We start from the raw sequence: 57,671 nt of genomic DNA, 5'->3' as shown, positions 1-57,671 counted from the left end.
ACACATAACGCTCTTGCGATTCGTTGCACCAGATTTGCAGCGGGTTGAGGCCGTGTTCTTCCAGCGGCACTTCGCGCAACTTGAATACCGCGCCGCGTCCGGCATCGTTGACGAGTTCGGGGAAGGCGTTGGACAGACCGCCCGCACCGACGTCGTGGATGGAGATAATCGGGTTTTTGTCGCCAAGCTGCCAGCAGCGGTCGATCACTTCTTGCGCACGGCGTTCGATTTCAGGGTTGCCGCGTTGTACGGAGTTGAAGTCCAAAGACGCGTCGTTTGTTCCGGTATTCATCGAAGAAGCCGCGCCGCCGCCCAAGCCGATGAGCATGCCCGGGCCGCCCAGTTGGATCAGCAAGGCGCCTTCGGGGATTTCGTCTTTGTGTGTTTGTTGTGCCTGAATGCTGCCCAAACCGCCGGCAATCATAATCGGTTTGTGATAGCCGCGAACCTGACCGTCAAATTTTTCTTCAAAAGTGCGGAAGTAGCCCAAGAGGTTCGGGCGGCCGAATTCGTTGTTGAACGCTGCGCCACCGATCGGGCCTTCGATCATGATGTCTAAAGGGGAAGCAATATGGCCGGGTTTGCCGTAGGCTTGTTCCCAAGGCTGCTCCAGGCCCGGGATATTCAGGTTGGAGACGGTAAATCCGGTCAAGCCCGCTTTCGGACGCGAACCTTTGCCTGTTGCGCCTTCATCACGGATTTCGCCGCCCGCACCCGTTGCCGCGCCCGCAAACGGAGCGATGGCGGTCGGGTGGTTGTGCGTTTCCACTTTCATGATGATATGGGTATCTTCTTCGTGGAAACGATAGCCTTGATTTTCCGCCGCATTCGGATAGAAACGCTCGATTTTTGCGCCTTCGATCACGGACGAATTGTCTTTATAGGCAACGACTGTGCCTTCGGGATGCGCGTTGTGCGTGTCGCGAATCATGCCGAAAAGGGATTTCGGTTGTTTTTCGCCGTTGAGGATGAAATCGGCGTTGAAGATTTTGTGGCGGCAGTGTTCGCTGTTTGCCTGAGCGAACATCATCAATTCAACATCGGACGGATTGCGGTTTAAAGCCTGATAGTTTTCAACCAGATAATCGATTTCGTCGGCTGAAAGCGCCAAGCCCATTTCGGTATTGGCTTTGACCAAAGCCTCTTTACCGCCGCCCAAAACATCTACGCTGGAGAAGGTTTCCGATTGGATGTGGTGGAACAGTTGCGCCGCTGCATCGATGTCGGTCAACACGCTTTCGGTCATGCGGTCGTGCAACAGGGCTGCCCATTGTTGTTTTTGCCCGTCGGTAAGCGCACCTTCCAACCATACGGCCATGCCGCGTTCAATACGCTCAATGCCTTCCAGACCGCAGTTTTCGGCGATATTGGTTGCTTTGGAAGCCCAAGGCGAAATGGTGCCCAAACGGGGCGTTACCAAAAATAAATGCAAGCCCTCGCGCGCTTTGGGCGTTTGTTCAACGCTTTGCGCCGCCAGTAAGGCTTGCAGTTTTTCGACTGTCGCGGCATCAAGTGCTTTTTCGCTACCGACAAAATACCAAAATTCGCTGCTTAATTTGACTTCGGGCAGGCCGAGTGCGGCTGCTTTTTGAAAGAGTTTTTCAACACGGAAATCGGAAAGGGCGGTTACACCGCGCAAGGGCAGAACAACAGACATGGATTCAGCTCACAAAATGCAGTTGGGGAATCCATTATTATACCTGAAAAATGCAATTTTGCTTGTGAATTTATACTTGAAATGTTGACAATTTTTACTTGTGAACAGAAGACGGAAGAAGCCGTCTTTCCGTCCTTTTGTTTATTTTATATCTGATTATTCAGCTATTTTTATTTATTTTTGAAGGATTGGGCGAAATGGCGTTGGATAGGTGCGACGACGTAAAGTGAGGATTATTGGATGGTTGTTTGTGATTTTTTGCTGACAATAAGGCCGTCTGAAACCTTGTTTTCAGACGGCCTTGCGTTATCCTTTCTTTTTATTCCCCAGCATATCCAGCAAGCCTGCTAAATGACTTTTGCCTTCTTCCTTGCTCACAATCGGATCGCCGCCTTTGCGTCCTAAAATCTTGATGTCTTCCTGCGGCATTTCGTCTATGAAGCGGCTGGGCTCGGGGAATTGCCATGTGCCTTGTTTTTTGCGTTTGAGGCAGTGGGTCAGTGTAAGCTGGCGTTTGGCGCGGGTGATGCCGACGTACATCAGACGACGTTCTTCTTCGACATTGTCTTCTTCGATGCTGTCGTTGTGTGGCAAGATGCCTTCTTCGCAACCGACAAGGAAAACGTAGGGGTATTCCAAACCTTTGGAAGCGTGCAGTGTCGAGAGTTTGACGGCATCGACTTCTTCTTCGCCTTTACCTTCTAAAAGCGTCATTAAGGCGATGGTTTGGGCAAGTTCGATGATGTTTTTGCCGTCCTGCTCGCCTTTGCGTTCCAGCCAGCCGGTCAGGTCGGTAACGTTGCGCCATTTGATTTCGCCTGCTTTGCCTTCTTCACTGGCAAGCAGGTGGTTTTCGTAGTCGATTTCTTTCAGTAGGTTATGAATAAGCTCGCCTGCTTCGCTGGTTTCGGCTTTGGCGCGGTAACTTTCCATCATATCCATGAAGGCTTGCAGGTGTTGGCGGTTGGTGTTGTTCAGCAAAGCAAGGGCTTCTACAGTTTGCGCGGCTTCATACAGGCTGCATTCGTGTTCGTGCGCGTAGGTGTTGAGCTTGCCCAGCGTTACATCGCCGATGCCGCGTTTGGGCGTGGTCACGGCGCGCAAGAAGGCAGGATCGTCGTTGGGGTTGGCAAGCAGGCGCAAATAGGACAAAACGTCTTTGATTTCGGCTTTGTCGAAAAAACTTTGTCCGCCGGAGAGCTGGTAGGGAACGCGTGCGCTGCGCAGGGCTTCTTCAAAAATCCGCGCCTGATGGTTGCCGCGGTATAACACGGCGAAATCGGCGTATTGGGTTTTGTCGCCGCCGACCAGCTTCTGCTTGACGATTTGGCTGACAACCCAGTCGGCTTCGTGCTGCTCACTTTGACAGGCAACGACTTTGACGATTTCGCCTTCGCCGAACTGCGACCAAAGTTTTTTGGTAAAGAGTTTGGGATTGTTTTCAATGACTTTGTTGGCGATTTTGAGAATCCGCGCGGTGGAGCGGTAGTTTTGCTCCAGCTTGATAACCTTCATCTGCGGATAGTCTTCCTGCATTTTACGCAGGTTTTCCATGTTCGCGCCGCGCCAAGCGTAGATGGACTGGTCGTCATCGCCGACGGCAGTAAACATGCCTTCCGCGCCGGTCAAGAGCTTCATCAGGGTGAATTGGCAGGTGTTGGTGTCTTGGCATTCATCAACCAGTAGATACCGCAGCCGTCGCTGCCATTTGTTGCGCACTTCACTGTTTTGCTGCAACAGCACGGCGGGCAGACGGATTAAGTCGTCGAAGTCCACCGCCTGATAGCTTTGCAGGGTTTCCTGATAGCTCGCATACACGCGCGCTGTTTGCTGTTCCCACACATTGGAGGCCGTCTGAAGCAAGTCTTTGGGCGTTTTTAAATCGTTTTTCCACAGGGAAATCTGGTGCTGCGCTTTGAATACAGCTTCTTTGCCCGTGCCGCCTAAAAGTTCGCTGATGATTTTCGCGCTGTCGGTAGAGTCGAGGATGGAGAAGTTTTTTTTGTAACCGATTTGGTTCGCCTCTTCGCGCAGAATCTTCATGCCCAAAGAGTGGAAGGTACAAATTGTCAGCCCGCGCATTTGCGATTTGGGCAGCATTTTGGCAACGCGTTCCTGCATTTCCGTAGCGGCTTTGTTGGTGAAGGTAATCGCGGCGACGGTATGCGGCAGATAGCCGACGTTGACAATCAAATGCTTTATTTTTTGCGTAATCACGCCGGTTTTACCGCTGCCTGCACCGGCAAGGACGAGCAGGGGGCCGCCAAGATATTGGACTGCGGCTTGCTGTTGGGGGTTGAGTTTCATTGAAGGGGGAAGACGGGTAATGTGGGGAACAATTATACAACAAGGCCGTCTGAAATTTTCAGACGGCCTTGGGCGTTTTTTAGCGTAAACCTTATGCTAAATATTTCAATTTGCCTTTGAAGTCTTCCAGTTTTTCGTAGCCTTTTTGCGCCATGATGGCTTTTAATTCAAGGGAAACCCGTTCAAAAATATCTACGCCTTGCTGGTGTAGCGCCGTGCCGATCTGCACCATGCTTGCGCCGCACAAGATGTGTTCAAACGCATCCCGGCCGCTGTAAACGCCGCCTGTTCCAATGACTTGAATAGACGGATCCAGTCTTTGATAGAACGCGTGGACATTGGCAAGCGCAGTCGGTTTGATGTATTGGCCGCCTATGCCGCCGAAGCCGTTTTTCGGGCGGATGACGACGGATTCGTCTTCGATATATATGCCGTTGCCGATGGAGTTGACACAGTTGACGAATTTTAGGGGATGATGGTTGAACACTTCTGCCGCTTGATCGAAATGGACGATATCGAAATATGGTGGTAATTTGATGCCTAAAGGTTTATCGAAGTAGCTGAAGGCTTCGCTCAAAATCTGCTCGGTGGTTTCAAAATCATAGGCGATTTGCGGCTTACCGGGGACGTTTGGGCAGGAAAGATTGAGTTCGGTAATGCCGTTGAATCCACTGTTTTGCACTTTTTTTAACAACATATGCGTTTCATCGGGCGACATACCGACCAGTGAGAGGAAAAATGTCCGTTCTGGCTGAGTCTCTTGGAGTGAAAGCAGGTAATCCAGATAGTAATCAATGCCTTGGTTTGGCAAGCCCATCGAATTGATGCTGCCGAGAGGAACATCGTGATAACGTGGCTCAGGGTTACCTTGACGCGGGGTAAGCGTTGCAGTCTTGGTAACGAAAGTGCCTGCTGAAGACTGTCTGACCGCTTCCAATTCCTCAACAGTCATACATGACACCCCAGCGGCATTCATCAGGCAGTTGTCAAAGGAAAAACCGGCGATTTGGGTTTTCAACGATACCATCTCCTGCTCCTTTTCTCTGTAAAATCAAAATGTTTGACAAGCGTAACATGAAGAGGCGGTACGATTTTTAACAAACATCAAATGACAGGGAATATAGGCGGATGTTGTTTTCAATATTGAAAAAAGGCCGTCTGAAAAACTTAAACGGTCTTTCAGACGGCCTTCACTAAGCTGTCGGCTGATTTAGCTATTGGGCTTTGAAAATCAGGCCAACCATTCGTTCAAAGCCGCTTCAAAACGTTTCAAGCCTTCGGCCATGTCCTCATCGTTCAGCAACAGGCTGGGGGCGAAACGCACCACATTGGCTCCGGCAACCAGTACCATCAGGCCGTGTTTCAAAGCAGCGGCGGTAATTTCCGATGCCTTGCCTGCGTATTCGTCTGCCAACACGCAGCCGAGCAGCAAGCCCATGCCGCGGACTTCTTTAAATACGCCGGTTTTCACGCCTAATTCACGCAAGGCCGTCTGAAGTTTTTGGCCTTGTTGCTCAACGTGTGCCAATGTTTCGGGCGCATTGATGATGTCAAACGCACGGCTGCCGACCGCGCATGCCATCGGATTGCCGCCGAAGGTTGAACCATGTGTTCCGGGGCCGAAGGTTGGGGCGATTTTATCGGTGGTCAGTATCGCGCCAATCGGGAAACCGCAACCCAAGGCTTTGGCGGAGCTGATGATGTCGGGTGTTACGCCGTAATGCTCGTAGGCAAACAGTTTGCCCGTATGACCCATGCCGGTTTGCACTTCGTCCAAAATCAGCAAAGTGCCGTGTTTGTCGCATAAACGGCGTGCGGCTTGCAGATATTCTTGGGTGGCAGGCAGAATGCCGCTTTCGCCTTGAATCGGCTCGATAATTACGGCGCAGGTTTTGTCGCCGACGGCGGCTTCCAATGCGGCAATATCATTAAATGGAACATGGGTAATATCTGACGGCAGCGGCGCGTAGTCTTTGCTGTATTTGGGCTGGCCGCCGACGGATACGGTAAACAGGGTGCGGCCGTGGAAGCTGTTGAGGCAGGAGATGATTTCGGTTTTGTGTTCGCCAAAATGATCGCGGCCGTATTTGCGCGCCAGTTTCAACGCGGCTTCATTGGCTTCTGCGCCGGAATTGCAGAAAAACACTTTGTCGGCAAAGGTGTTTTCGACCAGTTTTTTGGCTAATTCTTGCGCCGGTTGGGTAGTGTAAATATTAGAAATGTGCCAGAGTTTTTGAGACTGCTCGGCCAAGGCTGCGACCAAATCGGGATGGCAATGGCCCAGCGCGTTCACAGCAATACCGCCTGACAGGTCAATGTATTCTCGTCCTTCAGTATCCCAAACCCGGCTGCCGAGTGCGCGTTCCGGAATCATGGGGGCGAATGAGAAATTGGGCGTCAGGTAGTTTTGCATGTTATTTTCCTTTTAATATTGTCAACAATTTCTTCAATTATGCGCCTATTGATTCAGAGATTCAATATGGCAATCAGGCCGTCTGAAAACTGGCTTTCAGACGGCCTGATGCTTATTTATGCTTGATTTCCCAGCATTGATGGATTTTTTTGTTGCGGAAATCGTCGGGAACGGATTGTTTGGAAATGTCTTTGACTGCGTATTGTTCTGCGACCGAATCGTCCAACACAAAGCTGCGCAGGTTGTTGGAGAAATACAGAATGCCGTCTGAAGCGAGCAGGCTCATTGCGCCGTCAATCAGCTTTTTATGGTCGCGCTGGATGTCGAGGATGTCGAGCATCTTTTTGCTGTTGGAAAAGCTGGGCGGGTCCATGACGATCAGGTCGAACTTTTTGCCTTCGTCTGCGGCGTTTTGCAGATATTGGAACACGTCGGCGCGGACGATTTTGTGTTGTTTGGTATCGATGCCGTTGAGTTCGAAATTGCGTTTCGCCCAATCGAGATAAGTGTTGGACAAATCGACGGTTTCGCTGGATGCCGCGCCGCCGGTGGCGGCATAGACGGTGAAGCTGCCGGTGTAGGAAAACAGGTTGAGGAAGCGTTTGCCCGCCGTGGTGTCGCCGACTTTTTTGCGCGTGTTGCGGTGGTCGAGAAAGAGGCCAGTGTCGAGGTATTTGTCGAGGTTGACCCAAAACTTGCAGCCGTTTTCCGTGATGATGAAATCGTCGCCGGTTTTGCCGGTTTTCTCGTATTGTTGCAAACCTTTTTGGCGTTCGCGACGTTTGAGGTGGATTTGTTCGGGCGCAAAACCGGTCACAAAACCGATGGCTTCCAATACATCGGCAAGCCATGCTTCGTATTCTTCAGGCTGCATCAGCCAGCCGGTATCGTATTCCTGAAGGTGGATTTGGTTGCCGTAAACATCGACGGCAAAGGGAAATTGGGGAATATCGCGGTCGTAAATGCGCCAGGCTTCGATATTGTTGCGTTTGGCCCATTTCATAAGATGTTTGATGTTTTTGCCCAAGCGGTTGGCAAAGGGGGTAATGTCGGTCATGGTTTTCAGACGGCCTGAATAAGTATTGGGAAGGGGTTGGATTTTAACGCACTTGATGCCTTTTTGCTTGACTGTTATCCATAAAATCTATATTATCCGCCGTTCGCCTTTTGATACGAAGCCATCGTCATCCAACCTAAACCGCCGTTTCGGGCGCGTTTCTTTTATTGCTTGCTTATTGGCAAAGCCTTTTCTGTGCAGGTTGTCGTCGATGTTAACCACAAGCAAGATGCTTGCGACAACCCTGTAACTTCACATTTCCCGTATCGTTACTTTCCTTTGCTTCAGGTCGTCTGAAATTGTTCAGGCGTGCGCGTTGTTGTCTCTTAGGATAGATATGTCTATTAAATTTGCCGATTTGAACCTTGATAAAAACATTTTGTCCGCCGTGCGCAGCGAGGGTTACGAAAACCCGACGCCGATTCAGGCGCAAGCGATTCCGTTTGCTTTGGACGGCCGCGACATTATGGCTTCGGCACAAACCGGCTCCGGTAAAACCGCAGCCTTCCTGCTGCCGACTTTGCAAAAACTGACCAAGCGCAGCGAAAAACCGGGGAAAGGCCCGCGCGCGTTGGTGTTGACGCCGACCCGTGAATTGGCGGCTCAAGTGGAAAAAAATGCGCTGGTGTATGCTAAAAATATGCGCTGGTTCCGTACTGTCAGCATTGTCGGCGGCGCATCTTTCGGCTACCAAACCCGTGCTCTGAGCAAACCGGTTGACCTGATTGTCGCCACTCCGGGCCGTCTGATGGACTTGATGCAAAGCGGCAAAGTTGATTTCGCCCGTTTGGAAGTGCTGATTTTGGACGAAGCCGACCGTATGCTGGACATGGGCTTTATCGATGACATCGAAACCATCGTCGAAGCCACTCCGACCGACCGTCAGACTTTGTTGTTCTCCGCCACTTGGGACGGCGCAGTGGGCAAACTGGCGCGCAAACTAACCAAAGACCCTGAAATCATCGAAGTCGAGCGCGTGGACGACCAAGGCAAAATCGAAGAGCAGTTGTTGTACTGTGATGATATGCGCCACAAAAACCGCCTGCTCGACCACATCCTGCGCGACGCCAACATCGACCAATGCGTGATTTTCACGTCCACCAAAGCCATGACCGAAGTCATCGCGGATGAATTGTACGAAAAAGGTTTTGCCGCCAATTGCCTGCACGGCGATATGCCGCAAGGCTGGCGTAACCGTACGCTGATGGACTTGCGAAAAGGCCGCTGCAAAATTTTGGTTGCCACCGACGTTGCCGCTCGCGGTATCGACGTGCCAACCATTACCCACGTTATCAACTACGACTTACCAAAACAGGCTGAAGACTACGTTCACCGTATCGGCCGTACCGGTCGCGCTGGCCGTACCGGTATTGCGATTACTTTTGCCGAAGTGAATGAATACGTCAAAGTACACAAAATTGAAAAATACATCGGCCGCAAATTGCCTGAGCTGACCATCGAAGGCATGGAGCCGACACGCAAACGTAAATCTGCCGGCGGCAAACCGAAAGGCAAAGGCGGCTGGGGCGATCGTAAATCCGGCGGCTGGCGTGGCGATAAGAAACCGGGCAAAGAAGGCTTCGGTGGCAAATCACGCAGCGAAGGCCATAAAAAAGACGGTTTCAAAAAAGATGGCTTTAAGAAAGACGGTTTCAAGAAGTCTGACGGTTTCAAAAAAGGCGGCGAAGGCTTTAAAGGCAAACGTAAGTCTAACGACGGCTTTGCCGGTAAACATAAAAAAGGTTGATTGCTTCAATCTTAAGGCCGTCTGAAATAAGACGAAAGGGCGTGTGAAGATACGCCCTTTTTTATGCTTTCGAGTTTTTACATATAAAAAAGCGTGGAATTGGCCCCACGCTTTTTCAGACGGCCTCTTACAAAGCGGCCAATACGGCATCGCCCATTTCGGAGCAGGAAACCAGTTTGGTACCTTCTTCGTAAATGTCGCCGGTACGCAAGCCTTGTTGCAATACTTTTTGTACGGCGTTTTCAACTTGTTGAGCGCGTGCTTCGTCGTTTAGGCTGTAACGCAGCAACATGGCAAGAGACAATACGGTCGCCAGCGGATTGGCTTTGTTTTGACCGGCAATGTCGGGAGCGGAGCCGTGAGACGGTTCGTACAGGCCTTTGCCGTTTTCGTCCAAAGAAGCGGAAGGCAGCATACCGATGGAGCCGGTCAGCATGGAGGCTTCATCAGAGAGAATGTCGCCGAAGATGTTACCGGTGGCAATCACGTCAAACTGTTTGGGCGCGCGTACCAACTGCATGGCGGCATTGTCGACGTACATATGGGAAAGCTCAACATCAGGATATTGTTTGCCGATTTCTTCAAAGATTTCGCGCCACAGTTCGGTGGTTTCCAAAACGTTGGCTTTGCCTACGGAGCAGACTTTTTTGCTGCGTTTTTGGGCGGATTGGAAGGCAACGTGGGCAATACGGCGGATTTCGCTTTCGCTGTATTTCATGGTGTTGTAGCCTTCGCGTTCGCCGTTTTCCAAAACACGGATGCCGCGCGGTTCGCCAAAGTAAATATCGCCGGTCAGTTCGCGTACGATAAGGATGTCAAGGCCGACTACAATTTCCGGTTTCAGAGTGGAAGCATTGGCCAGCTCTTTATACAAAATGGCAGGGCGCAAATTAGCAAACAGATTCAAGTCTTTACGGATGGCCAACAAGCCGCGTTCAGGGCGTAGCGGACGGTCGAGATTGTCGTATTGAGGAGAACCGACGGCACCAAGCAGAACCGCATCGGCTTTACGGCAAAGGTTTTGCGTGAATTCTGGATAAGGATGGCCGTATTCGTCATAGGCTTCGCCGCCCAAAGGCGCATATTCGTAGCTGACATCCAAACCTTGTTCGATAAGTTTGTCGAGTACGCGGACGGTTTCTGCAACGATTTCAGGGCCGATGCCGTCGCCGCGCAAGATAGCGATATGTTTGGTCATTTCGGGTTTCCTTATGGGAAGGTTTTAGGTAAAGGGCAGGCCGTCAGTTTTTCAGACGGCCTTAAATCAATTTGCTCTGAAAACGCTGATTGTACCATTATGGTACTGGTAAAGCTGGGTAGAAATCGCGTAGGCAGAGTCTTCAAATGCCTGCAGGGCAATATTTGCCATCGCCTGCAAAGCTTCTTCATCGGATGGGCTGCAAACGAGCAGGGCGTTGCGTGCGGGGACTGCAAAAACGGGGTTGGCCGGCAGCATAGGATCGTCTTTAAGTACTTCGTCCAAAAGCAAAATCAGGGAAGCATCATAGTCGTTGTCCAAATGAATTTGAGACAATGACCAACCTTCGGCATGATGAATTTGGACACGTCCATTCATCCGTTGGTGCAGATTATCCATGGCGGTACGATACAAGGCGTCCTCATCTTCAATACCGGCCTCTTTCATATGCTCACGATTGAGCGTATGCATGGATTCTTCCGTATCCACCATATAAAGCAACATGATATCGCCGGCAATCGGTTTGTATACCAGGTAATCGGCAGGTTCGGCTTCGTCCGTATTTGTAATCAGTCTGGCGTTTTCCAGATAAATCGTATTTTTAATTGTCGGAAGAATTTGTTGTGCTGAAACACTGGCATCAGTGTCTTGAATCTTATAGATAACCGCTAAATTGGCAGCAACAATCGCCTCCAAGGCCTCGGGATTTTGCAGATAACTTGTGTAATGGTTGCTCAAATATGTGCTGAACGATGCTTCATCATCTTCGGAAAAATGGACAATGATGGGCGAAGAAGCAATAGTTTCGCCCCAGTCGATTTTTGCCTCAAGATGCAATTCTTCTTGAATGCGACGGGCAAAGTATTCGACAAATTCCTGCCAAGTCATTAATTTAGGTTTGGAGCGGAACAACTTGCTGAAAAAAGACATATTGTGTCCTGAATAAGGGGATAAGGCCGTCTGAAATATTATAGACGTTCAGTTTCAACACGGATTTTAAAAACAACTTTGCGTATGTTCGCCCTGTTGCCGACCAATGGGGCATGCGCATCATTCGGGAAAAATAGCGCAAATTCGCCTGGCTCCAAGGTCAGCCAAGTTTCCGGCTCGCAGTCAAAAAACTCGATATCGCGCTTTTCGTTGTAGCCTAAACCGTTTTTCAGACGGCCTCTGTCTATCCAGCCATACGTTTCATTGCCATCAATCGGCGTTTGAATATCAATATGTTTTAAGTGTGCTTCAGGTTGGGCTTCGCCTTTAGTCCTCATCGGCTCACTGCCGATAAAAATACGGATATTGGGATTCTCGCACGCCACTTGGCCGTCCGGCAGCTTGGAAAAATCCAAAGTCTGCAACAGATGGAAGGCTTCGGCAAAGTCGGGATGTAAGGCAGCGTAGCGGGTGGCATTGCTTATGGTGTCGGTAATCATAGTATATTTTTGTAGATTAAAGGCCGTCTGAAACACTTAAATTTTTCAGACGGCCTTTTATATATCAACCGTTAAACAGCCAAGGCTGGCTTTGGCGGCGTTTTTCTTCAAAGACGTGAATTTCGTCAGCGTGTTGCAGGGTCAGGCCGATTTCGTCCAAGCCGTTTAAGAGGCAGTGTTTGCGGTGTTCGGTAATGTCGAATGTGAATGTTTCGCCGCTAGGGGTGGTCAGGGTTTGCTCGGCAAGGTCGATGGAGAGCTGATAGCCTTCGTTGGCTTCAACTTCTTTGAAAAGCTGGTCCACCTGTTCTTCTGTCAAAACGATAGGCAAAAGGCCGTTTTTGTAGCAGTTATTGAAGAAGATGTCGGCAAAGCTGGGGGCAATGACGGCGCGGAAGCCGTAGTCGTCCAATGCCCAAGGGGCGTGTTCGCGTGAAGAGCCGCAACCGAAGTTTTTACGTGTCAACAGGATTTGTGCGCCTTGATAGCGTGGCTGGTTCAGGGAGAAATCCGGATTCAACGGGCGTTTGCTGTTGTCCATGCCCGGTTCGCCGTGGTCGAGGTAGCGCCATTCATCAAAGGCATTGGGGCCGAAGCCGCTGCGTTTGATGGATTTCAGAAATTGTTTGGGGATGATGGCATCGGTATCGACGTTGCTGCGGTCGAGCGGGGCAACGATGGCAGTAATTTTGGTAAAGGCTTTCATGTCAGATTCTTATAGTAATAATGGGAAATTTTATGGCTATTCGGGTTAGCGTGTGCTGTGCAAACCGATTCGGTTGCCTTCTGTGTCTTCGATAAATGCTGCAAAGCCATTGGCAATGCGGAATTTCTCTTGTAACAGTTTGCCGCCTGCTGCAACGGCTTTTTCTGCTGTTTCGGCGCAATCCGGGCAATTAAAGAAAATGGTTGTACCGCCGTGGCCGGGCTGGGCATTGCTGTCGTGCCAAATCATGCCTGCCGTACCGTGTTGCGTGTAATCGGCTGGAAAAATGATGAAACGGAATCCGTTGCCGCCAACGTCTTGTAGGGGCTTGCCGAATACGGATTCGTAAAAGGCTTTGGCGCGATCCAAATCATGAGCGTGAATACCAAACCAGCTTGACGGATTACTCATTGTTTCTTCCTTTGCTTGGAATTGTGAAAATGTCTGAACAAGTAATAAGGTATCAGGCCGTCTGAAACGGAGTCAGGAGCTTCAGACGGCCTGATTTACCGAATTATTCGGTAGCGGCTTCGATTTTTTCTCCAACATGGCTCATGCCGCGGCCTACTGCATTGCCGCCTTTTTTAACGGCTTCACCGGTTTTATCGGCTACGCGCTCAGCAGTCTCTTTGGTTTTGTCCCAATTGCGGTTGGTATCGTCTTTTGCGCCGGACCAAGTGCTGGAACAAGCTGACAGGATAAGGGCTGCGGCAGCCAATGCAAACAGTTTTTTCATACTAGATTCCTTTCAAGTTATCAATGATTAAGAAGGTTTTCGGACGTTTTTCGCAATATAATAAGAAAACTTGCTTGAGCAAGGTATTGTTTCAGACGGCCTGATGAATAAAGGCCGTCTGAAAATACTTTAAGCCATAGTGCGGATGTCGGTAAAGTGGCCGGTAACCGCAGCTGCGGCTGCCATGGCAGGGCTGACGAGGTGGGTGCGTCCGCCGTTGCCTTGACGGCCTTCAAAGTTACGGTTGGAAGTAGAGGCGCAACGTTGTCCTGGGGTTAGGCGGTCGGCATTCATGGCAAGGCACATAGAGCAGCCCGGCTCGCGCCATTCAAAACCGGCTTCTATAAATACTTCGTGCAAGCCTTCTTTTTCTGCTTGCTCTTTAACCAAACCGGAGCCGGGAACGATTAACACGCGTTGTACATTGTCCGCTTTTTTGCGGCCTTTGGCGATAGCGGCGGCTTCACGCAAATCTTCGATACGGCTGTTGGTACAAGAGCCGATAAAGACGATATCGACAGGGATTTCGTTCAATGGCGTACCCGCTTCCAAGCCCATGTATTCGAGGGCGCGTTCCATGCCGCTGCGTTTGACCGGATCGGCTTCTTCGGCAGGATTAGGCACTTTCCCGCTGATGTCCAAAACCATTTCGGGCGATGTGCCCCAGGTTACTTGGGGCTCGATGTCTTCGGCTTTGAAGTGGTATTCCTTATCAAAAACTGCGCCTTCGTCAGACACCAGCGTGCGCCAGTATTCGACGGCTTTGTCCCATGCTTCGCCTTTAGGTGCGAAAGGTTTGCCTTTTACATAGTCGATGGTGGTTTGGTCGACGGCAACCATGCCTGAGCGCGCACCGGCTTCGATCGCCATATTGCACAAGGTCATGCGGCCTTCCATAGAAAGGCTGCGGATGGCTTCGCCGCCAAATTCAATGGCGTAGCCTGTACCGCCGGCCGTACCGATTTGGCCGATGATATAAAGCGCTACGTCTTTTGCGGTAACACCGGGTTTCAGACGACCCTCAACGGAAATCAGCATGGATTTGGATTTTTTCGCGGTAATACACTGGGTTGCCATGGTATGTTCGACTTCGGAAGTACCGATACCGTGCGCCAATGCGCCGAATGCGCCGTGGGTAGAAGTGTGCGAGTCGCCGCAGACAACGGTCATGCCGGGCAGGGTGGCACCTTGTTCCGGGCCCATAACGTGCACGATGCCTTGGCCTTTATCCATAAACGGGAAGTAGGCGAGTGCGCCAAACTCTTTAATGTTTTTGTCCAAAGTATCGACTTGCAGTTTGGAAATCGGGTCTTGGATACCTTTGTCCCAGTCGCCGGTCGGGGTATTGTGGTCGGCGGTGGAGACTACGCTGTCGATACGCCAGAGTTTGCGGCCGGCCATTTTCAAGCCTTCAAATGCCTGCGGGCTGGTAACTTCGTGAACCAAATGACGGTCGATGTAAAGCAGGACAGTGCCGTCTTCTTCTTCGCGGACGACGTGGCTGTTCCAAAGTTTATCGTAAAGGGTTTGTGCGCTCATGATGAGTTTCTTTGCTAATTGGTAAGTATGAATGATGGTTTGTGTTTATGGGCGGATTTTAGGCTTTTTATAGGGGCTGTGCAATAGAAATTTGTCCAATTTTTAAAATTTGTCGTAAAGTTTCAAAAATTCTTATTGAAAATTAGACAAATTGTAGAATTGTTGACAAAAAGATGCATTTTATCTGAAAGAATGCTTGTCGAAATGCACTAAAAAGTTCTATCATTCTCACTCAATATCCACATTTACCAAGAGGTATAGAGAATGAAATTACCGGTTCTGGCTCCTGAGTACCTGACTCAATTTCAGGAATTCGAGAGAAAAATTCTTGCCAATCATGCCAAAATCGAAGCATGGTTTCGTTCGCATTGGAACGAACACCGTCCGCCGTTTTATGGTTCGGTTGACATCCGCAATGCCGGTTACAAAATTTCATCTATCGATATGAATTTGTTTCCGGGCGGCTTCAATAATTTGAATCCAAACTTTATCCCGCTGGCGGCGGTTGCCGTGCAAGATGCGGTACAGCGCGCCTGTGAAACGGCAAAATCCGTATTGATTATTCCTGAAAACCACACACGCAACACATTCTATCTTCAAAACGTTTACGCACTCAGCGAGATTTTGCGTTCGGCAGGGTATGAAGTCCGTTTGGGCAGCCTGAATCCTGAGATAACCGAGCCGACTGAGTTTGAAACTGCCTTGGGCGACAAAATCCTGCTGGAGCCTCTATTGCGTACCCGCGAGCGCGTCCACCTTGCCGACGGTTTTTCGCCTTGCGTTGTTTTGTTGAATAACGACTTGTCCGCCGGCGTTCCCGATATTCTCAAAGGCATCAGCCAAACCGTATTGCCTCCATTGCACGGCGGCTGGACGACTCGCCGTAAAACAGAACATTTCAGTGCATACAACCAAGTTGCCGCCGAATTTGCCAAGCTGATTGACATCGACGAATGGCAAATCAATCCTTATTTTGAAAAAATCAGCGGTTTGGATTTCCAAGAGCGCGAAGGCGAGGACGCGTTGGCAGGCGCGGTAGAGCGCGTATTGGCGAAAATTCAAGCCAAATACGATGAATTGGGCATTACCGACCAGCCTTTCGTTATTGTGAAAGCCGACGCAGGTACTTATGGCATGGGCGTGATGAGCGTTAAATCCGCCGATGAAGTGCGCGGATTGAACCGCAAAAACCGCAATAAAATGGCGAAAGTCAAAGAAGGTTTGGAAGTCAGCGAAGTCATTGTCCAAGAAGGCATTTATACTTATGAAACCATGAACGGCGCCGTGTGCGAACCTGTCGTGTATATGATGGACCGTTTCGTAATCGGTGGCTTCTTCCGTGTTCACGAAGGCCGTGGTGCAGACGAAAATCTCAACGCCGGCGGTATGGTATTTGTGCCACTGTCCAACAGCATTCCCACCGGCAGTGGCGACAATTCCCAAGAAGCGCCCGAAGCCTGCAAGCGCGTATTTGAACAATGGGATTCGCTTGGTATGCCGCGCTCTGAAAAAGACTGCGACGTCGACAATGAACACAACCGCCTCTACGTTTACGGCGTAATGGCGCGCCTGTCCTTGCTTGCTGCCGCATTGGAGCTGGAGAAAACCGCGCCTCAAGCCTAATAAAACGTTGATCGATATTGTCAGGCCGTCTGAAAATTAGTTTTCAGACGGCCTTTTATGTCTGTACAATTCATTCTAACTAAAAAACATGATTTATTTTTATGAGCAAACCAGCCAATCCAGTTGTGACAACCGACAATCTGCAAGACCAAACCATGCAGCGCAGCAATACCGACAATGCGCCGCGTTCTGCCATCCACCAAACCTTATATTCCGCCGATACCTTTGTTCAGCATGATTATCTTGCCGGAAAGGCTTTGCCCGATATTGCACGCCCGCAAGAAGGCCAAATCAACTGGCTGCATTTTGTCGGCATCAACGATGCTACTTTGCTCAAACACGCGCTTGAGCCTTACGGCATCCATGAGCTGGTTATTGAGGATATTCTCAGCCGCAAGCAGCGTCCGAAAATCGAAGACTACGGCAGCTATGTTTTTACTGCTGCACAGGTTTACCACTATACCTCCACGGGTAAGCTCTATTCCGATCAAGTGTATGTGATTATCGGCAAAGATTTTGTGTTGTCTTTCCAACAAAAACCGTTGGGCTTGTTTAGCCATCTTCGCCGGCAGATGCACGAAAACCCGCACAATATTTTGAACAAAAATACGGCGTTTCTTGCTTATTGCCTGCTCGACCGTATTGTGGACGACTATTTCATTGTTTTGGAGTCGTACAACAACCGTGTCGAAACAATAGACAAGTCCCTGTTTAAAAATGAAAACAGCGATATTCTCAGTAAGATTCACCGCCTCAAGCGCGATGCCGTCCGTCTGCGCCGTACACTTTTGCCATTGCGCGATGTGTTCTACCAACTGGCCGTACGCGGCGATTTTGCCATTTTCAAAGGCGAATCGACTGTTTATCTGCGCGATGTGTACGATCACAATATGCAGCTTATCGAATCGCTTGATGCCTCGCGTGATATGGTGTTGAGCATGATGGACATTTATCTTTCCTTCCAATCCAACCGCATGAACCAGCAAATGCGCGTGTTGACGGTTATTACCATCATCTTCATGCCACTGACCGTCATTACCGGCATCTACGGCATGAACTTCGACAATATGCCCGAGCTGCATTGGCATTACGGCTATTTCATGGTTTTGGGTGTGATGCTGTGCATTATTATCGGACTGCTGATTTTCTTTTCGCGTAGAAAATGGCTGTAAACAGGAAGGCAATGGGTTGAAATTCAACGATTAAAAACGGTAGAATGATTTTGCACACGTGCAGTCTGAAGTTTTCAGACAATTTTAAAATAAATATCAAAAGGAGAATAAACGATGAAACCGGAACGCCAACTACCTTCCCATGAACTGATCATGTCCGAGCTGATGATGCCTTATACGGCAAACTTCAGCGGCAATGTTCACGGCGGCGATCTTCTGCGCCTGCTCGACCAAGTGGCATATTCCTGCGCATGCCGTTACAGCGGAACCTATTGCGTTACTCTGTCTGTTGATAAAGTATTGTTTAAAGAGCCTATTCATGTCGGTGAGTTGGTAACCTTTTACGCCAGTATCAACTACACCGGCCGTACTTCTATGGAAGTCGGTATCCGTGTGGAGGCGCAAAACATCCACACAGGCGAAGTGCGTCATACCAACAGCTGCTACTTCACTATGGTTGCCGTTGAAGACGGTAAGCCGGTTCCTGTACCGCCTTTGGAAATCAATACACAGCGCCAACGCTGCCGTTATGAAAGGGCTAAAAAGCGTAAAGAATTGAGTCTGCAGGCTGCGAACGAAGATTCTGGCTGCAACTAAATTAAATTTATTAAATAATGAAGGCCGTCTGAAATCCTGTTTCAGACGGCCTTCACGCAAAAGCCATAAACCGCTTGTTTTGTGGTAGAATCAACAAGATTTTTGCCATACGAAATTACAGATAATCATGACCGACGCAACCATCCGCAACGACCATAAATTTGCACTTGAAACCCTGCCTGTCAGCCTTGAAGACGAAATGCGCAAGAGCTACCTCGATTACGCCATGAGCGTGATTGTGGGTCGAGCCCTGCCGGATGTCCGCGACGGTCTCAAGCCGGTACACCGTCGCGTGTTGTACGCGATGCACGAGTTGAAAAATAACTGGAATTCCGCCTATAAAAAATCGGCGCGTATCGTCGGTGACGTTATCGGTAAATATCACCCCCACGGTGATACAGCCGTTTACGACACCATCGTCCGCATGGCGCAAGACTTCTCTATGCGTTATGTACTGATCGACGGTCAGGGTAACTTTGGTTCCGTTGACGGATTGGCCGCGGCAGCCATGCGTTATACCGAAATCCGCATGGAAAAAATTTCTCATGAAATGTTGGCGGATATTGAAGAAGAAACCGTCAATTTCGGCCCCAACTATGACGGCAGCGAACATGAGCCGCTGGTATTACCGACCCGTTTCCCCGCGCTGCTAGTCAACGGTTCGTCCGGTATTGCCGTCGGTATGGCAACCAATATCCCGCCGCACAATTTGGGCGATACCATCAATGCCTGCCTGCGCTTGTTGGACGAGCCTGAAACAGAAATCGACGAACTGATTAACATCATCCAAGCGCCCGATTTCCCGACCGGTGCGACTATTTACGGCTTGAGTGGCGTGCGCGAAGGCTATAAAACCGGCCGCGGCCGCGTGGTCATGCGCGGTAAAACCCATATCGAGCCTATCGGTAAAAACGGCGAGCGCGAAGCCATTGTAATCGATGAAATCCCATATCAAGTAAACAAAGCCAAGCTGGTTGAGAAAATCGGCGAATTGGTACGCGAAAAAACGCTGGAAGGCGTATCCGACCTGCGCGACGAGTCCGACAAATCCGGTATGCGTGTCGTAATCGAATTGAAACGCAATGAAAATGCCGAAGTCGTTTTGAACCAACTCTACAAACTGACCCAGCTGCAAGACAGCTTCGGTATCAACATGGTGGCCTTGGTTGACGGCCAGCCGCGTTTGCTGAACCTGAAACAAATCCTGTCAGAATTCCTGCGCCACCGTCGCGAAGTCGTTACCCGCCGTACTTTGTTCCGCCTGAAAAAAGCACGTCATGAAGGCCATATTGCCGAAGGTAAAGCGGTGGCCTTGTCCAATATCGACGAAATCATCCGTCTGATCAAAGAATCTGCCAATGCGCCGGAAGCCAAAGAAAAATTGCTGTCCCGCCCATGGCGCAGCAGCTTGGTTGAAGATATGCTCAGCCGTACGGATTTGGACCTGCAAATGATGCGTCCTGAAGGCTTGCCTGAAAATTTGGGTCTGCACAGTCAAGGCTATTACCTGAGCGAATTGCAAGCTGATGCCATCCTGCGCATGAGCTTGCGCAACCTGACTGGTCTCGATCAGGAAGAAATTGTCGGCGAATATAAAAATCTGATGAGCAAAATCATTGATTTCGTGGATATTCTTTCCAAACCAGAGCGCGTTACCCAAATCATCCGCGAAGAATTGGCAGATATTAAAGCCAACTTCGGTGACGAGCGTCGCAGCGAAATCAATCCGTTTGGCGGCGACATTGCCGATGAAGACCTGATTCCGCAACGCGAAATGGTCGTTACCCTGACTCATGGCGGCTACATCAAAACCCAGCCGACAACCGATTATCAGGCGCAGCGTCGCGGCGGCCGCGGTAAGCAGGCAGCGGCCACCAAAGACGAAGACTTTATCGAAACCCTGTTTGTTGCCAATACGCATGATTATTTGATGTGCTTTACCAATCTCGGTAAGTGCCACTGGATTAAGGTTTACAAACTGCCGGAAGGCGGCCGTAACAGTCGCGGCCGTCCGATTAACAACGTTATCCAATTGGAAGAAGGCGAAAAAGTCAGCGCGATTTTGGCTGTCCGCGAGTTCCCGGAAGACCAATACGTCTTCTTCGCCACCGCACAAGGCATGGTGAAAAAAGTCCAGCTGTCTGCGTTTAAAAACGTCCGCAGCCAAGGTATTAAAGCCATCGCACTTAAAGAAGGCGATTACTTGGTCGGCGCAGCGCAAACCGGCGGTGCAGACGATATTATGTTGTTCTCCAACTTGGGCAAAGCCATCCGCTTTAACGAATATTGGGAAAAATCCGGTAACGATGATGCAGAAGATGCCGATATCGAAACCGAAAACGAAGATTCAGATGGCCTGGATGATGAAAATGCCGAAAACGCATTGCCAAGCGGCAAACACGGTGTCCGTCCGTCCGGTCGCGGCAGCGGCGGCCTGCGCGGTATGCGCCTGCCGGCCGATGGCAAGATTGTCAGCCTGATTACCTTCGCCCCCGAAGCCGAGCAAAGTGATTTGCAAGTATTGACCGCTACCGCCAACGGCTATGGCAAACGTACCCCGATTGCCGATTACAGCCGTAAAAACAAAGGCGGCCAAGGCAATATCGCCATCAATACCGGCGAACGCAATGGCGATTTGGTTGCCGCGACTTTGGTCAGCGAAACCGACGACCTGATGCTGATTACCAGCGGTGGCGTCCTGATTCGTACCAAAGTTGAGCAAATCCGCGAGACCGGCCGTGCTGCCGCAGGTGTCCGCCTGATTAATCTGGATGAAGGCGAAACCTTGGTCAGCTTAGAACGCGTGGCCGAAGAGGCTGAAGATGAAGCCACTTTAGAAAGCGATGCAGCCGAAAACCAAGTGGTAGAAACTGAAGATACTCCGTCTCAAGAATCTTAAACATCAATGAAAAAGGCCGTCTGAAACATTTTCAGACGGCCTGCTTATTCCAAAAGAAAATCCCGTGAGCGCAACCGAACCGTTCGATTTACCTCTTTTTCTGAAAAATCTCCCCAATCTGCCGGGCGTGTACCGTTTTTTTGACGAAGACAACAATGTTTTGTATGTCGGCAAAGCGGTCAATCTCAAGCGGCGCGTTTCCAGCTATTTCCAAAAAAACGACCATTCGCCGCGTATCGCATTGATGGTAAAACAGGTTCACCACATCGAAACTACCATCACACGTTCCGAAGCCGAAGCGCTGATTCTCGAAAACAATTTCATCAAAGCCCTGTCGCCGAAATACAATATCCTTTTCCGCGATGACAAAAGCTATCCTTATTTGATGCTCAGCGGCCATCAATATCCGCAAATGGCGTATTACCGCGGCACGCTGAAAAAGCCTAATCAATATTTCGGCCCGTATCCCAACAGCAACGCCGTGCGCGACAGCATTCAAGTGTTGCAAAAAGTTTTTATGTTGCGTACCTGCGAAGACAGCGTATTCGAGCATCGCGACCGTCCTTGTCTGCTGTACCAAATCAAACGCTGCACCGCGCCTTGTGTCGGACATATCAGCGAAGAAGATTATCGTGACAGCGTGCGTGAAGCCGCAACTTTCCTCAATGGCAAAACCGACGAACTGACGCGTACCTTGCAACACAAAATGCAAACCGCCGCCGCCAATCTGCAATTTGAGGAAGCAGCCCGTTACCGCGATCAAATTCAAGCGCTCGGCATCATGCAGAGTAATCAGTTTATCGACAGTAAAAATCCGAACAATCCAAACGATATCGATTTGCTCGCGCTGGCGGTTTCAGACGGCCTGGTTTGCGTACACTGGGTTAGCATCCGCGGCGGACGGCATGTCGGCGATAAAAGCTTTTTCCCTGACACCAAAAACGACCCCGAACCAAACGGGCAAGACTACGCCGAAGCCTTCGTCGCCCAACACTATCTGGGCAAAAGCAAACCCGACATCATCATCAGCAACTTTCCCGTTCCCGATGCGCTGAAAGAGGCTTTGGAAGGCGAACACGGCAAGCAGATGCAATTTGTCACCAAGACCATAGGCGAACGCAAGGTCTGGCTGAAAATGGCGGAACAAAACGCACAAATGGCGATTGCACAACGTCGCCTGCAACAAAGCAGCCAGCAACACCGTATTGACGAACTGGCAAAAATCCTCGGCATGGATTCAGACGGCCTCAACCGCCTTGAATGTTTCGATATCAGCCACACGCAAGGCGAGGCCACTATTGCGTCCTGCGTTGTGTACGATGAGCAAAACATCCAGCCTTCGCAATACCGCCGCTACAACATCACGACCGCCAAGCCCGGCGACGACTATGCCGCCATGCGCGAAGTGTTGACGCGCCGTTACGGCAAAATGCAGGAAGCCGAAGCCAACGGAGAGGCCGTCAAATGGCCGGATGTCGTGTTGATTGACGGCGGCAAAGGGCAAATCGGCGTAGCCGTATCGGTATGGGAAGAACTCGGGCTGCACATACCTTTGGTCGGTATCGCCAAAGGCCCTGAGCGCAAAGCCGGTATGGAAGAACTCATACTGCCTTTTACCGGCGAAGTCTTCCGCCTGCCGCCCAATAGCCCGGCCTTGCATTTATTGCAAACCGTACGCGATGAATCGCACCGCTTTGCGATTACAGGCCACCGCAAAAAACGCGACAAAGCACGCGTTACTTCCTCACTCAGCGAAATCCCCGGTATCGGCAGCAAACGCCGCCAAGCATTGCTTACCCGATTCGGCGGTCTGCGCGGCGTGATTGCGGCCAGCCGCGAGGACTTGGAAAAAGTGGAAGGCATCAGCAAAGCCTTGGCGGAAACCATTTATGAGCATCTGCACTGATTGGCTTGAACAGCAAAAAGGAACAATATGAAACCTGTCATCATCAAAAATATCGAGATCGGCAAAGGTATGCCTAAAATTGCCGTGCCGCTGGTGGCCGCCAATACGCAGGAATTGGAGCAGGCTTTGCGCGTATTGAAAGAGACGGCTTTTGACATTATTGAATTTCGTGCGGATTTTTTTCAAGAAGCGCTTGATGCCGATTTTATTGCCGAACAATTAAGCATCGCTCGACAGACTTTTCCTGACAAGCCCTTGCTATTTACGTTTAGAAGAGCGCAAGAGGGCGGCAATACGCCTTGTTCGGACGACTATTATTTTAAATTATTGGAAAAAATCATCCGTTCCAAACAAGCCGATATTATCGACATCGAGCTTTTTGCCGAGGAAAGCGGCGTAAAACAAACCATTGCTTTGGCACATGAGTATCAAACTGTCGCCTTACTTTGTAATCACGATTTCCAATCCACGCCGTCTTTGGCAGACATTACAGGCCGTCTGAAAACAATGGCCGAGTGGGGCGCGGATATCTGCAAAATTGCCGTTATGCCGCAATCGTCGCAAGATGTATTGACCTTATTACAGGCTACATATGATGTTTCACAAATTATCGACCGCCCGATTATTACTATGTCCATGAATAAAATCGGTGCGATCAGTCGTCTGGCCGGCTCGACTTTTGGCTCGGCCGTTACCTTTGGTGCAGCACAAAAAACGTCGGCCCCCGGCCAAATTGATGCCAACGAATTAAGGAAAATCTTGGCAATTTTGGGATAGTTTAATTATTAATATTCAAGGCCGTTTGAAAAATATTTTTCAGACGGACTGATTTTTTTAAATTTATTTCTTTTAATTTTAAATAAAATAGGTAACAATGGGTTTCCTATTTTAATAACCAGAGGAGAAATAAAATGACTACTACTAAAGAAAACCTAGCGAACCCAGGTCCAGTAGGCCTATCTGGCTTTGCACTGACAACTTGGTTGCTCAGTCTGATTAACGGCGGCTTTTTTACTGCTCAAGAGGGTGTCGGCTTAGTTTTGGGCATGGCTCTCGCCTTTGGTGGTATTGCCCAAGTTATTGCCGGTATGTTTGAGTTCAAGAAAGGCAATACGTTTGGCTTTACCGCTTTTATCAGCTATGGCGCATTCTGGTGGACATGGGCTTTGTTTACCATCTTTTTCAAAGGTGAAACAGCTCCGGCATTTATCGGCTGGTATCTTTGCGCATGGGGTATGTTTTCGCTGATGATGTTTGTGGCCACCTTGACCAAACCTAAAGTATTGAGCGGTATTTTCTTTTGCTTGACACTGACTTTCTTTGCACTGGGTATTGGTGATGGTATGGAAAATCATAGCATCGTCCATATCGGCGGTTGCTTAGGCTTGGTAACTGCACTTGGTGCGTTCTACTTGGCAGCGGCAGAGGTCATCAACGAATCTTTCGGCCGTACTGTTTTGCCGGTTGGTGAGCGTAAATAAGCTTAACCATACAAAATGCCGTCTGAACGGTGGATATGAAATCAAGGATTTCAGCCACAATGTTCAGACGGCATTTTTATTTGTCTTCAAATAAATCGACATCAAATAAATCCGGCTCTTTGATGCGCTCACGACAATCAAGCTTGATGTCTTCAGTAACCCGGCAGCAGCACGGCAAAATTTCTCCGGGCGCGACAAAAGCGAGCGGAAAATTATCATAAGAGACTTTCCCATCCAAGATTTTGACCCGGCATGAACCGCAATAGCCGCTGCGACATTGGTATTCAATCTCGTGTCCGGTGCGCTCCAAGCCCTCCAATAAGGTTTCGCCTTGTTGGAGTTGGAAGGTTTTGTCGTGTGTGCTGATGAGTGCCATATGATTTGTTTGGATTGGAAAGGCCGTCTGAAACGGTGTAAAGACGAAATCAAAGATTTCTGCCACACCGTTCAGACGGCCTTGATCATAAAACCGAATGTTCGATTACAGCTCGAAATCGCCTAAATCGTCGGCATTGACTTCCGAATCAATCTGACCAATCAGGTAAGAGGAAATTTCCACTTCCTGCGGCGCAACCTGTACATTGTCAGAAGACAGCCATGCGTTAATCCAAGGAATCGGGTTTTGGGTCGCACCTTCAAATCCGGCAGGCAGACCGACCGCCTGCATACGCAGATTGGTGATGTATTCAACGTATTGCGCCAGAATCTCTTTATTCAGGCCAATCATCGAACCGTCTTTAAACAGATAGGCCGCCCACTCTTTTTCCTGCTCGGCTGCTTTTTTGAAGAGGTTGAAACACTCGTCCTGCAATTCATTCGCAATTTCAGCCATTTCAGGATCATCGGCACCGGCACGCATCAGGTTGAGCATATGCTGGGTGCTGGTCAGGTGCAGGGCTTCGTCGCGGGCAATCAGCTTGATGATTTTAGCGTTGCCTTCCATCAATTCACGCTCGGCAAAGGCGAACGAGCAGGCGAATGAAACGTAGAAGCGGATGGCTTCCAATACATTGACGCACATCAGGCAGAGATAGAGCTTTTTCTTCAACTCGCGCAAAGACACGGTAACGAGCTTGCCGCCGACATTGTGCGTGCCTTCGCCCAACAGATTGTAATATTGGGTGTATTCAATCAAATCATCGTAATAGCAGGCAATGTCCTCGGCGCGGGCGATGATGTATTTGTTTTGCACAATATCATCGAACACGACTGACGGATCATTCACGATATTACGGATGATATGAGTGTAGCTGCGCGAGTGGATGGTTTCGCTGAAGCTCCATGTTTCAATCCAAGTTTCAAGCTCGGGAATAGACACTAAAGGCAAGAACGCAACATTCGGACTGCGGCCTTGGATCGAATCGAGCAAGGTTTGGTATTTCAGATTGCTGATGAAAATATGTTTTTCGTGTTCGGGCAGATTGGCGTAGTCGATACGGTCGCGCGATACGTCGATTTCTTCCGGACGCCAGAAGAAAGATAATTGTTTTTCGATCAGTTTTTCAAATACTTCGTATTTCTGCTGGTCATAACGGGCGACATTTACCGGCTGACCGAAAAACATAGGCTCTTTAAGCGCGTCGTTTTTGGTCTTAGAAAAGGTGCTATAGGACATAGTCAGGTGTTCGCAGGACATATATATCATCTCTTTTTAAAAATTAGTCAACTTTTCTATAGATTGTTACTGGACCAAATGAAAAAAATTGAATTTTATCAATAAATTGCCATGCTAAAATAGTGATGGCTAAAAGAATATAAAGTTTATATTCAGCTAAGAATGACCAAATGGCATCCATATTTTTCCTTTTCTGGAAAATAACAACTTAGCTTCATATAGTAGTAGGTTTTAATTTAAGAAAATCCTTAAAGCCTTCTACTATCTAGAAGCCTTGGATATATTTCAAAAATCAACCTGTTTTAAATCTTACAAGCCCCACCTGCGCAGCCGTCATCCTGAATATCGGTCTGCGTATCGTCCGCACCGTCGCGGGTGTTGTGGTAGTACAGGGTTTTGACACCGTATTTGTAGGCGGTCAGCAGATCTTTCAGCATTTGTTTCATGGAAACTTTGTTGCCTTCGAATTTACCTGGGTCGTAGGCGGTGTTGGCGGAAATCGATTGATCGACAAATTTCTGCATCACGCCGACAAGTTTCAGGTAGCCTTCGTTGCCGGGAAGCTGCCACAGGGTTTCGTAGGCATCTTTCAGGGTTTCAAATTCCGGTACGACTTGTTTCAAAATACCGTCTTTTGATGCTTTAACGCTGACCAGGCCGCGTGGAGGCTCAATGCCGTTGGTAGCATTGGCAATTTGCGAGCTGGTTTCAGACGGCATGAGTGCGGTCAGGGTAGAGTTGCGTAGGCCGTATTTGACGATGTCGGCACGCAGGCTTTCCCAGTCGTAGTGCAAAGGCTCGCTGCACACGGCATCCAAGTCTTTTTTGTAGGTATCGATAGGCAGTTTGCCTTGCGAGTAAACGGTTTGGTTGAACAGCGGGCATGCGCCGTATTCTTTGGCAAGGTTTACCGATGCTTTGAGCAGGTAATACTGCATGGCTTCAAAGGTGCGGTGGGTCAGGCCGAGGGCTGAATCGTCGCTGTAACGTACGCCGTTTTTCGCCAGATAGTAGGCGTAGTTGATGACGCCGATGCCGAGCGTGCGGCGGTTCATGGTCGCGGTACGTGCGGCTGCAACCGGATAGTCTTGATAATCCAACAGAGCATCAAGTGCGCGTACGGTCAAATCGGCGAGTTCTTCCAGTTCGTCCAAGTTGTTCAATGCGCCTAAGTTGAAGGCGGACAAGGTACATAGGGCGATTTCGCCGTTCGGATCGTTGATGTTGTCCAAAGGTTTGGTCGGCAGAGCGATTTCCATGCACAAGTTGGACTGATGAACAGGCGCAACGCGCGGATCAAACGGGCTGTGCGTATTGCAGTGGTCAACGTTTTGGATGTAGATACGACCGGTACCGGCGCGTTCTTGCATCAGGGTGGAAAACAATTCTGTTGCCGGCAAAGTACGTTTGCGGATGTTTGGATCTTGTTCGTATTGAGTGTAGAGGCGCTCGAATTCGTCTTGGTCGGCGAAGAAGGCATTATACAAACCCGGAACTTCATTCGGCGAGAACAGGGTAATGTTACCGCCTTTAATCAAACGGGTGTACAGCAGGCGGTTGATTTGCACGCCGTAGTCCAGTTGGCGGATACGGTTGTCTTCTACGCCGCGGTTGTTTTTCAATACCAACAGGCTTTCGGCTTCAATGTGCCACAATGGGTAGAACAAGGTTGCCGCGCCGCCGCGTACGCCACCTTGCGAGCAGGATTTAACGGCCGCCTGGAACATTTTGAAGAATGGGATACAGCCGGTGTGTTGCGCTTCACCGCCACGGATTTCGCTGCCCAAGCCGCGGATACGGCCGGCATTGATGCCGATGCCTGCACGCTGGGAAACGTATTTCACAATCGCGCTGGTGGTGGCGTTGATGGAGTCGAGGCTGTCGTCGCATTCAATCAATACGCAGCTTGAGAATTGACGGGTAGGCGTACGCACGCCGCTCATGATAGGTGTAGGCAGCGATACTTTGAATGTGGAAACGGCATCGTAAAAGCGTTTGACGTAATCCAAACGGGTCTCTTTCGGATATTTGCTAAAGAGACACATGGCCACCAAAATGTATAAAAACTGCGGCGTTTCATAAATTTGGCGGGTAACACGGTTTTGAACCAGATATTTGCCTTCCAGCTGTTTTACCGCAGCATAAGAGAAGGTCATATCGCGACTGTGGTCGATATAGGCATTCAGCTCGTCGAATTCTTCGCGGCTGTAATCTGCGATGATGTGGCGGTCGTATTTGCCTGCTTCGGTCAGTTTTTTGACGTGATCGTAGAGGTGAGGCGGCTCGAATTCGCCATAAGCGATTTTGCGCAGATGGAAAATGGCGAGGCGGGCGGCCAGATACTGATAATCGGGCGTATCTTGTGAGATCAGGTCGGCCGCGGCCTTGATGATGGTCTCATGGATGTCGTCGGTACGGATACCGTTGTAAAACTGAATATGTGATTTGAGCTCGACTTGCGATACGGAGACGTTTTGTAAGCCTTCTGCCGCCCAAGTAACAACGCGGTGGATTTTGTCTAAATTGATATCTTCCAAGCGTCCGTCGCGTTTGGTTACTTTAATATTCGTTGCTGCATTCATTGTTCAGTCTTCCCATTAAAAAACACAAGATACGGTATGTGATTGCTTTGAACGGCACAATATAATGTATTTTTCTTTGTTTAACTAGACTTGACAATGCGCTTTTTTCGGGGTGTGGATTAGGGGATGGGAGGCTTAAACTAGATTTTATGTGGCTTTGTGGCGATTTGGTATTATTTTGCGTTTGCATCACATTTGGCCAGACATTGGCTAGAGGCTTATGAAATAAAGAAATTTATATTCAGGTTTCGTCTAAATGGAAGAAGTGTTAAATTTTGCAAAGCAAGTAGTATGATGTAGTAATTAACCACATTTTTGTCATGTAAAAAATGGGCGTTTTGCCGGTGCCCTGGCGAAACATATAATGGAAAAACTATTTAGGAGGCGAATCATGTTAATGTTGAAAAATTTAGGTTCCGCACTGGCGGCGGTTGCCGTATTGAGCTTAGGTGCTTATTCTACCGAAGCGGCGGCCAAACCGCATGGCCATCATGTGAGCAAACACCAGCATGCGAAGAAAAACAAATTGCATCCTGCTTGCAAGAGATACCTTGAGCGCCGTGCCGCTTGGTATCGCTACAAAGGCAACAAGGCCGAGTTGAGGGAAAACCGAAAAGCGGCAAAAGCGTTCCGCGGTTTACCTTATGCCGAGCAAAAAATTCAATGCCAAGCTGCTTATCAGGCATTTGATGATTTTGATCACGGTAAATTCCGCAGCCGTTAATCGTCTGATTTGAACAAAGGCCGTCTGAATGTTTCAGACGGCCTTTGATATTTATTTCTCAACAATGATTTTGTTTTCGGCTTGAGGCTCGTATTGGGTGGATTCATCACCGTAATACAACACGCCAAGCTTGATGGGGATGCGGCCTTGCGATTTGCGGTGGGCATTGGAGTCGCGCAGGGAGTAGGCGCAACCGCAGTATTCTTGTTGGTAGAAATGCTCGCGCTTGCTGATTTCAATCATGCGTGCGCTGCCACCGCCTTTGCGCCAGTTGAAATCCCAATAAACCAAGTCATCGTACGGCTCGGCAGCGCGATGGCCGCAGCCGTTGATCTGTTTCATGTCTTTCCAGCGTGAAATGCCCAGTGAGCTGGTGAAAACATGGAAGCCGTTTTCATGGGCGTATTGGGCCGCTTTTTCAAAACGCATATCGAAACACATGGTGCAGCGGATACCGCGTTCGGGTTCAAATTCCATGCCTTTGGCTTTGGCGAACCATTCTTTGCGGTCGTTTTCGTAGTCGTCGTCTTTATCGACAAAAGGGATGCCGAATTTGTCCGCAAAGCGCATGTTTTCTTCTTTGCGCAGCATATATTCTTTGTGCGGATGGATATTGGGGTTGTAAAAATAAATGGTGTAGTCGATGCCGCTGGCAAGCAGGGCTTCCATTACTTCGCCGCTGCACGGGGCGCAGCAGGAATGCAGCAGGACTTTTTTATGGCCGCCGGGCGGAACAAGGATAGGGCGGTCAATATCGGTAACGATGGGAGTGTTTAATTCGGTCATGGTTAGATTCTATTTATTGTTAAGTGTTTCAGACGGCCTTATGTATCGGGGCCGTCTGAAATATAAAATGAAGCATATATTTTAACAGAGCTGCACTTTATGGAACAGTTTGCTACTGCTTTTTCTTTTCGTTCAATGGCTTGAACTCTTGCGCATCCGGAGGCGGGGCTGTGAAGATGGTGTCTGGATTGGGGTGCGCTCCGAATTCTGCCAGCAGGTTGCGATAGTCCAGCGACTGTTTCATCAGTTCTGCGGCGGCGGTGCGCAGGTTGTCCACGTCTTCCGGTGGCAGATAGAAACTGGTCGGAATGTTCAATACTCTTTCCCTCAACTCGGAAGGAGGGAGGTCTTTGAGGTTGAGGCTGACGAAGGAGAAGCTGATGCCGTCGGTTTGTTTGTCTTTATTCCACTGATCGACGAAGGCGCGGAAACGGCGCAGGGATTCTTGCGAGTTTTGGTCGATGGGGATATTGACGATGGAGGAGACAACGTCGCGGAAACCGGGAACGGCCGCGGTTTTGTCCAAATTGCTGCTGACTTGGTTTTGCGCATTGACGTTGATAACGACGATATGGCGGATGTTGTTTTGCAGGATTTTGTTTGTCAGGATTTTTTCCGGGTACATTTCCGTCATATCCAAAAGGCTGCGCATGCCCAGATTGTCGGTCAGGCCGCCGTCTATCAGGTGGATGTAGGGGCGGTTTTTCCCGTCTGCGTATTTTTGGAATCGCTCGTAAAACTCTTTTATGGTGCGGCTTTGTTGTCTGCCTGTTTCACTGTCGTCTACGTCTTCGATTTTAATCGGCGGCGTGTAGTTGCAGCGTCCGCCGTTGTTGTTTAGGGTGATCGGTGCAAAGACCATGGGGACGGAGCTGGATGCGGCGACGGCGCGGGCGATGCGGAGGTTGCCCAGGTCGATACACATCGGATCAAAGTATTCCTGCGTGAAGTTGAAGCGTTCGCCTATGCCCATATCGGTGGCGGAAATGATGGCAAACGGGCCTTTGGCATTTTTTTCCAAATCGCGGAAAGTGGTTTTGCCGAAAAGGTAGTTTTCAAACTGCTCCTGCAACAGATCGCCGCGTCCGTATTCAGGCGAGGCCAGTCGGGGCAGGTTGGACATGGAAAACGCTTGTTTGACGACTTGGCGTTGGAAGTTTTGGTGTAGGAAACGTTTATAAAACAAGGGAATGGTTTCTTCGCCCTTTAGTGCAAAATAAGCCGCCAAAACCGATCCGCCGGATACGCCGACCACTACATCGACATTCGACATCAAAGATTGTTTTTTGCCGCCGATGGTAATCTGCTGCTTATGAAGCTGCTCCAACACGCCATAACCCAAGGCCGCCGCGCGCGTGCCGCCGCCGGAGAACATCAACACAATAAGCGTATCGTCTTCGTCGTTGTGCTGAAGCCGGCTGGTTTCAAAGCGGTAGCCGCGTTGCAGGTCAACCGTATCAATGCCGGAAAGAGGCTGATATTTCACCAGCGAGCAGGCGGATAATAGGGCTGCGGAGAGCAGGGAAAGGGCGGATTTAAAAGGGAATTTTGACATAAACACAGGAAAGTCGGTTGTTCATTCAAAACGGATTATAAAGGTTTTCAGACGACCTTTATAGAAGGCGGACTTTTAGACGGCCTTTTTGCATCGATTTTCCGTTATAATCGACACAATCTTTATCTTTCCAAACCCTTATGGCGCAACCAAACCGCATCAACCACGAACCTATCTTTCTGCTTGCCTCCGCCCCGTGGCGCGAGAGCAGCTTGTGGGTGGAAGCTTTCAGCCGCCGTTATGGGCGGGTGGCTTTGTTGGCCAGAAGCGCGCGCAAACGGCAGAGCGAATTGCGCGGCGTGTTGGTGCCGTTTGTACCGGTGAGCGCATCTTGGTATGGCTCGCAAGAGTTGAAGACCCTGCATCGCGCCGAATGGATAGGAGGTTGGCCGCAGCCGCAGGGCAGGGCTTTGTTCAGCGGATTGTATGTGAACGAGTTGATGTTGAAATTGACCGTCCGCGAAGACCCGTTGCCCGAGCTTTACGATGTTTTGGCGGAAACCATGAAAACCATTTGTTGCGAGGCCAACCACATTGCCGCTTTGCGCCGTTTTGAATGGACGCTGCTGACACGCTTGGGCTTTGCCCCCGATTTGTTCCATGATGGCAACGGCAATGAAATCAACGGCGAAGAAACTTATTGGCTCACACCGGAAGAGGCTGTGGTTCCCCTGGCCGAGGCCGACCGTTTCCATGTGCTCAATAAGGGCGTTGCCGTATTGGGCGCGACGTTAATTGATTTGAGGGAAGGCAGTTTCGTTCATCAGGAAAGTCTGGGGCAGGCTTTGAAAGTGACGCGGCTTTTGATTGACAACCTTCTGCCCGAGGGCATCAAGTCTCGGCAGGTTTTGCAGCAGTTGCAGCAGTTTGGCTTGGGCAGTTGAATTTTTTCAGACGACCTGTGATATGAGCAGGCTCAGGCCGTCTGAAACTTTAATGAAAGGACATTATTATGTTGTTAGGCGTAAACATCGACCATATTGCCACCGTCCGCAATGCGCGTGGTACGATTTATCCCAGCCCTGTCGAAGCGGCGCTGATTGCAGAAACCCACGGCGCAGATTTGATTACCATGCACTTGCGTGAAGACCGCCGCCATATTAAAGATGCGGACGTGTTCGCCGTTAAAAACGCCATCCGCACGCGCCTGAATTTGGAAATGGCGCTGACGGAAGAAATGCTGGAAAACGCGCTCAACGTCATGCCGGAAGATGTGTGCCTCGTGCCTGAAAAACGTCAAGAAGTGACCACTGAAGGCGGTTTGGACGTATTGGCGCAACAGGATAAAGTGGCCGAGTTCACTAAAATTCTGACCGATGCAGGCATCCGCGTGTCCTTGTTTATCGATGCCGACAACGCGCAAATCCAAGCCGCTTATGATGTCGGTGCGCCCGTTATCGAGTTGCACACCGGTGCGTATGCCGATGCACACGGCCACGCCGAGCAGATGAAACAATTCGAGCGCATTCAAAACGGTGCGCATTACGCCAGCGATTTGGGCTTGATCGTCAACGCCGGACACGGCCTGACCATTCACAACGTTACGCCGATTGCCAAAATTCTCGCCATTCGCGAGCTGAACATCGGCCATTCGCTGATTTCCCAAGCACTCTTCCTCGGCCTGCCTGAAGCGGTCCGCCAAATGAAGGAAGTCATGTTCAGGGCAAGAATGCTGCCTTAAGGGCATCAGCCATACCGGCTAAAGCGGTTTGCTTTGGCCGGTAGCCGCATTTTCAGACGGCCTGACTATTTAAACAAGGAGCAGACCCATGATTTACGGAATAGGCACGGATATTGTTTCCCTCAAACGCATTATCCGCCTGAACAAAAAATTCGGACTGGCATTTGCGCAACGCATTCTTAGTCCGGAAGAGCTGTTGGAGTTTCCGCAGGCAGGCAAACCGGTCAACTATCTTGCCAAACGCTTTGCCGCCAAGGAGGCTTTTGCCAAAGCCGTCGGGACGGGCATACGCGGCGTGGTGTCCTTCCGCAATATCGGTGTCGGGCATGACGCATTGGGCAAGCCTGAATTGTTTTTTGCACCGGCTTTGAGCAAATGGCTGGAAGAGCAGGGCATCCGCGGCTGTCATCTGAGCATGAGCGATGAAGAAGATACCGTCATGGCTTTTGTCATTGCGGAAAAATAAGGCCGGATTTAAGTATTCTGGAATAGAACATCCTTTTCAGACGGCCTGAAGGATTGGATATTTGTTAAAAGTCGGGCGCATAGGCCCGACATCGTTTTTTTTACGCATAAATCGGCAGGTGTCGCCGCCTGCCGCATATTAAGAATAATCTCATGATGACTGAAGACACACGTCCCTTGGTGCAAGTAGTTGCCGGAATTTTGCTCGACCAAAACGGCCGCTACCTGCTCAGTTCCCGCCCGGAGGGCAAGCCGTATGCCGGCTATTGGGAATTTGCCGGCGGCAAGGTGGAAGCCGGCGAAAGCGATTTTCAAGCTTTGCAACGCGAATTTGAAGAAGAACTCGGCATCCGTATCCTTGCCGCTACGCCGTGGCTGACCAAAGTCCATTCCTACGAACACGCACATGTACGCCTGCATTTTTTATGGGTGGAAGCCGACCAATGGGCGGGCGAAATCCAATCGAGGGAAGGGCAGAAATGGGCATGGCAAAAAGCAGGGGATTTTACCGTTGCGCCGATGCTGCCAGCCAATAGCGCATTGTTACGCTCCCTATCCATTCCGCGCCGGCTTCAAGGCCGTCTGAAAAGCGGCTTCAGCGGTCAAAACAGCATGGGCGAATATCATGTTGCGCCATATGGATTGGCTCATCAAACCGCATCTGCCGTATTGCTGGAATTTGCCGATTGGCAACAAGGCAAGCCGCAAGAAGCGTCCAGTGTGTGGCCAATCATTGAAAATGCCGAACAATGGCGGCAGGTGCAAAATGCGGATGCCGTTGTTTGGAAAGTGGCTGACGAAGCGGCCGCCGGGCAAGTTGCGGATATTTTGGCGCAAGGCGTGGCGATGCCGCTGATTGTGGCAGCTCCGGAAAGTCTGGTTTCCATTTATCGCGAACAGTGGCAGAGTATGGGTGCGCATGCCGTTTTGACCGATAATGACATTGAGGCCGTCTGAAATGAGTAAAAATCAAAAGCTTTTGATTGCCGTTGTTTTACTGATTGTGTTTGCGGCAGCCAAACTGCTGCTCTTAGATTGGTGGCAGCAACAGCAATCAAAAACGAAAGTAGTCGAATGTAATTTAATACAAGGCTGCGTCCTGCCTGACGGTTCAAAAGTGCGTGCGACATCCATCAATACGCACGAGCCGTTTGATATCGTGATAGAGAATGTTCCGCAAAATACAGGGGCGGTCAGTATCAGTTTCAGTATGAAAAACATGGACATGGGCTTCAACCGCTATAATCTGGCGCAACGATCTCCGCAAAGCTGGCAGGCTTTGCAAATCCGCTTGCCGTTTTGCGTCGAAGGCCGCCATGATTACACTGCCGATATTACCGTCGGCAAACAGACTTTTCAGACGGCATTTAGCGCGAAGTAGCCATCCGATAGAGGCCGTCTGAACGGCCATAGGCTAAAAAAATCTAATTTTTTTGATAACGTATTTAAAAATTCCTTATAAATGAATCAATTATAAATTATTTTTTGATGGATTGTTTACAATCATTCTGACTATAAACCAAAAATACAAAACGGACAGAAGCCAGGCTACATCAGGGTTTGATGTGGTAGGGACTGTCCGTTTTTTATGTTTGTTGCAAAAAAATCGTTTATTAATAACTGAATTTTTTATAATTTTTTTGAAAAAAGTGTTTGACAAGACCGGTTTTATTTTTTAAATTTGTTTCCATAAATAAAAACTACATCGCACTACAAAGGAACATCATCATGAATCTGTATCAAACCACTCTCTCTTGTTATAGATTTTCTCCCCTCTCCGCCGATCCCGTCGTCGTCTGCTTATTGCCAGTCGCGGCGGTCTGAAGGCTCTCAACCCGAATCCAGTTTCCGCATTCCCACAAACACTTCGGGTTTTAAAACTTCTTTCCCCTGTTGCATTCATATACTGATTAATAATATTTAAAAAACAAATACCTCCGCTTCAGCCTTATTGTATTCAATATTTTTAATAACTATTTGTTTTTATTGATTTTAAATTTTTAGATGGTTGATAATGGAAATTTTACAGGCCGTCTGAAAACAGTTTTTGAAACGATTGTTTCTTTTTAAACGGTTCGTTTCTGGTTTGGAGAAAACCGAACCGGCCGATTGATACTGATAAAAGTCTATAAAGGAGAAATATGATGAGCCAACACTCTGCCGGAGCGCGTTTCCGTCAAGCCGTGAAAGAATCGAATCCTCTTGCCGTCGTCGGTTGCGTCAATGCTTATTTTGCGCGATTGGCCACCCAAAGCGGTTTCAAGGCGATTTATCTGTCTGGCGGCGGCGTAGCAGCCTGTTCTTGCGGCATTCCTGATTTGGGTATTACTACAATGGAAGATGTGCTGATTGATGCGCGGCGGATTACGGACAATGTGGATACGCCTTTGCTGGTGGACATCGATGTGGGTTGGGGCGGAGCGTTCAATATCGCTCGTACGATTCGCAACTTTGAACGCGCCGGTGTTGCAGCAGTTCATATCGAAGATCAGGTAGCGCAAAAACGCTGCGGCCACCGTCCGAACAAAGCCATTGTTTCTAAAGATGAAATGGTCGACCGTATCAAAGCTGCCGTCGATGCCCGCGTTGATGAGAACTTCGTGATTATGGCGCGTACCGATGCGCTGGCGGTGGAAGGTTTGGATGCCGCCATCGAACGCGCCCAAGCTTGCGTGGAAGCCGGTGCGGACATGATTTTCCCTGAGGCCATGACCGATTTGAACATGTACCGCCAATTTGCGGACGCGGTGAAAGTCCCTGTGTTGGCGAACATTACCGAATTTGGTGCAACGCCGCTTTATACCCAAAGCGAGCTGGCTGAAAACGGCGTATCGCTGGTGTTGTATCCGCTGTCATCGTTCCGCGCCGCGAGCAAAGCTGCTTTGAATGTTTATGAAGCGATTATGCGCGATGGCACTCAGGCGGCGGTGGTTGACAGTATGCAAACCCGTGCCGAGCTGTACGAGCATCTGAACTATCATGCCTTCGAGCAAAAACTGGATAAATTGTTTCAAAAATAAGTAACCGCTTTCAGACGGCCTTTCAATAAATCCGCATCGGCCGTCTGAAAAATAAAACCCATAAAAATACAAAGGAGAAATACCATGACTGAAACTACTCAAACCCCGACTTTCAAACCGAAAAAATCCGTTGCGCTTTCCGGCGTTGCGGCGGGCAATACCGAATTGTGTACCGTCGGCCGTACCGGCAACGATTTGAGCTATCGCGGTTACGACATCTTGGACTTGGCACAAAAATGCGAGTTTGAAGAAGTCGCCCACCTGCTGATTCACGGCCATCTGCCCAACAAATTCGAGTTGGCCGCTTATAAAACCAAGCTCAAATCCATGCGCGGCCTGCCTATCCGTGTGATTAAAGTGTTGGAAAGCCTGCCTGCACATACCCATCCGATGGATGTGATGCGTACCGGCGTATCCATGCTGGGCTGCGTTCATCCCGAACGCGAAAGCCATCCGGAAAGTGAAGCGCGCGACATCGCTGATAAACTGATCGCCAGCCTCGGCAGCATCTTGTTGTATTGGTATCAATATTCGCACAACGGCAGACGCATTGAAGTCGAAAGCGACGAAGACACCATCGGCGGCCATTTCCTGCACCTGTTGCACGGCAAACGTCCAAGCGAATCACACATTAAAGCCATGCACGTTTCACTGATTCTGTATGCGGAGCATGAGTTCAACGCCTCCACCTTTACCGCCCGCGTGATTGCCGGTACAGGCTCTGATATGTACTCCAGCATTACCGGTGCAATCGGCGCGTTGAAAGGTCCGAAACACGGCGGCGCGAACGAGGTTGCTTACGACATCCAAAAACGCTACCGCAATGCCGATGAAGCCGAAGCCGACATCCGCGAACGCATCGGCCGCAAGGAAATCGTGATCGGTTTTGGTCATCCGGTGTACACCATTTCCGACCCTCGCAACGTTGTCATTAAAGAAGTGGCACGCGGTTTGAGCAAAGAAACCGGCGATATGCGCCTCTTTGACATTGCCGAACGTTTGGAAAGCGTGATGTGGGAAGAGAAAAAAATGTTCCCGAATCTGGACTGGTTCTCCGCCGTTTCCTACCAAAAATTGGGCGTACCGACCGCTATGTTCACACCGCTGTTCGTGATTTCCCGTACAACCGGTTGGAGCGCACACGTTCTCGAGCAACGCAAAGACGGCAAAATCATCCGTCCGAGCGCAAACTACACAGGCCCTGAAGATTTGGCATTCGTGGAGATTGAAAACCGCTGATACGCGTAACAGCAGGGTGGGCCGCCAGCCCGCCCCATCTCGAAATGCCGTTTGAAAACAATGAATAAATTAAGTTTTCGTTTTTCGACGGCCTAGTGCAGTATGCGAGAGAGAGAGCCGGCCGTTTGGAAAACATGCTGCTCTGCTGTCGTCATTCCCATACAGGCAGAAATTCAAAAGTTGAAATGTTCTGCTGTAAAGAGTGCTGAAAGATTTAAGTTTGGATTTCCGTCTATACGGGAATGATGGTAGCAGAGCGGCAATTTTTTTTCATACCGCGAATAGATTTCAAATCACAAGCAATAAAACCGAATTTATGGTTTCAGACGGCCTGAAGGTCCGAATCAACAGGCCGTCTGAAACCCCAAAACCAAAAAAAGAATAGATTTAGGAGAACCGACATGACTGCCAACCAACGCTACCGTAAAGCTTTGCCCGGTACGGATTTGGAATATTACGACGCGCGTCAGGCGTGTGAAGACATCAAACCAGGCTCTTACGACAAGCTGCCTTATACAAGCCGCATCTTAGCTGAGAACTTGGTCAACCGCGCAGACAAAGTCGACCTGCCTACGCTGCAAAGCTGGCTGGGCCAGCTGATTGAGGGAAAACAGGAAATCGACTTCCCTTGGTATCCGGCGCGCGTGGTGTGTCACGATATTCTGGGTCAGACAGCGTTGGTGGATTTGGCAGGTCTGCGCGATGCAATTGCCGAAAAAGGCGGCGATCCTGCCAAAGTGAATCCGGTGGTGCAAACCCAGCTTATCGTCGACCACTCTCTGGCCGTTGAATGCGGAGGCTACGACCCCGATGCCTTCCGCAAAAACCGCGAAATCGAAGACCGGCGCAACGAAGACCGTTTCCACTTTATCAACTGGACAAAAACCGCCTTTGAAAATGTGGACGTGATTCCAGCAGGCAACGGCATTATGCACCAAATCAACTTGGAAAAAATGTCTCCGGTTATTCAAGTCAAAAACGGCGTGGCATTCCCCGACACCTGCGTCGGTACTGACTCACATACGCCGCACGTCGATTCATTGGGCGTTATTTCCGTAGGCGTGGGTGGTTTGGAAGCCGAAACCGTGATGTTGGGTCGCGCGTCCATGATGCGCCTACCCGATATCGTCGGCGTTGAGCTGACCGGCAAACGCCAGCCGGGCATTACTGCCACCGACATCGTGTTGGCACTGACCGAATTCTTGCGTAAAGAGCGCGTGGTTGGTGCATTTGTCGAGTTTTTCGGTGAAGGTGCAAGAAGCCTGTCGATCGGCGACCGCGCAACCATTTCCAACATGACCCCTGAGTTCGGCGCGACTGCCGCAATGTTCGCCATCGACGAGCAAACCATTGATTATTTGAAACTGACCGGACGCGACGACGCACAGGTGAAATTGGTGGAAACCTATGCCAAAACCGCAGGTTTGTGGGCAGATGCCTTGAAAACCGCCGTTTATCCGCGCGTGTTGAAGTTTGATTTGAGCAGCGTAACGCGCAATATGGCAGGCCCGAGCAACCCGCATGCCCGTTTTGCGACCACCGATTTGGCCAGCAAAGGCTTGGCTAAACCTTACGAAGAGCCTTCAGACGGCCAAATGCCTGACGGCGCAGTGATTATTGCCGCGATTACTTCCTGTACCAATACTTCCAATCCGCGCAACGTTGTCGCCGCCGCGCTCTTGGCACGCAATGCCAACCGCCTCGGCTTGAAACGCAAACCTTGGGTGAAATCTTCGTTCGCCCCCGGCTCGAAAGTGGCTGAAATCTATTTGAAAGAAGCAGGCTTGTTGCCTGAAATGGAAAAACTCGGCTTCGGTATCGTCGCCTTCGCTTGCACCACCTGCAACGGCATGAGCGGCGCGCTGGATCCGAAAATCCAAAAAGAAATCATCGACCGTGATTTGTACGCCACCGCCGTACTGTCGGGCAACCGCAACTTCGACGGCCGTATCCATCCGTATGCGAAACAAGCTTTCCTCGCTTCGCCCCCGTTGGTCGTTGCCTACGCGCTGGCAGGCAGCATCCGTTTCGATATTGAAAACGACGTACTCGGCGTTTCAGACGGCCGCGAAATCCGCCTGAAAGACATTTGGCCGACCGACGAAGAAATCGATGCCGTCGTTGCCGAATATGTGAAACCGCAGCAGTTCCGCGACGTGTATGTACCGATGTTCGACACCGGCAAAGCGCAAAAGGCCCCGAGTCCGCTGTACGACTGGCGTCCGATGTCAACCTACATCCGCCGTCCGCCCTATTGGGAAGGCGCACTGGCGGGCGAACGCAGCCTGACGGGAATGCGCCCCTTGGCGATTCTGCCCGACAACATCACCACCGACCACATTTCACCGTCCAACGCGATTCTGGCAGCGAGTGCGGCGGGCGAATATCTGGCGAAAATGGGTTTGCCCGAAGAAGACTTCAATTCCTACGCCACCCACCGCGGCGACCACCTCACCGCCCAACGCGCCACCTTCGCCAATCCGAAATTGTTTAACGAAATGGTGAAAAACGAAGACGGCAGCGTGCGCCAAGGCTCGCTCGCCCGCGTCGAACCCGAAGGCGAAACCATGCGCATGTGGGAAGCCATCGAAACCTATATGAACCGCAAACAGCCGCTCATCATCATTGCCGGCGCGGACTACGGACAAGGCTCCAGCCGCGACTGGGCGGCGAAGGGCGTGCGGCTGGCGGGCGTGGAAGCCATCGCCGCCGAAGGCTTCGAGCGCATCCACCGCACCAACCTCATCGGCATGGGTGTCTTGCCGCTGCAATTCAAATCCGGCACCAACCGCCACACCCTGCAACTGGACGGCACGGAAACCTACGACGTGGTCGGCGAACGCAAACCGCGAGGCGACCTGACCTTAGTCATTCACCGCAAAAACGGCGAAACCGTCGAAGTCCCCGTGACCTGCCGCCTCGATACCGCAGAGGAAGTGCTGGTGTACGAAGCCGGCGGCGTGCTGCAACGGTTTGCACAGGATTTTTTGGAAGGGAATGCAGCGTAAGGTAAATCGGGCATCGTCAAAATGCCCGGGCTATGCTCAAAAAGGTTTTCAGACGGCCTCGAATGTTTGAGAGGCCGTTTGAAAAAACCATACTAGAAATACAAAGGAGAACTCGAAATGCCGCAAATTAAAATTCCAGCCGTTTACTACCGCGGCGGTACATCTAAAGGCATTTTCTTCAAACGCACTGATCTGCCGGCCGCGGCGCAGGAAGCAGGCGAGGCTCGCGACAAAATCCTCTTGCGCGTACTCGGCAGTCCCGACCCTTACGGCAAACAGATTGACGGTTTGGGCAATGCCAGTTCGTCCACCAGCAAAGCCGTAATTTTGGACAAATCCGAACGTTCCGATCACGATGTCGATTATTTGTTCGGACAAGTTTCCATCGACAAACCTTTTGTCGATTGGAGCGGCAACTGCGGCAATCTGACCGCCGCCGTGGGCGCATTTGCCATCGAACAAGGTTTGGTCGATAAATCCAAAATCCCTTCAGACGGCCTGTGTACCGTCAAAATCTGGCAGAAAAACATCGGCAAAACCATTATTGCCCATGTGCCGATGCAAAACGGCGAAGTCTTGGAAACGGGCGATTTTGAGCTTGACGGCGTAACGTTCCCGGCAGCCGAAGTACAAATCGAATTTTTAGATCCAGCCGACGGCGAAGGCAGTATGTTCCCAACCGGCAATTTGGTTGATGAAATTGATGTGCCGAATATAGGCCGTCTGAAAGCCACGCTTATCAATGCCGGTATTCCAAGCATTTTCCTCAACGCTGCAGATTTGGGCTATACAGGCAAAGAGTTGCAAGACGACATCAACAACGATACTGCGGCTTTGGAAAAATTTGAAACCATCCGCGCGTATGGCGCGCTGAAAATGGGCTTGATCAGCGATGTATCCGAAGCCGCCACCCGCGCCCATACTCCGAAAGTCGCTTTTGTCGCCCCTGCGGCCGATTACACCGCTTCAAGCGGCAAAACCGTAAAAGCTGCCGACATCGACTTGTTGGTACGCGCGCTGAGCATGGGTAAATTGCACCACGCCATGATGGGTACCGCTTCAGTCGCCATCGCTACCGCCGCCGCTGTGCCCGGAACGCTGGTCAACCTTGCAGCCGGAGGCGGAGCGCGTAAAGAAGTCCGTTTCGGGCATCCGTCAGGTACGCTGCGTGTCGGTGCCGCCGCCGAATGTCAGGACGGACAATGGACGGCCACCAAAGCAGTCATGAGCCGTAGCGCACGCGTGATTATGGAAGGACAAGTCCGAGTGCCGGAAGATTGCTTTTAAGTTTTCAGACGGCCACGCTATTAAACAAGGCCGTCTGAAAACCAAATAAGCAAATTTTAGTCAGGTAGCGATACCTGCAATGGAGATTAGGGTTGGGCATGAAGCCTGACTAAACACAAAACCAAAGGCAATCTGGAAAGCTCTCAAATGTTTTTGCTCTTTTCAGACGGCCTAAAGCCAAAAAAACAATCAAAAATTCAAAGGAGAAACACCATGTCCAACCAACTCATTCTTGTTCTGAACTGCGGCAGCTCTTCACTCAAAGGTGCCGTTATCGACCGTAAAAACGGCAAAGTTCTCTTAAGCTGTCTCGGCGAACGTTTGGGTACGCCCGAAGCAGTCATTACGTTCAGCAAAGACGGCAAAAAATGCCAAACAGCTTTGATCGGCCGTAACGACCATGCCGGTGCCGTAGGTATGCTGTTGAAAGAGCTTGAAAAACACGGCCTGCACGACCGCATTAAAGCCATCGGCCACCGCATCGCACACGGCGGCGAAAAATACAGCGAATCTGTTTTGATCGACCAAGCAGTAATGGACGAACTCAATGCCTGCATTCCGCTCGCTCCGCTGCACAACCCTGCCAATATCAACGGCATTTTGGCTGCGCAAGAGCATTTCCCGGGCCTGCCCAATGTCGGCGTGATGGATACTTCGTTCCACCAAACCATGCCGGAGCGTGCCTACACTTATGCCGTTCCACGCGAATTGCGTAAAAAATACGCTTTCCGCCGCTACGGTTTCCACGGTACCAGTATGCGTTATGTTGCCCCGGAAGCCGCACGCATCTTGGGCAAACCGCTGGAAGACATCCGTATGATTATTGCCCACTTAGGCAACGGCGCATCCATTACCGCCATTAAAAACGGCAAATCCGTTGACACCAGTATGGGCTTCACGCCGATCGAAGGTTTGGTAATGGGTACACGTTGCGGCGACATCGATCCGGGCGTATACAGCTATCTGACTTCCCATGCCGGTTTGGATGTTGCCCAAGTTGATGAAATGCTAAACAAAAAATCAGGATTGCTCGGTATTTCCGAACTTTCCAACGACTGTCGTTCTTTGGAAATCGCGGCGGATGAAGGCCATGAAGGCGCACGTTTGGCTTTGGAAGTCATGACCTACCGCCTTGCCAAATATATTGCTTCGATGGCGGTGGCTTGCGGCGGCGTAGATGCGCTCGTATTTACCGGCGGCATCGGCGAAAACTCGCGCAACATCCGTGCCAAAACCGTTTCCTATCTTGATTTCTTGGGTCTACACATCGACACCAAAGCCAATATGGAAAAACGTTACGGCAATTCAGGCATTATCAGTCCGACCGGTTCTTCTCCGGCTGTTTTGGTTGTGCCAACCAATGAAGAGCTGATGATTGCCCACGATACGGCGCAATTGGCCGGCTTTTTGGAAGAAGTAGGCTAGGGCAGTGTAAACAAAAAAGGGCGGATTCATCATCCGCACTTTTTCATTGGATCTCAAATCAAGCCACTTGGGTTTGATGTTCGTCGCCGTTTCGCTCACGAACTGCGCCCAAACGGTAAACAGTTTCGCCTTGTTCGCTCAAGAATGCCTGTACTGCATCGGCATCTTCTTTAGCAATGATAACAACCATGCCGATACCGCAGTTGAAGGTACGGTACATTTCTTGGGTTTCCACATTGCCTGCTTTTTGAAGCCATTGGAACAGTTTAGGCAATTCCCATGCTTTGGCATCGATTTGTGCAACGGTATTTTCAGGCAAAACGCGAGGTACGTTTTCGGTAATGCCGCCGCCGGTAATATGGGCCATGCCTTTAATGGTGAATTTTTCCAAAGCGGCAAGGATAGGTTTCACATACAGGCGGGTAGGGGCAATGATGGCTTCGCGCAAGGTTTTGCCGTTGTCAAATTCCGCGTCCAAATCAGGATTGTCGCGCTCGATGATTTTGCGTACCAAAGAGTAGCCATTGGAGTGTGCGCCGTTGGAAGCCAAGCCCAAAACAACGTCTCCGGCCTGAATGCTGCGGCCGTTGATGACGCGTTCTTTTTCAACCACGCCGACGGCAAAACCGGCCAAGTCGTATTCGCCTTCGGGATACATGCCCGGCATTTCGGCAGTTTCACCGCCAATCAAAGCGCAACCCGATTCTTCGCAGCCTTGGGCAATGCCTTTAATCACATCAGTCGCGCGGGCAACATCCAACTTGCCGCAAGCGAAATAGTCCAAGAAGAACAAAGGTTCTGCACCTTGAACCAAAATATCGTTGACGCTCATGGCAACCAAATCGATGCCGACGGTATCGTGTTTGTCCCAGTCGAATGCCAGTTTCAGCTTGGTGCCGACGCCGTCCGTACCGGAAACCAATACCGGATTTTTGTATTTTTTGCCGATTTCGACCAAAGCGCCGAAACCGCCCAAATCACCCAACACTTCAGGGCGCATAGTACGCTTGGCAAAAGGTTTGATGTTTTCGACCAGTTGATCGCCTGCGTCGATATCCACGCCTGCGTCACGATAGCTCAAAGAAGTGCTCATTGGATTTCCTTATTCGGGTATGGGGGTAGATTGTCGGAGCGTATTTTATCTTAAATTGGAGGATTCAGGCTGAATTTTTTGGCATTATTGTCAACAATTTTTATTTTATCTTAATAGCCGTCTCACTTTCAGACGGCCTTTGTGAATCTGTTATACTGCTTATTTATTTTGAAAACCTTAAGCATCAACTGGGGAACACCTTTTTATGTATCAAAAGAAAACGCGCGGCGCAAAACCGTGGATTATTATGGCTTGCGTCATCGCAGCCTTTATTTGGCTTTTATATGCCTTGGGCGATGTTTTGACGCCGTTTATTGTGGCCGCCGTTTTGGCCTATGTTTTGAATCCCTTGGTCGAGTGGCTGCAATTGAAGCGTATCCGTCGCGCGCCGGCCTCTATGATTATTATGGCGCTGGCTTTGCTGATATTGCTGTCGTTAGTACTGATTATCGTACCTATGTTGTTGAACCAGTTTAATAATCTGGCTGAACGCCTGCCGCAAATCGTGGGTTTTGTTCAAAACAAACTGCTGCCGTGGCTCAACAGCATCAGCGGGGATTATATTCAAATTGATCAAGAATCAATCATCGCATGGTTGCAGTCGCATACGGATGAGTTGAGCAATACGCTCAAAGCATGGATTCCGACCTTGATGCGTCAAAGCGGCAACGTCATCAGCGGTGTCAGCAATTTGGTGTTGTGGCCTTTGTTGCTGTATTACTTCTTGTTGGATTGGAAACGTTGGTCTTCCGGAATCAGCAAACTGGTTCCGCGTCGTTTTATCGAGACCTACACGCGTATCAGCAGCAATATGGATGAAGTTTTGGGCGAGTTTCTGCGCGGCCAGCTGATGGTTATGATGATTATGGGCTTGGTCTATGGCTTGGGCTTGATGCTGGTCGGTTTGGATTCCGGCTTTGCCATCGGTATGATTGCCGGTATTTTGGTATTTATTCCGTATTTGGGCGCATTTACCGGCCTTTTGCTGGCGACAATTGCCGCGCTTTTGCAATATGGCTCATGGCAGGGCTTGTTGATGGTCTGGGCTGTATTCGGTGTCGGACAATTCTTGGAAAGCTTTTTCATTACGCCTAAAATCGTCGGCGACCGCATCGGTTTGTCTCCGTTCTGGGTGATTTTCTCGTTGATGGCTTTCGGGCAACTGATGGGTTTTGTCGGTATGCTTGCCGGTCTGCCGCTTGCCGCCGTGACGCTGGTTCTATTGCGTGAAGGCGCATCTGCCTATTTCGGCAGCCATTTCTACAAACATAAATAAATGGATGATATTAAGGCCGTCTGAAATCCAAGTTTCAGACGGCCATTGATAACAAAGGAAGTCTATATGTTAGCCATTATCGGCGGCAGCGGTTTGACCAAACTGCCGGAACTCGAAATTACTGAACGAAAAATCGTACGCACCCCATACGGCTTAACCAGCAGCCCTATTTTGTTCGGCAGGTTGGGGCGCTTGGATATTGTTTTCCTTGCCCGACACGGCTTCAGCCATACCATCGCGCCGCATGAAATCAACTACCGCGCCAATATCTGGGCACTACACTCTTTAGGCGTAGAAAACATCATTGCCATTTCTTCAGTCGTCGGCATCAATCCTGATTTTGAAAACGGCAGCCTGGTGCTGCCGGACGATTTGATCGACTATACTTATGGCCGCAAAGATACCTTTTTTGAAGGCCAAGAATGCCCGGTCGTCCATACCGATTTTTTCAACCCTTATAGCAATGAGTTGCGGCAAGAATTATTGAACATCACAAAAGCACACAATGTGCCGATTTACGACGCCGCCGTTTATGGCTGCCTGCAAGGCCCGCGCCGCCCGACCCATGCCGAAATCGCCCGTTATCGCCGCGACGGCGTAGATGTACTCGGGATGACCGGTATGCCAGAAGCCGTTTTGGCCAGGGAGTTGAAAATGGCCTATGCCCACTTTTGCAGCGTCAGCAGCATTGATTGTTTTGATAATGGAAAAGAGAATGAAGGCTGTAACGAACAGGTTTCTATGACAATGACCAAAATCCGACAGTTATTAAATGGTTTGTAACTGATAATGCCGTCTGAAATGAGGTTTTCAGACGGCATTGTTATATTTAAGAAGCTGTTTCACGCGCCCAGTAGGGCAGAGAGGCTTTTTGTTTGCGGAACGAGGCAAGTTGCATGCCCCGACATTTTTCAAAAATCAATTCAACTCCGCTTTGCAAGTGTAAAATTAAATTGGTATGCGTTTCCGTTTTAATAAAATCGATATTGCGTTGCACCAAACGTTGAATGACGGCATACACATCAAGGCAGCCATTTGAGAAAAACCACGGATTCAACTTTACCCAACGGCCGCCGCTTAAGGCAGCATCAGGCTGAAAATCAGCACGAATCTGTGTCAGCCGATTGTCGGAGAAATGCAGCTCGATATCTCCATAAAGCCAAATATTCCAGCCTTTTTGTACCAACAAGCCTTTAGGGACGCAATCAGGCGCAGGGAACATCTGCAAAATAGATTCCGCAGATTGTCCGATTTCCAAATAATCAAATCGGCCGGTATACAAAAAATCATAAATATCAACGGCAATAGGAAAGTGGTAACGCATGGCAATAACCATAGAAAAGCAATTAACCAAGCTATCTTAAACTTAAAATATAATGAAATCAATTCTTATTAATATTTATTCAATATAAGAAAGGCCGTCTGGAATTTCAGGCGGCCTTGTATCTTTAGTTTAAATCGATATTGGTTTACTCAGCCTTTAAATCAGCCACGCATTGCTTATCGCGTGCCTCAAAAGCTTCCGCGCCACCCAAGAGCTTGAGTTGCTCCTCAGGGCTGATTTTGCCGAAGTTTCGGATTTGCTCGTCAGAGAGTTTGCTCAAAGGCTGATCCCACATGCAGACACAATAGTCTTGAGCCAATTTCTCGTTTTGCGCATCCAAACCTTTTGCTTTCAAATCAGCTTGCCATTTTTCAGCAAAAGGAATGTTTTTCACGCAAGATTCCACCACATTTTGTTTCATCTGCGGCTTGTTCATGGCGCATTGTGAGAGCAGGGCGGTCAGAGCCAGCAAAGACAAAATAATCCATGCCCAAATGCGGATGGTGCGGATTTTTGCCTTGGCTTTCTTTCTGGCCGCCAATTGTTCTTCAGACGGACTTTCTGTTTGTTGCTCAGTCATGCAGGCTTTCCATGCGGATCATGGTGATCGGAGCATCTACGCAGCTCAGAGCTTCAATCGCTGCGATAGCGCGTTTGACATTACGTTCCACAGTTGTGTGAGTCAAAATCACGATTTCAGCAGTGCTTTGATTAATCACGCCTTTTTGAATCAGAGCCTCGATAGAAACATTTTCTTTGGCCAAGAGGGCGGCAATTTGACCCAAAGTGCCCGGTTCGTCAGTTGCTTGAACGCGCAGATAGTAGCTGCTGGTGATTTCATCCATAGGCAGAATATTTTGCGCTTGAACTTGTGAAGGCTGGAATGCCAAGTGAGGGACACGGTGGTCAGTTTCCGCTTCAATCAGACGGGCAATATCAATAATATCGGCAACCACGGCAGAAGCAGTCGGCAATGCACCGGCGCCTGCACCATAATACAAGGTTTCACCAACCATATCGGCATTGACACGGACGGCATTCATCACACCGTTCACATTAGCCAACAGACGGCTTTCAGGAATCAGAGTAGGGTGTACGCGCAACTCGATGCCTTTGTCGGTTTTACGGGTAATACCCAACAATTTGATACGGTAGCCGAGTTCTTCAGCATATTTGATGTCGCGGCTGTCGAGTTTGCTGATGCCCTCCAGATAGCAGGCAGAAAAGTTCATCGGCGTACCAAATGCCAATGCGCTCATAATCGTAATTTTATGGCCGGCATCATGACCTTCGATGTCAAAAGTAGGGTCAGCTTCTGCATAGCCCAAAGCCTGAGCTTCTTTCAATACGTCTGCAAACGCGCTGCCTTTTTCACGCATTTCAGTCAGAATGAAGTTGCTGGTACCATTAATAATACCGGCGATACTGCGGATTTGGTTCGCAGCCAAGCCTTCACGCAAAGCCTTGATAATGGGGATCCCGCCGGCAACAGCAGCTTCAAACTGCACCATGACATTTTTTTCTTCCGCCAAAGGGAAAATTTCATTGCCGTATTCGGCCAGCAGTTTTTTATTGGCAGTAACAATATGTTTGCCGTTTTCAATCGCTTTCAATACCGCATCTTTGGCGATACCGGTACCACCAAACAATTCAACAACAACATCAACATCTTGATGTTGAACCAGCTCAAACGGATCTTTGATAAAAGCAGCATTCGGGCAAATTTGTTTAGCTTTTTCTTCGCTCAAATCGCAAACAGCAGAAATACGGACTTCGCGTCCCAAACGGCGGCTGATTTCCGCAGCATTGTCCTGCAATACAGTGGCCGTACCACCACCGACTGTACCCAAACCTAAAAGACCGATATTTACTGGCTTCATTGTGTCTCCTTTTGAGCCGATACTTTAAAATAATCACGAAAAACCAAGGCTTGTTATAATCGCTTGCAATCGTCAATTCAGAGCAAAGCATCAATGCACAAGGTCAAACGTTGAATCCTACCTGATATTGCTTGATTTTGCACCTTTTTTTGCAAGTTTCCTAAGGCCGTCTGAAAAATCGTTCTACCATAAAAACAGGAATTGCCATGAAAATCACAGAAAACCATATCGATGAAGCCGCATCATTTTTTTCATCCTCACAAGGCATATTGCAAATCGGCGAACAAACATATTCAGAACCCATTTGCTGGCAAGATGGCAAAATTAGCATCATTCCTCAAACAACCATCGAAGAATTAAACGAACAAATTTTTATATCAGCAATTGAGACAGCAGAAAACCGTCCTGAAGTCATCATTATCGGTACCGGAGCGAAACAACAATTTCTGCATCCCAAAATTGCCGCAGCCTTATCAACTTACGGAGTCGGCCTCGAATGCATGAATACAGCCTCAGCTTGCCGAACTTTAGTTTTACTGCAAGGCGAAGGCCGAAGCACATGGGCTTGGTTGTGGCCATAATTTGTGAAAAAGGCTTTTACATCATAACAGTGTAAGTTCGCATAATTTATATTATGTTAAATTTCCTATTCAAGATGATTTAAGCATATTCTTCGCATCTTAATTCACCTCTTCTCGCTGACGTTGTTCCTTGATTATACAAGGAAATATTATGTCCGCACCCGTAATATTGTCTGCGGCCGCTACCAAAGGCGGCGTAGGCAAAACAACACTCATTGCTAATGTCTCCGGCGTTCTCGCCGATATTGGACTCCGCGTCCTAATGATCGACTGCGACGTTCAGCCATCACTGTCTAAATACTACCCAATAAGCCACCGCGCTCCAAATGGTATTGTCGAATTGCTTCTCGGTGAAAATACCGAAGAAGTCATCCGCTCGACAATATCCAATACCATTTTTCCGAATTTAGACATCGTTATTTCCAATAACATTTCTGCTTTAGTCGAGACTGAAGTAACTTCTCGTCCGGATCGTGCCTTTTTACTGAGAAGCAAACTGTATTCCCAATACATTCAGAATAACTACGATGTTGTTTTGATCGATACTCAGGGTGCAGTCGGCCCTCTCTTGGATACAGCTGCCTTCGCTGCTACATGCTTGCTTTGCCCAATCATGCCTGAAGTTCTTAGTGCCCGTGAGTTCCTTACAGGTACACAAGAACTTCTGAAGAGACTGCAAAGAGGCGAAGCGATGCGTATTCCAATGCCTCAATTACGAGCCATCATCTACGCACAAGATCGTACCAATGATGCAAAATTCGTCGCATCTCATATCAAAGACTTCTTTAACAACAGCTTAGACGACAGACGTAAATTGTTAAGCGTAGCTGTTCCTGCTGCCAAAGCATATAAGGAAGCCACAACGTTACGAGTTCCTGTTCATTGCCATGAGCGTAAACAGCTTGGAAAGATGCTGTCTGCTTATGAAATCATGCACCGTATTGTTTATGAGATTTTCCCTGGTATCGAAAATAAAAAATTGCGTGGAAGCTGTTTCAACGACATGACCAGCCTGCTGCAAGAGGAGGTACAGTCATGAATCTGGACCAAACCAAAGCAGCTTTGAGCCTAAACATCGGTACACCTGCACAGACAAATATGAGTTTTGGCCTCGAGGATAGCCCTTCTCAGGGCATGTTAATGTCGTTACCAATCAGCGAGATCGATTTCTTTGACAAAAACCCACGCCGTTTACATGATGTTTCCAGCTATGAGGCTATCAAAGAGTCCATCCGTTCTTCAGGTATCCAACAACCGGTACACGTTACCCAGCGACCTGGTGAAAATAAATATGTACTGGCACAGGGTGGTAATACCCGTCTCAAAATCTTGCGCGAACTCTTGGAAGAAACTGGCGATAACCGCTTCCGTATGATGCCGTGCATTTACATCCCCTACACTGACGAAACTACATTGCAGGTTGCGCACCTTGTTGAAAACGAACTGCGTGCTGAAATGTGTTTTTGGGATAAAGCCTGCAAATACGCCGAAATTCGCGATATTTTCCAAGATGAATCTGACTCAGGGAAACTTTCTTTGCGCGAACTGGAAGTGATGTTTTCTGATAAAGGGCTTACGGTTTCTCATAAAACTCTGGGATTGTTCTTTTTTGCTTCTGATAATTTACAGGAGCTCCAAGAATACGCATTCAAACTTTCCCATGCAAAAGTTGAAGAAATAAAAAAAATTCACTCTAACCTGTTCTCAATTTCTAAATCAATTCAGTTGGACGACTCTTTCCAATATTTATGGTCAGATGTGCTGGAACAGTGGCATAACCAATATTCTGCAACAGACTTAGACGTACATGAGCTTTGTCAGTTTGTACTCGCCAAATTCAAATTTGAATATGGTGCGGAAGCCTTTCCTGAAACAGAAAATTCATCTGATAAGAACAAATCTGAAACAGCTGTCAAACAAGATCTCAATTTGCATCAAAAAGAAGCATCTGAAAAAAACACTGAGTCAGGGGATTCGGCTATTAAATCTGTGCCAGCTAAAGAAGATAGCCTAGAGGCTGATGCAGGGAATGAGCCGAAAGGAACTGAACAGACAGGGTTCGATGCCCTGGATGTTCAGAATCATCAGGTTACTTTGGAACAAACTAGCAAAAAACTGTTTTCTGCGGTTCGTAAGTTGTTGGCCAAAGTGAACCTGTCTGATTGCTTTAAAACCCACAAAGACTTCGCATACGGTTGGTATGTCGAGTATCCAGCATTTGAGCATATTTCAGGATCCAGTGCCGAAAATGCAATCTATGCTATTGATGTTTTGCATGAGGAAGCCGGCAATGTTTTTACATTCCTGTGGAAGCTTTGCGGTATCGATAACTTCATGTTTGATGTTGGCGATAGCTCAAATCCCCTGCTTTCGCTGAAAAATGATTCAAAACTTCGTATTGCATACGAAGATCCCGACAAATACGACGAATATACAAACTGCGGCATTGGCAACAAAGAGAACATCATTGCCTCTGTGTTGAATTGGCAGACAAATACTGAGCATGAATTTCACGCCAATGTGGTAGAAATTTTATCTTTGAGCACACAGTACAACAATTTAAAAAATAGAGGGAGTGAGGAGTGATGCGTAAGCCGTTTATTAGTAATCCCGTATATCGACTATTCAATACAGATCCGGTTTATACGAATCTTGCACTGACAAGATTGGCATCCGCGCCAAATACGCCGCGCGAAGCCTCTTACAATGCTTTGGTCGCGCGTGAACATGAAGATGTTTTGAATACTCTCAAACGGATGAACCCAAAGCGAATTGAGAAATTGGCATCAATGTGCCCCGATGTCGTGACCTATTCTATTGATCTGAAAATTTTGCAAAACAAAATTGCGGAAATGGAAAATCACGAACAAAGATTTTCCCAGCAAATGCAGCGGCTCCGATGGATGTTGAAACATAAGGCCAGTAATCAAATGATCATGAACTTATGTTCCTTGATTTCTACTGCAGAAATTAAAAAGGCGCGTTTGGAGTTGAATACTCCTGTCGTTAAAGGGCGAATTGTTATGCCGTCTATTGAGGTTAGACTCAAAGTTTTGAAGGCATGGAGTAAGTCAGAAAAAGAAAGTGATATTTTTATTCGCTATCAGCAATTAATCGATGAGTTCCCCGGCTATAGCCTTGCACAGTTACATTCAATCATCAACGATGAAAAGTTTTTTGGAGCATGAGCATGTATATGGATTTTTCTACTTCCTACGATTATGAGACTGGTTTTGTACCTGCTAAAAGCATGTCTACCAATGACTTCATGCGAGGCTTGGTTGCTTTGTGGGAAGAGCCAGCCACATATGTGCGTCAGTTTGCTCAAGCGGTCGGTTCTGTATCCGAGGGATATTTTTTGAGTTGGTTTGTCGAGAAATGTCTGCCAGGCGAATGGGTAAGCTTGAATAATGATCTGTTGTTTAATGAAGCAGGTATTACCGCGAAACAGTGGCGAAATATTCGGAGTAGTCTTCTGCAGAAAGGTGTTTTACTCAATCGGAGAACTGTAGCACCAACCGAATCCCAATTTACTTTGAATGATGCACTGTTTGAGGAATTGGTACGCAAACATAGTGAATCAACCGATGTACTTGATATGGTTGCGCCCCCTATTTCGATTAATAAACTTCATCTGAAGACATTGGCCGACAGAGGACTTTCTTTTGTGTCCGTCTTGTATTTGTCGTTTCTTCAAAGTGAGGCTGAATATCAAGATTTGTGTAAGCGTGGTGACTGGTCGCCTTGGACTCATGCAGCTGAAAAGCATGTTTTTCATTCAACTATGTTGTCTAGGCGACAACAGGAAAGAGCTATTGCCGAATTAACCTCTTTTGGTTTGATTGAGAGCTGTGTTGATGGTATGCCGGCAGCGCGTCGTTGTAGATACAGTTTGAAGATGCTTGCTGATCTTACCTCTGAATATTTGAACGGATGTGTGTGATGGTTACCGCCACAAAATTACCCCCACCGAAAGTGTTCAATTCTGAGCTGACACAATGCTGGCAAGCTTTGCAAGGTAGTCGAAGAGTCGCCATCTATCGCTGTTTGATTGACATCACAGGATCTCTGAAAGCTGCAGCCATGCTTTCACAGTTGATTTATTGGACAAGAGTGAGCAAAGAGGTTGCCGAACGGGATGGTTGGATTTTTAAATCTATTGCTCAGATGGAAGCCGAAACGGGTCTGACAGTGAGAGAGCAACGCACTTGTAAGATTAGGCTTCTTGATACAAACCTTATTCAAACATGCCGTAAAGGTGTGGGTGCTGCTTTGGCCATCAAAGTGAACTTGGATACCATGGCTGAGATGATCGCGAAATCTAGTGGTACTGACGATCAATTTGGACTTACGCTGGCTGATTTGCAAAACACAAGTTCCCTCTATTTTAGAAAACACTTCTCTAAGAGAATTGCTTATCACCGTGACCTGGTTTCTCTTACAGGCTGTATTAATTCGGCAGTATTGTTGTCATGTGTTTTAAATGATGCTGTTGGTTTGGTTTCTCAACATCCACATTTACAACGTCACGCCTTTGCTACTTTGACTGCTGCCGATTGGGAAGAGCGAACCTCTCTCTCTTATAAATCTCAATTAACAGCTCGAAATAGGTTGAAGAATTTGAATCTCATTTATGAGAAAAATTTCTTGGCCAGTCGCCGTATTTTTACCCTGGTAAATGGTCACGATATTGTTAGAGCCATCAAAAAACTTCTTGCTGGCAAACAGGACGACGGCTTCAATCCATATAACACCAAAAAACGTGAAATTCTCAGTTTGGCGGAAAGGGCCAAATGTGATTGGCGGAAAGGGCCAAATGGATTGGATAAAGGGTTTCAGGGCAATTTTGAACGTGATAATCCCCTATTATCTGATATGACATTCAGAAGTGTCGAAAGGGAATATTCGGAAGTGTCGAATAGGAATTTTAAGAAAGGTCATAGTGGGAAATTCACAAGCGTCGATTGGGAAAGTTCAGAAGTGTCGAATCGGCAGATTATTTATTATATAAATTACAAAGGGGTTTATAACTACAACTACATGACTGTCGAACCCAACAAGTCATGTTCTCCCAAACAAGATCATGTGGTAGTGGTTGATGCTGATGTTGATTTGATTTATCCAAGGCTCTTCAACGTGCAAATGCGTCAACAGGCAGATTTGATTTTTGCAAAACATCTTTCAAAAAGTTCCTGGGCTTTGAAGCAGGAAATCTTGGATGAGATAGAGGGGCAGAAAAAGGAAGTTACTAGCCCACTCGGCCTTTTAGCTAAACTTTGTCAACTTGCTTCGCAAGGTAACTTTACTGCCATTGTTGCACCGCAGGTTAAATTCAATCGTGAGCAAGCTCGGAAATTACGGGTATCTCTTGAAAACCAAAAAAATTCAGAGAATATCCAAAATAAGGATTCTTCGGATTTTGAGGCTGCCCGCGCTAATTTGAGAAAGTTTTATGCTAAAAAGTAATATTTAAGTTTAATAATATATAAATCAATAAAATAAAATTTCATCTATTTTTGTTTTACAACAATTTTATGATGTTTCTTTGAAAAGCTGTAACGGGGCGTTACAGAACTGGGTCCGAACATGGCCACTGTAACGTGTCGATCCAGTCATCGGCGAAGCGAGAAGACGATGGTGTTTGCCGTCTGAGAATATGCTGCGCTGAAAGGGGCTTTACAAGAACTTTCTGATAACTTGATAGGATTTGAAAATGGAATTTGCGAAACAGAGATATATTGTCAAACCTGGTGCGATTCACGTCGCTCAGCAATTTGATCTCAAAGTCACGACAAAACAGTCACCTTTCAGCGACGGTTACGATATGGCTCGTGCTGCTTTGGCTTTGGGGGGTAAGGTCAATCAAAAGTTGACTGAGGATGACGAACAGTTCCAACTGTGGGAAGAGTTTAAAGCCCATGAATTGCTGCTCAAGCAACATCTTCAAAAGGAGACAGGTCGAAAGCATCACTTGGTTTGGGGGGAGTATGAAATTCTTTCTTCTGAGAACGACCGGTTTAAAAATATTGGCAGCTTGACCTCTTCCGGTGATGATGGTTTTTTTATGCATACCAAGCAAGGTATTCGTATGTGGGAAGGCAATAACAACAAGAAAAACGGCCCACGTTGGCCAGGTATCAGATATGGTCTGACACTCAGTAACGAGTTGTTCGGTATGGCTATGTCCGATAATCCTTATGCCCAAAGTCGTTTATTGCAGATTGAAAAACAGATGTCCGAAATTGAGGAATTTTTTGAGACTGTAAAAAAACAGGTTCATGCTCAGATTGATAGTTTGGCCGCTGCCGGCATGAAGATTACCTTGATTCAGAACAATAACCCTGTTCATATCAGATTGAATGCTTTACGGGCTTATGGTTTCAAACTGGTTAAATTGTTGCGGGATTACGATAGTTTTGTATGTGCCGTTAAGACTCTCAATATCAAAGGCATGATGGCTAATAAACAATGTAATGACACATTGTATAATGGCGGTCGGATGATGAGGAAGTTACTGAATGATTTGTATATAGCGGTTATGGAGACTAGAGCCATCAAGAACATTCGACGTGACAGTCTGCTTGATCCAGAACAGTTAGCGAAGTTGAAGTCTGCAGTTGACCAAGAAATTCTTCCTAGAATACCACTATCTGTTTGGGTATATGAGTCACAACCCTCTTTGGTTTATATCCAGAAAAAAATGAATCAGGAGGATCTCAATAAATTGGTTGATATTGTTCGTGACAATGGGTTGTCAGGCTAGTTGGAGCGGGGGGTTACAATCGAGTGTTAGGAGAGTTACGGTTGGCCCCCTTTTTGGTTTGGATTTGTTTTTAGAAGTATGGCTGATATGAATAATATGAATACTCAAAAATCAGGTAAGGATGAATACTTAAAATTTTGGGAATATAAAAGGCTTTTAAGGGTAAGGGGAATTGAAGATATAGAAACAGAAATTGAATTAAAATTAGCTGATCTTGAAAAGTTGATCGATGAGGCACAGTCTTTCCACGAGGCATGTCAGGAACTTGATCTTGTATATCCAATCGTGAGAGAACATTTGAAATTGAGTAATAAATGCCTGGTTAGCTTAGATCTGAAAAAATACTATATTCCCAACATGCTCTTTTTTAAAAATGTGGTTTCTTCCAGTGGGCGTCAATCGCGTAAAAAGTTTTTTAAATGGGCAGATATTAGTACGGCTTTGGATAATACAAATGCCAGCCTTGATGAACGATTACTTCATATGAAGATTTATTTTGATTGCAGACAGTATTTCTCTCGAGGTAGGCAGATTGCCGGAGATTTGGCAGAATTGTTTTCGATGAAAGAAGTTTTTGAAGAAATTTTGAAAGTTGAGAATTTGGAGCGAAGAAATCTTCCTAGTAATATCATGGTTAAGTAAGAATTAAACTACCTTTTTTGAATCGGTTGCCATCACATATGTGATGGCTTTTTTTTGGATGACTGTAACGCCCCGTTACAGTAGTGGATACCGGCGGCGGCATCGGCTTTCGTCAACTTCGTTTCTGTTCTGCGCCGATGACTGTAACGCCCCGTTACAGTTTCCGGTGGCGGTCCAGTTCTGTAACGCCCCGTTACAGTAGTGGATACCGGCGGCGGCATCGGCTTTCGTCAACTTCGTTTCTGTTCTGCGCCGAT

General features: G+C 48.6%; 52 protein-coding genes (1 of these 52 running past the window's edge). 29 read left to right on the top strand and 23 right to left on the bottom strand.

Annotated elements, in window-relative coordinates:
* The 5 genes from purL to ACTHRY_RS03155 form a co-directional block, all read right to left on the bottom strand.
* Positions 1–1,657, bottom strand: the 5' portion of a protein-coding gene (purL, locus tag ACTHRY_RS03175; RefSeq protein WP_049322085.1) for a phosphoribosylformylglycinamidine synthase. 2,270 nt of this gene lie to the left of the window's left edge; only the first 1,657 of its 3,927 coding nucleotides appear in the window; its start codon is at positions 1,655–1,657; its stop codon lies off the left edge, out of view.
* Positions 1,658–1,963: 306 nt separating this feature from the next.
* Positions 1,964–3,964: a DNA helicase Rep gene (rep, locus tag ACTHRY_RS03170; RefSeq protein WP_049359451.1), complete on the bottom strand. Its 2,001-nt coding sequence runs from the start codon at positions 3,962–3,964 to the stop codon at positions 1,964–1,966.
* 91 nt (positions 3,965–4,055) lie between these two features.
* Positions 4,056–4,991, bottom strand: a complete 936-nt coding sequence (locus ACTHRY_RS03165) for a dihydroorotate oxidase (protein ID WP_049322087.1) — start codon at positions 4,989–4,991, stop codon at positions 4,056–4,058.
* Positions 4,992–5,195: 204 nt separating this feature from the next.
* Positions 5,196–6,377, bottom strand: a complete 1,182-nt coding sequence (locus ACTHRY_RS03160) for an aspartate aminotransferase family protein (RefSeq protein ID WP_049359457.1) — start codon at positions 6,375–6,377, stop codon at positions 5,196–5,198.
* A 112-nt stretch (positions 6,378–6,489) separates the two neighbouring features.
* Positions 6,490–7,434 carry a class I SAM-dependent methyltransferase gene (locus ACTHRY_RS03155; protein WP_049322089.1) on the bottom strand — a complete coding sequence of 315 codons (945 nt, stop codon included), beginning with the start codon at positions 7,432–7,434 and terminating at the stop codon, positions 6,490–6,492.
* Positions 7,435–7,771: 337 nt separating this feature from the next.
* Here ACTHRY_RS03155 and ACTHRY_RS03150 point away from each other — a divergent pair, with 337 nt between their 5' ends.
* Positions 7,772–9,181, top strand: a complete 1,410-nt coding sequence (locus ACTHRY_RS03150; protein ID WP_049322090.1) for a DEAD/DEAH box helicase — start codon at positions 7,772–7,774, stop codon at positions 9,179–9,181.
* 127 nt (positions 9,182–9,308) lie between these two features.
* On the opposite strand, the gene leuB is transcribed toward ACTHRY_RS03150, so the two are convergent.
* From leuB to leuC, 7 genes are all read right to left on the bottom strand, one after another.
* Entirely contained in the window at positions 9,309–10,379 is a 1,071-nt protein-coding gene (gene leuB / locus ACTHRY_RS03145) for a 3-isopropylmalate dehydrogenase (RefSeq protein WP_049322091.1), read from the bottom strand.
* A 66-nt stretch (positions 10,380–10,445) separates the two neighbouring features.
* The gene (locus ACTHRY_RS03140; protein WP_308881250.1) at positions 10,446–11,309 is read right to left on the bottom strand and encodes a DUF1444 family protein; all 864 of its coding nucleotides are present in this window, start codon (positions 11,307–11,309) and stop codon (positions 10,446–10,448) included.
* Between the two features lie 38 nt (positions 11,310–11,347).
* Positions 11,348–11,809: a YhcH/YjgK/YiaL family protein gene (locus tag ACTHRY_RS03135; protein ID WP_308881249.1), complete on the bottom strand. Its 462-nt coding sequence runs from the start codon at positions 11,807–11,809 to the stop codon at positions 11,348–11,350.
* Positions 11,810–11,873: 64 nt separating this feature from the next.
* A complete protein-coding gene (leuD, locus tag ACTHRY_RS03130) occupies positions 11,874–12,515 on the bottom strand; it encodes a 3-isopropylmalate dehydratase small subunit (RefSeq protein WP_308881248.1) in 642 nt (213 codons plus the stop codon).
* A gap of 45 nt (positions 12,516–12,560) precedes the next feature.
* Positions 12,561–12,926, bottom strand: coding sequence for a VOC family protein (locus ACTHRY_RS03125; RefSeq protein WP_049331002.1), 366 nt, complete (start codon positions 12,924–12,926; stop codon positions 12,561–12,563).
* Positions 12,927–13,029: 103 nt separating this feature from the next.
* Entirely contained in the window at positions 13,030–13,251 is a 222-nt protein-coding gene (locus tag ACTHRY_RS03120) for a hypothetical protein (RefSeq protein ID WP_004520349.1), read from the bottom strand.
* Positions 13,252–13,380: 129 nt separating this feature from the next.
* Entirely contained in the window at positions 13,381–14,790 is a 1,410-nt protein-coding gene (gene leuC / locus ACTHRY_RS03115) for a 3-isopropylmalate dehydratase large subunit (protein WP_049343582.1), read from the bottom strand.
* Positions 14,791–15,054: 264 nt separating this feature from the next.
* Between leuC and gshA the strand changes: the two genes are divergently transcribed.
* From gshA to ACTHRY_RS03080, 7 genes are all read left to right on the top strand, one after another.
* On the top strand, positions 15,055–16,413 hold the full coding sequence (gshA, locus tag ACTHRY_RS03110) for a glutamate--cysteine ligase (protein WP_440374040.1): 1,359 nt from the start codon (positions 15,055–15,057) through the stop codon (positions 16,411–16,413).
* A 101-nt stretch (positions 16,414–16,514) separates the two neighbouring features.
* Positions 16,515–17,585, top strand: a complete 1,071-nt coding sequence (gene corA / locus ACTHRY_RS03105) for a magnesium/cobalt transporter CorA (RefSeq protein WP_440374039.1) — start codon at positions 16,515–16,517, stop codon at positions 17,583–17,585.
* Between the two features lie 114 nt (positions 17,586–17,699).
* Positions 17,700–18,182, top strand: a complete 483-nt coding sequence (locus ACTHRY_RS03100) for an acyl-CoA thioesterase (protein ID WP_003686444.1) — start codon at positions 17,700–17,702, stop codon at positions 18,180–18,182.
* A gap of 127 nt (positions 18,183–18,309) precedes the next feature.
* Entirely contained in the window at positions 18,310–21,081 is a 2,772-nt protein-coding gene (gene gyrA, locus ACTHRY_RS03095) for a DNA gyrase subunit A (RefSeq protein ID WP_049322414.1), read from the top strand.
* A gap of 64 nt (positions 21,082–21,145) precedes the next feature.
* On the top strand, positions 21,146–22,987 hold the full coding sequence (uvrC, locus tag ACTHRY_RS03090; protein ID WP_070644796.1) for an excinuclease ABC subunit UvrC: 1,842 nt from the start codon (positions 21,146–21,148) through the stop codon (positions 22,985–22,987).
* Between the two features lie 27 nt (positions 22,988–23,014).
* Positions 23,015–23,764 carry a type I 3-dehydroquinate dehydratase gene (gene aroD, locus ACTHRY_RS03085; protein WP_308881234.1) on the top strand — a complete coding sequence of 250 codons (750 nt, stop codon included), beginning with the start codon at positions 23,015–23,017 and terminating at the stop codon, positions 23,762–23,764.
* Between the two features lie 134 nt (positions 23,765–23,898).
* Positions 23,899–24,468, top strand: coding sequence for an acetate uptake transporter (locus tag ACTHRY_RS03080; RefSeq protein WP_308881233.1), 570 nt, complete (start codon positions 23,899–23,901; stop codon positions 24,466–24,468).
* Between the two features lie 76 nt (positions 24,469–24,544).
* Here ACTHRY_RS03080 and yfaE read toward each other — a convergent pair whose 3' ends face one another.
* The 4 genes from yfaE to nrdA all read right to left on the bottom strand — a co-directional run bounded on the left by yfaE (position 24,545) and on the right by nrdA (position 28,665).
* A complete protein-coding gene (gene yfaE, locus ACTHRY_RS03075; RefSeq protein WP_049322411.1) occupies positions 24,545–24,844 on the bottom strand; it encodes a class I ribonucleotide reductase maintenance protein YfaE in 300 nt (99 codons plus the stop codon).
* A 105-nt stretch (positions 24,845–24,949) separates the two neighbouring features.
* Positions 24,950–26,083 carry a class Ia ribonucleoside-diphosphate reductase subunit beta gene (gene nrdB / locus ACTHRY_RS03070; protein WP_107831932.1) on the bottom strand — a complete coding sequence of 378 codons (1,134 nt, stop codon included), beginning with the start codon at positions 26,081–26,083 and terminating at the stop codon, positions 24,950–24,952.
* Between the two features lie 43 nt (positions 26,084–26,126).
* Positions 26,127–26,264, bottom strand: coding sequence for a hypothetical protein (locus ACTHRY_RS03065; protein WP_162837462.1), 138 nt, complete (start codon positions 26,262–26,264; stop codon positions 26,127–26,129).
* Positions 26,265–26,385: 121 nt separating this feature from the next.
* Positions 26,386–28,665 carry a class 1a ribonucleoside-diphosphate reductase subunit alpha gene (gene nrdA, locus ACTHRY_RS03060; RefSeq protein WP_049359046.1) on the bottom strand — a complete coding sequence of 760 codons (2,280 nt, stop codon included), beginning with the start codon at positions 28,663–28,665 and terminating at the stop codon, positions 26,386–26,388.
* A gap of 391 nt (positions 28,666–29,056) precedes the next feature.
* Between nrdA and ACTHRY_RS03055 the strand changes: the two genes are divergently transcribed.
* Positions 29,057–29,389 carry a hypothetical protein gene (locus ACTHRY_RS03055; protein ID WP_049322409.1) on the top strand — a complete coding sequence of 111 codons (333 nt, stop codon included), beginning with the start codon at positions 29,057–29,059 and terminating at the stop codon, positions 29,387–29,389.
* Between the two features lie 51 nt (positions 29,390–29,440).
* Here ACTHRY_RS03055 and ACTHRY_RS03050 read toward each other — a convergent pair whose 3' ends face one another.
* On the bottom strand, positions 29,441–30,175 hold the full coding sequence (locus ACTHRY_RS03050; protein ID WP_049322408.1) for an epoxyqueuosine reductase QueH: 735 nt from the start codon (positions 30,173–30,175) through the stop codon (positions 29,441–29,443).
* 112 nt (positions 30,176–30,287) lie between these two features.
* Positions 30,288–31,730 carry a patatin-like phospholipase family protein gene (locus ACTHRY_RS03045; RefSeq protein WP_107831918.1) on the bottom strand — a complete coding sequence of 481 codons (1,443 nt, stop codon included), beginning with the start codon at positions 31,728–31,730 and terminating at the stop codon, positions 30,288–30,290.
* Between the two features lie 140 nt (positions 31,731–31,870).
* Between ACTHRY_RS03045 and recO the strand changes: the two genes are divergently transcribed.
* From recO to ACTHRY_RS02995, 10 genes are all read left to right on the top strand, one after another.
* The gene (recO, locus tag ACTHRY_RS03040; RefSeq protein ID WP_049322358.1) at positions 31,871–32,614 is read left to right on the top strand and encodes a DNA repair protein RecO; all 744 of its coding nucleotides are present in this window, start codon (positions 31,871–31,873) and stop codon (positions 32,612–32,614) included.
* Positions 32,615–32,682: 68 nt separating this feature from the next.
* A complete protein-coding gene (gene pdxJ, locus ACTHRY_RS03035) occupies positions 32,683–33,411 on the top strand; it encodes a pyridoxine 5'-phosphate synthase (RefSeq protein ID WP_049322357.1) in 729 nt (242 codons plus the stop codon).
* Positions 33,412–33,499: 88 nt separating this feature from the next.
* On the top strand, positions 33,500–33,877 hold the full coding sequence (gene acpS / locus ACTHRY_RS03030) for a holo-ACP synthase (RefSeq protein WP_003746639.1): 378 nt from the start codon (positions 33,500–33,502) through the stop codon (positions 33,875–33,877).
* A gap of 155 nt (positions 33,878–34,032) precedes the next feature.
* Positions 34,033–34,833 (top strand): NUDIX domain-containing protein, encoded by an 801-nt coding sequence (locus ACTHRY_RS03025; RefSeq protein ID WP_193388254.1) that lies wholly within the window; start codon positions 34,033–34,035, stop codon positions 34,831–34,833.
* 1 nt (position 34,834) lies between these two features.
* Positions 34,835–35,257 (top strand): hypothetical protein, encoded by a 423-nt coding sequence (locus ACTHRY_RS03020; RefSeq protein ID WP_049322355.1) that lies wholly within the window; start codon positions 34,835–34,837, stop codon positions 35,255–35,257.
* A 763-nt stretch (positions 35,258–36,020) separates the two neighbouring features.
* Positions 36,021–36,896, top strand: coding sequence for a methylisocitrate lyase (gene prpB / locus ACTHRY_RS03015; protein ID WP_036490908.1), 876 nt, complete (start codon positions 36,021–36,023; stop codon positions 36,894–36,896).
* 84 nt (positions 36,897–36,980) lie between these two features.
* Positions 36,981–38,135, top strand: coding sequence for a bifunctional 2-methylcitrate synthase/citrate synthase (gene prpC, locus ACTHRY_RS03010; protein ID WP_049322354.1), 1,155 nt, complete (start codon positions 36,981–36,983; stop codon positions 38,133–38,135).
* Between the two features lie 401 nt (positions 38,136–38,536).
* Entirely contained in the window at positions 38,537–41,143 is a 2,607-nt protein-coding gene (gene acnD / locus ACTHRY_RS03005) for a Fe/S-dependent 2-methylisocitrate dehydratase AcnD (RefSeq protein WP_049322353.1), read from the top strand.
* 117 nt (positions 41,144–41,260) lie between these two features.
* Positions 41,261–42,430 (top strand): 2-methylaconitate cis-trans isomerase PrpF, encoded by a 1,170-nt coding sequence (prpF, locus tag ACTHRY_RS03000; RefSeq protein WP_049322352.1) that lies wholly within the window; start codon positions 41,261–41,263, stop codon positions 42,428–42,430.
* A 213-nt stretch (positions 42,431–42,643) separates the two neighbouring features.
* Positions 42,644–43,855 carry an acetate kinase gene (locus ACTHRY_RS02995; protein ID WP_188212014.1) on the top strand — a complete coding sequence of 404 codons (1,212 nt, stop codon included), beginning with the start codon at positions 42,644–42,646 and terminating at the stop codon, positions 43,853–43,855.
* 58 nt (positions 43,856–43,913) lie between these two features.
* On the opposite strand, the gene purM is transcribed toward ACTHRY_RS02995, so the two are convergent.
* Entirely contained in the window at positions 43,914–44,948 is a 1,035-nt protein-coding gene (gene purM, locus ACTHRY_RS02990) for a phosphoribosylformylglycinamidine cyclo-ligase (protein WP_003686290.1), read from the bottom strand.
* Between the two features lie 205 nt (positions 44,949–45,153).
* Between purM and ACTHRY_RS02985 the strand changes: the two genes are divergently transcribed.
* Positions 45,154–46,224, top strand: coding sequence for an AI-2E family transporter (locus ACTHRY_RS02985; RefSeq protein ID WP_440374038.1), 1,071 nt, complete (start codon positions 45,154–45,156; stop codon positions 46,222–46,224).
* A gap of 66 nt (positions 46,225–46,290) precedes the next feature.
* Complete coding sequence (locus ACTHRY_RS02980; RefSeq protein ID WP_440374037.1) at positions 46,291–47,007, top strand: S-methyl-5'-thioinosine phosphorylase; 717 nt, start codon at positions 46,291–46,293, stop codon at positions 47,005–47,007.
* A 46-nt stretch (positions 47,008–47,053) separates the two neighbouring features.
* On the opposite strand, the gene ACTHRY_RS02975 is transcribed toward ACTHRY_RS02980, so the two are convergent.
* The 3 genes from ACTHRY_RS02975 to ACTHRY_RS02965 form a co-directional block, all read right to left on the bottom strand.
* Positions 47,054–47,548, bottom strand: coding sequence for a hypothetical protein (locus ACTHRY_RS02975; protein ID WP_440374036.1), 495 nt, complete (start codon positions 47,546–47,548; stop codon positions 47,054–47,056).
* Between the two features lie 145 nt (positions 47,549–47,693).
* Positions 47,694–48,128, bottom strand: coding sequence for a hypothetical protein (locus ACTHRY_RS02970; protein ID WP_440374035.1), 435 nt, complete (start codon positions 48,126–48,128; stop codon positions 47,694–47,696).
* Positions 48,121–49,428, bottom strand: a complete 1,308-nt coding sequence (locus tag ACTHRY_RS02965) for a homoserine dehydrogenase (protein WP_440374034.1) — start codon at positions 49,426–49,428, stop codon at positions 48,121–48,123. Before ACTHRY_RS02965 ends, ACTHRY_RS02970 begins: the two co-directional genes overlap by 8 nt.
* A 206-nt stretch (positions 49,429–49,634) precedes the next feature.
* Here ACTHRY_RS02965 and ACTHRY_RS02960 point away from each other — a divergent pair, with 206 nt between their 5' ends.
* The 8 genes from ACTHRY_RS02960 (at position 49,635) to ACTHRY_RS02925 (ending at position 57,414) form a co-directional block, all read left to right on the top strand.
* Complete coding sequence (locus ACTHRY_RS02960) at positions 49,635–50,009, top strand: MTH938/NDUFAF3 family protein (RefSeq protein ID WP_049322345.1); 375 nt, start codon at positions 49,635–49,637, stop codon at positions 50,007–50,009.
* 151 nt (positions 50,010–50,160) lie between these two features.
* A complete protein-coding gene (locus ACTHRY_RS02955) occupies positions 50,161–51,048 on the top strand; it encodes a ParA family protein (protein WP_440374033.1) in 888 nt (295 codons plus the stop codon).
* Complete coding sequence (locus tag ACTHRY_RS02950; protein ID WP_440374032.1) at positions 51,045–52,595, top strand: ParB family protein; 1,551 nt, start codon at positions 51,045–51,047, stop codon at positions 52,593–52,595. Before ACTHRY_RS02955 ends, ACTHRY_RS02950 begins: the two co-directional genes overlap by 4 nt.
* Positions 52,595–53,197, top strand: coding sequence for an STY4526/YPO1902 family pathogenicity island replication protein (locus ACTHRY_RS02945; protein ID WP_083315820.1), 603 nt, complete (start codon positions 52,595–52,597; stop codon positions 53,195–53,197). Before ACTHRY_RS02950 ends, ACTHRY_RS02945 begins: the two co-directional genes overlap by 1 nt.
* A gap of 8 nt (positions 53,198–53,205) precedes the next feature.
* Positions 53,206–53,952: a hypothetical protein gene (locus ACTHRY_RS02940; RefSeq protein WP_440374031.1), complete on the top strand. Its 747-nt coding sequence runs from the start codon at positions 53,206–53,208 to the stop codon at positions 53,950–53,952.
* Positions 53,952–55,475, top strand: coding sequence for a hypothetical protein (locus tag ACTHRY_RS02935; protein WP_440374030.1), 1,524 nt, complete (start codon positions 53,952–53,954; stop codon positions 55,473–55,475). Before ACTHRY_RS02940 ends, ACTHRY_RS02935 begins: the two co-directional genes overlap by 1 nt.
* Positions 55,476–55,722: 247 nt before the next feature.
* Positions 55,723–56,772: an AcaB family transcriptional regulator gene (locus ACTHRY_RS02930; protein ID WP_440374029.1), complete on the top strand. Its 1,050-nt coding sequence runs from the start codon at positions 55,723–55,725 to the stop codon at positions 56,770–56,772.
* A 96-nt stretch (positions 56,773–56,868) separates the two neighbouring features.
* Complete coding sequence (locus tag ACTHRY_RS02925) at positions 56,869–57,414, top strand: hypothetical protein (RefSeq protein ID WP_440374028.1); 546 nt, start codon at positions 56,869–56,871, stop codon at positions 57,412–57,414.
* A gap of 75 nt (positions 57,415–57,489) precedes the next feature.
* On the opposite strand, the gene ACTHRY_RS02920 is transcribed toward ACTHRY_RS02925, so the two are convergent.
* Positions 57,490–57,671: hypothetical protein (locus ACTHRY_RS02920; protein ID WP_440374027.1), on the bottom strand; the 182-nt coding region annotated here is incomplete at its 5' end.

It is taken from the genome of Neisseria sp. P0004.S004, from assembly GCF_051963335.1.
In the GTDB taxonomy this organism is placed as follows: domain Bacteria; phylum Pseudomonadota; class Gammaproteobacteria; order Burkholderiales; family Neisseriaceae; genus Neisseria.
The sequence above is the reverse complement of the archived record's forward strand: the minus strand, read 5'-3'. Positions and strand labels throughout refer to the sequence as shown.

Coding starts and splice junctions, on each gene's coding strand:
- ACTHRY_RS03120 (WP_004520349.1), bottom strand. CDS start 13,251: ATGAAAAAACTGTTTGCATTGGCTGCCGCAGCCCTTATCCTGTCAGCT.
- rep (WP_049359451.1), bottom strand. CDS start 3,964: ATGAAACTCAACCCCCAACAGCAAGCCGCAGTCCAATATCTTGGCGGC.
- ACTHRY_RS02950 (WP_440374032.1), top strand. CDS start 51,045: ATGAATCTGGACCAAACCAAAGCAGCTTTGAGCCTAAACATCGGTACA.
- ACTHRY_RS03155 (WP_049322089.1), bottom strand. CDS start 7,434: ATGACCGACATTACCCCCTTTGCCAACCGCTTGGGCAAAAACATCAAA.
- ACTHRY_RS02935 (WP_440374030.1), top strand. CDS start 53,952: ATGGTTACCGCCACAAAATTACCCCCACCGAAAGTGTTCAATTCTGAG.
- gyrA (WP_049322414.1), top strand. CDS start 18,310: ATGACCGACGCAACCATCCGCAACGACCATAAATTTGCACTTGAAACC.
- ACTHRY_RS03165 (WP_049322087.1), bottom strand. CDS start 4,991: ATGGTATCGTTGAAAACCCAAATCGCCGGTTTTTCCTTTGACAACTGC.
- leuD (WP_308881248.1), bottom strand. CDS start 12,515: ATGAAAGCCTTTACCAAAATTACTGCCATCGTTGCCCCGCTCGACCGC.
- recO (WP_049322358.1), top strand. CDS start 31,871: ATGGCGCAACCAAACCGCATCAACCACGAACCTATCTTTCTGCTTGCC.
- ACTHRY_RS03100 (WP_003686444.1), top strand. CDS start 17,700: ATGAAACCGGAACGCCAACTACCTTCCCATGAACTGATCATGTCCGAG.
- ACTHRY_RS02925 (WP_440374028.1), top strand. CDS start 56,869: ATGAATACTCAAAAATCAGGTAAGGATGAATACTTAAAATTTTGGGAA.
- ACTHRY_RS02930 (WP_440374029.1), top strand. CDS start 55,723: ATGGAATTTGCGAAACAGAGATATATTGTCAAACCTGGTGCGATTCAC.
- ACTHRY_RS03135 (WP_308881249.1), bottom strand. CDS start 11,809: ATGATTACCGACACCATAAGCAATGCCACCCGCTACGCTGCCTTACAT.
- ACTHRY_RS02995 (WP_188212014.1), top strand. CDS start 42,644: ATGTCCAACCAACTCATTCTTGTTCTGAACTGCGGCAGCTCTTCACTC.
- corA (WP_440374039.1), top strand. CDS start 16,515: ATGAGCAAACCAGCCAATCCAGTTGTGACAACCGACAATCTGCAAGAC.
- ACTHRY_RS03055 (WP_049322409.1), top strand. CDS start 29,057: ATGTTAATGTTGAAAAATTTAGGTTCCGCACTGGCGGCGGTTGCCGTA.
- ACTHRY_RS03020 (WP_049322355.1), top strand. CDS start 34,835: ATGAGTAAAAATCAAAAGCTTTTGATTGCCGTTGTTTTACTGATTGTG.
- prpF (WP_049322352.1), top strand. CDS start 41,261: ATGCCGCAAATTAAAATTCCAGCCGTTTACTACCGCGGCGGTACATCT.
- ACTHRY_RS03160 (WP_049359457.1), bottom strand. CDS start 6,377: ATGCAAAACTACCTGACGCCCAATTTCTCATTCGCCCCCATGATTCCG.
- ACTHRY_RS03025 (WP_193388254.1), top strand. CDS start 34,033: ATGACTGAAGACACACGTCCCTTGGTGCAAGTAGTTGCCGGAATTTTG.
- leuC (WP_049343582.1), bottom strand. CDS start 14,790: ATGAGCGCACAAACCCTTTACGATAAACTTTGGAACAGCCACGTCGTC.
- ACTHRY_RS02965 (WP_440374034.1), bottom strand. CDS start 49,428: ATGAAGCCAGTAAATATCGGTCTTTTAGGTTTGGGTACAGTCGGTGGT.
- yfaE (WP_049322411.1), bottom strand. CDS start 24,844: ATGGCACTCATCAGCACACACGACAAAACCTTCCAACTCCAACAAGGC.
- ACTHRY_RS03065 (WP_162837462.1), bottom strand. CDS start 26,264: ATGGATGCCATTTGGTCATTCTTAGCTGAATATAAACTTTATATTCTT.
- ACTHRY_RS02970 (WP_440374035.1), bottom strand. CDS start 48,128: ATGACTGAGCAACAAACAGAAAGTCCGTCTGAAGAACAATTGGCGGCC.
- ACTHRY_RS02960 (WP_049322345.1), top strand. CDS start 49,635: ATGAAAATCACAGAAAACCATATCGATGAAGCCGCATCATTTTTTTCA.
- nrdA (WP_049359046.1), bottom strand. CDS start 28,665: ATGAATGCAGCAACGAATATTAAAGTAACCAAACGCGACGGACGCTTG.
- ACTHRY_RS02985 (WP_440374038.1), top strand. CDS start 45,154: ATGTATCAAAAGAAAACGCGCGGCGCAAAACCGTGGATTATTATGGCT.
- gshA (WP_440374040.1), top strand. CDS start 15,055: ATGAAATTACCGGTTCTGGCTCCTGAGTACCTGACTCAATTTCAGGAA.
- ACTHRY_RS03140 (WP_308881250.1), bottom strand. CDS start 11,309: ATGTCTTTTTTCAGCAAGTTGTTCCGCTCCAAACCTAAATTAATGACT.
- ACTHRY_RS02940 (WP_440374031.1), top strand. CDS start 53,206: ATGGATTTTTCTACTTCCTACGATTATGAGACTGGTTTTGTACCTGCT.
- purM (WP_003686290.1), bottom strand. CDS start 44,948: ATGAGCACTTCTTTGAGCTATCGTGACGCAGGCGTGGATATCGACGCA.
- ACTHRY_RS02975 (WP_440374036.1), bottom strand. CDS start 47,548: ATGCGTTACCACTTTCCTATTGCCGTTGATATTTATGATTTTTTGTAT.
- prpC (WP_049322354.1), top strand. CDS start 36,981: ATGACTGAAACTACTCAAACCCCGACTTTCAAACCGAAAAAATCCGTT.
- ACTHRY_RS02980 (WP_440374037.1), top strand. CDS start 46,291: ATGTTAGCCATTATCGGCGGCAGCGGTTTGACCAAACTGCCGGAACTC.
- ACTHRY_RS03080 (WP_308881233.1), top strand. CDS start 23,899: ATGACTACTACTAAAGAAAACCTAGCGAACCCAGGTCCAGTAGGCCTA.
- leuB (WP_049322091.1), bottom strand. CDS start 10,379: ATGACCAAACATATCGCTATCTTGCGCGGCGACGGCATCGGCCCTGAA.
- acnD (WP_049322353.1), top strand. CDS start 38,537: ATGACTGCCAACCAACGCTACCGTAAAGCTTTGCCCGGTACGGATTTG.
- prpB (WP_036490908.1), top strand. CDS start 36,021: ATGAGCCAACACTCTGCCGGAGCGCGTTTCCGTCAAGCCGTGAAAGAA.
- ACTHRY_RS03150 (WP_049322090.1), top strand. CDS start 7,772: ATGTCTATTAAATTTGCCGATTTGAACCTTGATAAAAACATTTTGTCC.
- ACTHRY_RS03125 (WP_049331002.1), bottom strand. CDS start 12,926: ATGAGTAATCCGTCAAGCTGGTTTGGTATTCACGCTCATGATTTGGAT.
- ACTHRY_RS02955 (WP_440374033.1), top strand. CDS start 50,161: ATGTCCGCACCCGTAATATTGTCTGCGGCCGCTACCAAAGGCGGCGTA.
- ACTHRY_RS03045 (WP_107831918.1), bottom strand. CDS start 31,730: ATGTCAAAATTCCCTTTTAAATCCGCCCTTTCCCTGCTCTCCGCAGCC.
- ACTHRY_RS03050 (WP_049322408.1), bottom strand. CDS start 30,175: ATGACCGAATTAAACACTCCCATCGTTACCGATATTGACCGCCCTATC.
- acpS (WP_003746639.1), top strand. CDS start 33,500: ATGATTTACGGAATAGGCACGGATATTGTTTCCCTCAAACGCATTATC.
- aroD (WP_308881234.1), top strand. CDS start 23,015: ATGAAACCTGTCATCATCAAAAATATCGAGATCGGCAAAGGTATGCCT.
- ACTHRY_RS02945 (WP_083315820.1), top strand. CDS start 52,595: ATGCGTAAGCCGTTTATTAGTAATCCCGTATATCGACTATTCAATACA.
- nrdB (WP_107831932.1), bottom strand. CDS start 26,083: ATGTCCTATAGCACCTTTTCTAAGACCAAAAACGACGCGCTTAAAGAG.
- pdxJ (WP_049322357.1), top strand. CDS start 32,683: ATGTTGTTAGGCGTAAACATCGACCATATTGCCACCGTCCGCAATGCG.